The sequence below is a fragment of the Mobiluncus holmesii ATCC 35242 genome, from assembly GCF_000185445.1.
Lineage (GTDB): Bacteria > Actinomycetota > Actinomycetes > Actinomycetales > Actinomycetaceae > Mobiluncus > Mobiluncus curtisii.
In genome coordinates, this window is the sequence record NZ_GL622346.1 from 933,939 (window position 1) to 989,769 (window position 55,831).

Consider the following 55,831-nt stretch of genomic DNA (forward strand, 5'->3'; position numbering starts at 1 on the left):
AGCCCCACTCCCAAAACTATTCCGCCGAGGAATAAAAGTGGCGGCTCCGGTCTGGTTGCCGGTGCAAAAATGCTCATATGCCCACCGGTTAGCGCGACGATACCGGGACCGATAGCAACCATGAGACGCACTAAATTGATCCATTTCATGGTTTTAGCACTAAAAAAAGCTCCCTTGCTAACTGCCCTTACCAGCATAATCAACGCCACAATCAGTACCTGCACGCAAATGAGCGCCGCAACGGCTGCCAGCGCGTAGGGTACAACTAGGTGTCGAACCTCGGGGAACTCCTCTCCTGTTTCCCATGCCGCATATGCGCAAAACAACTGGAGCAACAACACCCCTGGAAGAGCTGCAATCAAGGCGATTTGTGACAGAATTACGTAAATTTGAGAAAACTTCATATATCGATTATCGATACTTATATATCGTTTGTCAATAGGTATTACTGCACGAACTGGTACGTAGCCACGCCCGGTTGTACCTCTGGAACAATTCACTCACCGACCAAAGACCCATAAAACCTGTAAAAACGCTACAGTTTAGAGTGAACATCCTGCCAGAAAAACATCTGGGCACTTCAGATTGAAGCCCAACTAGCATCTACCAGGGGGACGTATGAAAGCCGAGGAATTGTGGGATCAGGCTCGGGCAGTGGCTCTGGAGCTGCCCGGTGCTGAGCCGTGGGTGTATTCCCCGCAGTGGGAGGCTGTAAAAGTTTGCGGGAAGTGGTTCGTGGTGATGGTGGAGGTCCACGACACTCCGGTCGTGAACTTGGCCGTATTGCCAGAGGACGGCCTGGCGCTAACCCAGCGCTACGCGGAAATCACCCCCGGCTGGCACATGAACAAAGACCGCTGGATCAGCGTGCATCCCGGCGGGGAAGTCGACCTGGACCTGTTGAAAGAACTGGTCGAGGAATCTTACCTTAACGTGGTATCACGGCTGCCGAAACTGGTACGGCAAAAACTAGCGCGCCACTCCAATATCCATCAACCCCGCAGATGACGCAACGCCGATTCTGGATTTGCCAGCAGGTCCTCCGGTTTCCCCTGTTCCACGATGTGCCCTAAATCGAGCACTGCCACCCAATCAGCTTGGGCGATTTGATCCAGGTTGTGCGTAATCTCTAAAACGGTTGGACGCGGCACCATAGCGCGCAGATTATCATTGATGCCCGAAGCTAGAGACGGCGGCAAATGCGCAGTGTGCTCGTCCAAGATAAGGACCTGAGATTGACGCAGCAGGGCACGAGCCAGAGAAAGCCGCTGCCGCTGCCCCCCACTGAGGTCGGTTCCCTGCGAAGCCACTCGATGCTGCAGTCCTCCCGACATCGCTTTCACTTCCTCATCCAACCCTGCCATCGCCAAAGCCCACCAGAGCTGCTGGTCACTGGCTTGCGGACGGGACAAACGCAAGTTTTCGGCAATAGTCATATCGAAAATTGTTGATTCAGCGTTGACTAAAGATACAGCGTCGCGCAGGGACGCCAGTCGATAATCTCGCAAACTGCGCCCTTCTAAGCGGACCGTTCCCGTATCGGGATCATAAAACCGCAACAGCAGCCGAGCCAGGGTCGACTTGCCACTGCCCGTTGCCCCCACCAGGGCGGTCCACGAACTGGGTGCTAGTTTTAGGCTCACCTGTGCAATAGTCCCCGGCGTCGGGTTAGTCTGCGAAATCGTGTGGGTGGATTCAGGATAGCGGAAGCTAACATTGCTAAATTCCACTGCTACAGGGGTGGTTTGCGGCACGTCTTCCGTCCCCTCGCAAAGTTCCAGCCCGGCATGAGTCAGCTGGTAGACGCGCCGTGCTGCGGCGAGGGAGGTATTCAGTTCGGTACCGAAATCCACCACCGCGTTAAACCCATCCCAGCAACGCAAAACGGCAAAAATGATTGCTATCCAGGCTGCCATTCCCAGCGCCTCCGCCTGATAGAGTGGCGCGCCCACCGCCAGCAGAATTAGCACGGCAGCCATTCGCCACGCTGAGAGGAAAGCCCCTCGAAAAGCGGACTTGCTAGCTTCTTGCAGACTAGCTTGGACCAGCGCTTCACCCAACTTGTCGCTGCCGGTCAGACGGGCGTTGCACAAGCCGTATCCGACGACTTCCGCCAAGCCTCCCAACGAGTCGGTAACATCGACAGCAACGCGTCCTCGAGCAGCAAGTTTTTTGCGTGCTGCCAAATGCCCAGAATATATACCGAGCCAGGGTATCAATAGTCCCACTATGAGAATTCCTGCCACAGTTACACCTATTTGCCAAGGTGCTACCGCAAAAGTCGCCACGGTAACAATGCTGGGAATCAGGAAAGCGGTCAGCGCTGGAGCAAACGTGTGCGCAAAGAAAACCTCTATACGATCTATATCTTTCGTGAGACGCGACAAGAGATCCCCGCTGTGATTATCGGTCACGATAGCGGGAGCTTGGGGGAAAATGGCTCGATACGCCTGAGCCCGCAAGAGTTCCAAGGCTTTAAACGCAACCAGGTGCCCCCAGTATTGTTCCAGATAGCGTGCCAAACCTTTCAAAAGCGCGGTTCCAGTCATTATCGTCACTAACCCACCCACGTTAGCAAAGGAACTGTGGATGCAACCGCAATCCAGATAACTCTTCACCAGGTTAACCAGCAGCACTGCAGGTACGGCAAAGAGCACGATACCCAGAATTTGATCGACTAACCTAGCCATGGCGGACCCCGCGAGGGGACCCAGCACGGAGCGAGTTGAGGACAGTAACCAGCGGATGATTGACCGCACCTCCACCACCGTTTTCGCAGAACCGCCTGCGGAGGAGGGTGTGTTATCGCTCTGGTATGAGAGAGCAGGTGCCGTGTTTGTTGAGCCAGAAGCGTGTTCCACAGGTTTCACCGAACCACCAGCTTTCCGTGCTCGACCTGCAAAACGCGGTCTGCCAACGCAGTCAGCGCTCCGCGGTGCGACACCATGATAAGCGTATAGTTTCGTCCCAAGGCATTGAGGGCATCCAAAATTTTCCTCTCAGAATTCAAGTCAACTTGAGAAGTCGCTTCATCCAGCAACAAAATTTTTCGACCACTCCCGATGGCTCGCGCCAAGCTGAGACGCTGTTTTTGTCCGCTCGATAGCCCCACTCCGTTCTCACCCAGAGGAGTATCCAGTCCTCGGGGCATCTGTTTAATTTCGTCGTCAAGATGAGCTAACCGCAGAGCATCCCATAACTCGGTATCAGAAGCCTCCGGGGCTGACATCTGGAGGTTTTCCCTCACGGTTCCGGTAAATAGCCAGGTGCTTTGGCTGACCAAAGCCGAGCACTGCGCTAAGTCGGTGTCTGTCCCGGAGATCATCACCCTCCCCTCACTCGGGGTCAAGAACCCTTTCATTACATTCAAGAGGGTGGTTTTTCCCTGTCCGGAATCGCCCACAATCGCCACGCGCTCACCCTGAGACACGCTGAGGTTGACTCCTTGCAAGACTTCGCGGCTCCCGTATCGCACCTTGACATTTTCCAGATAAACCGCGGGAATCTCAGTCTTCTCCGCCACAAGCTCATCATCTGGGATTCCCGCATCGGTGGGACGCGCCGTGCTGACGTTCCCACAGTGAGCAGCCGATTGGTTAGCGTGTGAGTTGAGGAATCCTGAAATGGCGCGACCGGCTGCCCGCCCGCTCATCGCTACATAGAAAAACGCCCCGAAGTGGTCAATCGGTTCCAGCAGCAGCATTGCCAATCCCAGCGCGGTAACGGATTTACCCAGAGACAGCCCCCCCAGGGACACCAAGTACATTGACAAGGCAGCTACAGACGTGATGACAAACAGTGAAAACACCGTATCCAGGACAAAAATAATGACTTGATTGGACCGCAGTAGACCCATAGTCGCACGTCGATTATCTTCGCCCACTGTCTCCAGCTCATCGCCCATGCGACCTGCCGCCCCCAGCAGCTGCAGAGTCGTCAGTCCCTGCAATACTTCCAGGTAGTTTGCCGCTAATGCCGCTCGCGCCCGCGCGGATTTCGCCGAAGAACGCCGAAAGAGCTTTCGAAAAAGCCAGACCGTCCCTACTGCTAACGGCAGGCACAGTGCCAGTGCGAGCGCCAGAAAGGGATGGACCAAAAACCCCATTGCCACCACTATCAACACTGGCGCGCTAAAGGAACCTTGTACCTCAGGCAGGAATCCTTGACGATACCGGGTAAACTTTTCCGCTGACTCGGTTGCCAACGCCACGATTTTCCCGGTGCTGTCCTGGTTCATCCGCGCGGGTCCAGAGCGAAATGCTTCGCGCAACAGAACACGTCGCACGTGATTTTCTTCACGTATTTGAGAGCGGGCCGCGCACCGTGAGAGCGAAAAATTCGCCCCAAAGACCAGGGCAATCCCCGCAATTGCCAGCGCCCACGAAAGGGCTGGTGCAGACGACCACTCGGGGTGGAGGTAATTGTCGAGAATGTCTCCTGCTGCGACGACCACCGTAATCATGCCGAGGGTCATGAGCCAAAACAGTCCCAAGATTCCACGATTAGCGCGGCGTCCATCGGCAGTTTGCAACGCGGCAAACTGGACTTTACCCGGTTTTTTCGGAACTACATGGGGGGCGTTCAATAGCTGGTAACCACTTCGACTCGTTGGAGTTCTTTGACGTCGGTATAACCCGTCGTTGCCATGGTCCGACGCAGGGCACCCATCATATTGAGGGTTCCTTCGGCATTATCAGCAGGACCGAACATAACCTGTTCCAGAGTGCCGACGGTGCCGACTTTGACCCGAGAACCGCGTGGCAATGTGGAGTGATGTGCCTCACTACCCCAATGCCAGCCGTGACCGGGCGCCTCAGAAGCCCTAGCCAGAGCGCTTCCCAGCATTACGGCATCCGCTCCGCAAGCGATGGCTTTTACCACGTCTCCCGCAAAACCAATGCCACCATCGGCGATAACATGCACATATCTGCCACCGGATTCATCCAAGAAATCCCGGCGCGCCGCTGCCACATCCGCTACGGCCGTCGCCATCGGCACATGTATCCCCATGGTACGACGGGTCGTAGACGCGGCTCCTCCCCCAAATCCCACCAGCACCCCGGCAGCTCCGGTGCGCATCAGGTGCAGCGCTCCAGTATAGGTAGCGACGCCTCCCACTATGATTGGAATGTCTACCTGATGCACAAATTGCTTCAGGTTTAGCGGCTCTATCTGGGAGGACACGTGATCAGCGGATACGGTAGAACCGCGCACCACAAACAAATCCAATGCTGAATCTGCCACTTGCTCCCATAGTTTTTGGGTGCCTGCCGGACTCATAGCCCCTGCCACAATGACATCAGCAGCTTTGATTTCCTCTAACCTGGCACGCATCAGCTCCGGTTTAACCGGCTCAGTGTAGATTTCCTGCAACTTGGCGGTGGCTTTGGCTCCGACTTCGTCAAGCTCTGCCAGCTCTTCGTACAAGGGTAGGGGGTCATCATATCGAGTCCACAGTCCCTCCAGGTCCATGACTCCGACTCCGCCCATTTTCCCCAAGGCGATAGCATTTTGAGGGCTCATCACCGAATCCATCGGCGCGCCCATGACCGGAACCTGCATGTAATAAGCGTCAAATTGCCAGGCTAGAGACACGTCACGAGGATCTCTGGTACGGCGCGAGGGCACCACCGCGATTTCATCAAAAGAATAGGCTCGACGCCCTCGCTTGCCACGTCCAATCTGAACTTCTTCATTCATAGATTCAGCCTACCAAAATGCACCCCAGCTGGAGCGGCTGGCAGGTCCGGGAGTCAGGTCCCGGTACCCTATCGCGGTAAGCATGCCCGCCCCAACTGGCTTAGAGTCTGGTGTTTAAAGTCCTGATACGCATCCTCACCGGCGATAATAGCCTGACGGATGCTATCTACCAAGTGAACGGTGTAATACTCGTTGTGAATGGTCAGCAGGGTCGAAGCCAGCATTTCCTTGGCTTTCAGCAGGTGATGCAGATAGGCGCGCGTGTAGTTTGTGCAGGTGTAGCAGCCACACCCCTCTTGGAGCGGGCTGAAGTCCTCGCGAAAAGCGGCTCGCGCCATATTAGTCCTGCCTGTGGGCAGATACGCCGCTCCGGTACGCGCCACGCGAGACGGAGATACGCAGTCGAAAGTGTCGGCTCCGTTTTCGATGCCGGCAAAGAAATCTTCCGGTTCTGAAATCCCCAACAGGTGGCGCGGACGGTCTTCGGGCAGCTCCTGGCACACCCAGGAACCAATCAAGCCGAGATTTTCCTTTTCCAGGGCACCTCCGATACCAAACCCGTCAAAGTGGCGACCCGAAATTTCCATCTTCCCGAGGTCATGCGCGGCTTTCCGGCGTAAATCCTCCCATTGGGCTCCTTGAATTACTCCGAAAAGCATCTGATAAGGCTTGTCGGCACGTTCTACGGTGAGCCGCTCGTGTTCTGCCAGGCAGCGTTCCGCCCATCGCCGCGTGCGTTCCAGGGAAATCACCTGGTAGTCGTAGGAATGCAACAGGGATGTCAACTCATCGAAAGCGAAAATAATATCGGCACCCAGGTGGTGCTGAATCTGCATAGAGATTTCGGGTGTGAACCGATGTTTGGTTCCATCCAGGTGCGAACGAAAATTCACGCCGTCATCATCGACCCGCGCCAGACCGGGATGTGCCTGGCGTTTATCGGGAGGAGCTAGCTCGGCGGATTCTTCCGCCTGCTCCAAAAGTTTGCGTTTATCCCCGGAGCGCTCATGGTTGCCGTGTTCGCGCGAAGCAGTACGTTCTCGAGATGAGGCGGCGAATTCTTGACTGAGGACCTTCTTGTATCCCGCCCCCAGGCTGAGGACTTGGAATCCCCCTGAATCAGTGAATGTGGGACCATCCCAATGCATAAAAGCTGCCAGCCCCCCGGCTTTATCGACCAATTCCGGTCCCGGCTGCAAATACAGATGGTAGGCGTTTGCCAGTACTGCCGACGCACCAAGCTCGCGAATCATCTCTGGAATCAGCGCCTTCACAGTCGCTTTTGTACCAACAGGTACAAAAGCTGGGGTGGGAATATCGCCGTGGGGAGTGTGGATAACCCCGGCTCGCCCCAATTGCCCCAGACGAGCCACAACCTCAAAGTTTTCACTCATTCAAACATCATCCCAGGTTAGAAACATTTAGTCGAAACAGTTTCTGTACTGATTGGTCAATTATTTGTCACCAGAGGGCGCTCTGCGAGAGTTTCTGTATCAATCGGTACATAATTTTTCTCGCCTCGCTTCACCAATCCGATGACCTGAATACTAATTGGCGACATGACAATCTCCAAAGCACATTTGTACACGTAGCCAGTCAGCACATAGTTGAGGAATTCCGGACCTGAAATCAAACCGGCAAAAGCTATGGTGCAAAATGCCACGGTATCTACCAATTCACCGACCAAGGTAGAAGCAATCATACGAACCCAGAGAAAACGCTCCCCCGTGTGACCTTTGATCCGTACCAAGACCAGAGCATTTAGCAACTGCCCCAGTACATACCCCACCAGGGAAGCTGCCACGATACGCGGGACGAACCCAAAAACCTGAGAAAAAGCGGGAGTAATGAAGTCCCCACTGGCGGGCGGTGCTTTAGCGACCAGGAAAAACAGTCCAGAAGCCAAGATAGAAATCCCGAATCCAGTCAGCACCGCTCGACGCGCCCCGCGGAATCCATAAACCTCCGAAAGAATATCTCCCAAGATGTAAGTGAAGGGGAACATGACCGCTCCCCCATCAAAAATCAACCCCAGGGGTCCCCCGATGAGTTTGGTGGCGGAGATATTAGAAATTAGCAGCAGCGCGACAAACAAGGTCATGAAAATATCAAAAAAACGTCCCTTGCCCATAGCCACGAAGTTGACCACTGGGCGCGAGGTCGATGGCACAGAGCTTTCGACCGATTTCACCGTTCATTCTCCCTTACTATTAATCTGACGTAGCAACCGGCAACGTTAAAACTGTGGCCAGCGCAGTGACACCGGGCGGAAATCCGGTTTCCGCGCCGACATAAACTCGTTAAAACTCCGCGCCCATTGACTATGCCCCTCTGCCTGGAACTGCATCATCTCCCCCGGACCCATTTCCAGTAACTCCGGAAATCGCTCAGACATGGCACCGAGCAAATCCAGAGTCGCAGAGACATCGGCTTGTGCATTATGGAAGTCCTCACGCAGCGGCAAATCGTAAGCGGTGCAGACGGATGCCAAATTACGCTTCCCCTTCCGATAACGATCCAGAATTCGGTCTAAAACTAGCGGATCAACGATTGGTCCAACTGATCCTTCCAGGCGCTGACGCAAAGTTGGCAAATTGTGACGCGCCAACTCCGCCTCCAGAATCGCGAAATCAAAGGTAACGTTGAAACCCACTACGGGCACTCCCCGGCGCATTGTTTCCTCGATGATACCGGCGACTTCCTCGAGACCAACCCGCGGGTCGACCCCGTTAGCTTGCAAGTATTCATCAGTCAGACCGTTAACCCGACCAGCAGCAGGAGGCATCGGAACGCCGGGATTGATAATCCAATAACGCGGCGAATCCGTACCGTTTATCCTGCGTATCAGCGACACCGTGGCGATACGGTCACGCGACGTAAAGACACCCGTCGTCTCCGTGTCAAAGCCCAAGACCTCCTGATTAAGCCAGGGAGTATTCAGCTGGTTCACTTCATTCATAACCAAAGTCTCTCACACACCCTGCAGGCGAAAATCTTTGGACTCAGTGACGCTGATAGTTCGGGGCTTCCACAGTGACTTCAACATCGTGAGGATGAGATTCCTTTAAGCCTGCCTGAGTGATGCGCACGAAACGCCCCTGGTGACGCAGCTCGTCAATGGTATGCGCCCCGGTATAGAACATAGATTGGTGCAGCCCTCCGACCAGCTGATAAATCACCGAACCGAGAGTGCCTTGATAGGGAACCTGCCCTTCGATGCCTTCGGGAACAATCTTGTCATCGCTGGTCACATCAGCCTGGAAATACCGGTCCTTTGAATAGGACTTGCGTCCCCGCGAGCTCATGGCGCCCAGCGAACCCATCCCGCGATAGTGTTTCCACTGCTTTCCGTTCATAAACACCAGTTCACCTGGGGATTCCTCACAGCCTGCCAACAGGGAACCCAGCATTACCGTATGAGCACCAGCAACTAGGGCTTTAGCAATATCGCCGGAGTACTGCAAACCACCGTCGGCGATAAGCGGTACATCCGCACGGGCACACGCTTCTGCAGCCATCATGATGGCAGTAATCTGAGGCACGCCCACCCCCGCTACCACACGAGTGGTACAGATTGACCCCGGACCAACACCGACCTTCACGCCGTCGACGCCCGCATCAATCAGGGCTTGTGCCCCCTCCCTGGTGGCGACGTTACCGCCCACTACTTGCACCCCGGAGAAACCAGAGTCGGTCTTGATTCGCGAAATCATCTCTAAAGCCAGCTTTGCCCCGCCATTAGCGGTATCCACAATCAGGGCATCCACGCCTGCCTCCGCCAAGGCTTCAGCACGTTCCCACGCGTCGCCCCAATAGCCGATAGCGGCGCCCACCACCAAACGACCTTGAGAATCCTTAGTCGCATGGGGGAATTGCTCCGTCTTTACGAAGTCTTTGACCGTAATCAGACCGGTCAACTTGCCGTTTTCATCAATCAGAGGCAGTTTCTCAATACGATTTTCTGCCAACAGTTTCATCGCTTCTTCGCGAGAGATGCCGGTGCGTCCGGTAATCAACGGCATCGGGGTCATGCAGTCCCGGACTGTCTTGGTGCCCCACTGGGCAGTAGGCACGAAACGCAAGTCACGATTGGTGATGATACCCAGCAGCTCATAGTCATCAGTCACGACCGGCAAGCCCGACACCCGATATTTAGCGCACAGTTCGTCCAGCTGTTCAATAGTGGCATTAGGTCCGATGGTGACAGGGTCAGTCACCATGCCCGACTCGGAGCGTTTCACTTGACGCACCTGCTGGGCTTGGCTCTCGATAGAGAGATTACGGTGCAAAATCCCGATGCCCCCCTGGCGCGCCATAGCGATTGCCATCCGTGATTCAGTGACGGTGTCCATAGCGGCAGAAATCAGCGGGATATGAAGTTTGATTTCTTTGGAAAAGCGCGTAGAGGTATCCACTTCGGCGGGAATCACATCAGTGACCTCTGGCAACAACAGCACATCATCGTAGGTCAAACCGGTCAAAAACCGCGGTTCGACGCCATTTTCAAGGTCTCGCAAGGGATTCGTGATTTCGCTCATATGCCTTCCTTAAATGCCTGGGAATAATTCTTTCGACGTTGATGCTTATTCTAACGCTCTCGCGCTAGCGGTGCTGACGGGGTGAGAAGCACAGTTTATGTGGACTTGTCAGGAAGTCACAAGCACGGGATCACAAGTTTGGTTCACTACTACTGAAGGACGGTGCGGTGAGCCTAAATCGTCCTGTGGTAGGACGCAGGATTGCCAGCACACCACCTAGTCTTGAAGGGTAAGAGAAACCACGCGAGGGAAAGGAAGAAAATGAGTAATGTAACGTATCTCCCCGCTCCGACTATTGAATCTTGGGAATGGCAAGACGAAGCTGCCTGCAAGGATTTAGGGACGGCGGCTTTCTTCCATCCTGACGGTGAACGTGGTGGCACTCGGCGGCGTCGCGCTGCGCAGGCTAAAGCAATTTGCGCGACTTGCCCGGTATTGGAACAGTGCCGCAATTACGCTTTGAACGCACATGAACCTTATGGAATTTGGGGCGGCATGACCGAAGAAGAACGCGCCGCTTATTGGAAGGAACGGGAGGCTAAATCCGCATAGACCTGTAGAACCCGGCGGGGGTGAACCCGCCACTAGAAATTGCATTTGTTTTGGGGGCTGAGCCACTGGCTCAGTCCCCAAAATGTATATATAAACTTAAACCGAATCGCCTGCCCGACCCGCCAAAACACTATTTTCGGACGCGCCGGATTGTGGCGAAAAATCCAGTTCACTCGCTAACCCACGTCACCGCGCAGACGCACGGACAGGCAGGTCACGCAACCTTCGAGCTTCTCGTACTCGCCGATGTCTACCGCGACCACTTCGTAACCCATGCTCTCAAAGAGTTCCTTGGACTTGGGAGCGGCGGCGGACATCAGAATCTTGTTATCCTCGAGCAAAACGACGTGCGAACCGGGTTCTTCGGGAACTTCCATGAACTTGTCCCACACGGTCGGGTCGTCCACCAGCGGTTTGTAGCCGACTACAGTGCCGTCGTACAAGGCGGTGACACCGCTCTTGAGGTGGAGCACCTTAGTCATTTCCACGGGGATGACTTCCGCGTTGAATTCCTTCAAGTACTCGGCAAGCTGGCGCACCCCTTCTTCGTTGGTGCGGCCACCGGGCGTTTGTCCGACCCAGACTTTACCGTCAAACTTCAGGATGTCTCCCCCGTCCACGGTGCCGGGTTCCTTAATGTAAACCACGCGGTATCCGGCATCCCGAACCGCTTTTTCGACTCCCGCAACTTCAGCGCGGCGCTCCGGAGCTCCGGAGCGAGTGATGATGGCGAGATCTCCATAGACAAAAACAGGATCCTCAATGAATACCGAATCGGGGCAATCAGGAGCGGGCTCGACCTCGACGGTTTCCCACCCATTATCATTGAGTGCCTTGACGTAGCCTTCCCACTGGCGCAAACCCAGATCATAAGAGACAGCAGATTTTTCAATGTGTGTCACAATCCCATCAGCCATTTTGGGGCTGGGGCGACGAACTAATGCTAATTTCCTAGTCATAGTTTCCAGCGTAGTGGTGGACCGAAAACCCGTCAAGGGATCGGCGTACTTTATGTATTTTGAGCGCGAAAATAGGTTGTTGGTATGAATGATGGAGTGGTTTCTATGGGTGCGCGTGTTGAGGTCACGAAGCGGTTACGCCAGGCGTATCGCGGGGCTTCTAAAAAGGAAAAGGGCAGGGTGCTGGATAGTTTTTGTGAGTCTACGGGATTGTCCAGAGCTACCGCGAGGAGGTATTTGACCAGTGATGTCACTGGAAATCCTGGCGTGGTCAGGATTGATTACCGTAAGGTCAGGGCGACAAAGTATTCAACGGTAGCGAAGAGGATACTACAACGGGTTTGGGTGCTATCAGGATGCCAATGCGGTAAATATTTGGCAGTATCGATGCGTGTTTAGCTTGATTCTCTTGAAACGCATGAGGAACTGGTGATAGGAAGAGCCGGGTATAGCCAGAAAATACGTGACGAGTTACTGGGAATGTCTGCTTCTACGATAGACCGGTATCTCAAAGAAGCCCGCCAATCTCTAGAGCTGAGGGGTATTTCGAGTACGAAACCAGGAGCATTGTTACGTAACTCGATAAAAATCAGGAAAGCCGGGGACGAGATTGCTGACGAGCCAGGATTTTTCGAGATGTACACGGTGGCGCATTGCGGGCCGAGTCTCAAGGGAGAGCTCGTCCGTACCCTGACGTTAACCGACGTGAACACGGGCTGGATACATTTAGAAGCCCTGCAGAATAACGCCCGGGTGCATATGCTCAAAGCTCTAGACTCTGCGATAGAAACCATCCCGTACCAGGTCCAGGGCCTGGACTGTGATAACGGTAGCGAGTTCATTAACCGGGAAGTCATTAACTGGGCATCTAGCCTGGACGTATTCTTCACACGCTCGCGCCCTTACAAGAAGAACGACCAGGCACATGTGGAATCTAAAAACAACCATGTAGTGCGTAAATACGGCTTCCACTACCGTTATGACACACCCAAAGAATTGAAAGTCCTGCGCAAGCTATGGAAAACAGTGTGCTTACGTATGAACCTGTTCACTCCTACCAGGAAACCCATAGGCTGGAACCAAGACAGTGTAGGCAGACGTAAACGCGTCTACGACACACCAGCCACACCCCTAGACCGTTTACTAGCCTCCGGGATACTCTCAAGGACACAAATCAAAGAACTACAACAGTTACGCGATTCCACGAATCCTGCCGAGCTAACCCGCGATATCCTACGCTACCAAGCCATACTCACCGACCTAGCCAGAACCCCTACCGAGGTACTCACTATCAACATGGAACAAAACCACGCTAAACATAAAGCCCTACTCACCCAAGGCATCAAAACCCGCAGCGCCTAACCCCCACTTCGCGCTCAAATTGACATGAGGCACCACGGGGATTTGCGTGCTGAGATGACTGGGCTCGCTGGGATATCGGTGGAGCCCTCATATTTTCTATGGTTTCGGGGCCACGGCGCTGGAATGTGCCAGGAGAAGTGAGGTTATAACTTAACAGAAAAGACCGGACATACGTCCGGCCTTTTCAAAAATGTGTCTCGATTACTCGACCACAGCGAGCAAGTCGCGAGCAGAGAGAATAACGTATTCCTCACCCTGGTACTTGACTTCGGTGCCGCCGTACTTGGCGTAGATAACCTTGTCGCCTTCCTTGACATCCATCGGCACACGCACGCCCTTGTCGTCAACACGACCGGGACCTACCGCCACGACGGTGCCTTCCTGCGGCTTTTCTTTTGCCATATCCGGGATTACCAGACCCGAAGCGGTAACCGTTTCCGCTTCCAGCTGCTTAATAACAACCCGATCTTCCAAAGGTTTAATGCAAACCGACACTGCGATTGCCCTTTCTCTAAGTTTCTGATGATATTTCACCAACCGAGCGCCGTCGCGGGTGGCACCCTGCCAGTCAATTTATATTTTATGACGTATTTAGCACTCTCGCAACCCGAGTGCTAAGTCAGTTTCAAATCACACGATTTTATTGTCGCCCCGCACGGTTCTCCCCTTTCCCTCCCTGCCCTTTAAGATTGGACTATGGCAGAAAATTCGCTGGCGCCCCTGTTGCACAAAGAAGGATTCCAATTGCTGGAATCCTTGGGAACTCTGGGACCCTACTCCCCGACACTCGCGGACAAATTAAGCGCTGGTCTGCGCAAACGTGGGGTGGCACCAGCGCTGGTGGCAGCCATTTTGACCCAGCTGGAGCTGCGCGAAGCAGCGCGAGCAAAATTCGGGGATTTCGCGCGAGGAATGCTGTTCACGCGAAACGGCCTGGAGCAGGCCACGCGTTTGCCGGTAGCGGCTGTACACGCTGGACGTTTTCGCGACGCCGGATGTCACCAGGTCGCTGATTTGGGCTGCGGGTTAGGTACCGAGTCCCTCGCTTTGGCTGGTTTAGGGATGCTGGTAACGGCTTTTGAACTCGATGAAGCCACCGCAGCAGCGGCTTTGCTGAATCTCCGTGCCTATCCCGAAGCCCGTGTCACACAGGCAGATATTTTAGAACTGGATTGGGACCAGCTGCGTGCCGAGGGCGTTGATGGCGCCTTCGCAGACCCCGCCCGGCGCGACTCCTCTGGCAGGCGACTGCAGCCGGAGTCTTGGAAACCCCCGCTTTCGCGTATTCTCGCTTGGCAGGATGAGATTCCCCATGGAAACCTCGGCGTAAAAATCGCCCCTGGAATCAACCATCAAGTCCTGCCCGCACAGGGCGAAACCCAATGGATTTCTGTGGGGGGCGAGCTTGTGGAGGCGGGAATCTGGTTGGGTGACCTGATCCGTCAGAAGGGTCGGTCCGCCCTGTTGATGGATAATAACGGGAAAATCGTGGTTACGTTGCACGACGAAACCGCCGCCCCGTGCAACACTCCTGCCCGACTAAGTGAGACCATCGCGACAGAAGATGAACTGGGTAAATGGATCTTTGAGCCTGATGACGCAATTATCCGGGCAGGACTGCTAGCTCAGATTGCAGAACAAACATACACAAAGACGGTATCGGAAAAAATTGCCTATTTGACCAAAGATTCTGATCCAAATGGGGCTGACACGAAACTAGGGAGCTGGTTTGAGACACTCGCGGTCCTCCCTCTGGATGAAAAGAAGATTCGCACCGTACTAAAGACGCGACCAATCAGGTCTTTGGAAATTAAAAAACGCGGTGCCAACGTCTCACCCGCCCAACTACGTCGAAAGGTACTCACCAAGACCGTGAAAGACGGAGAGGACCTAACCTTGATAGCGACCCGTTTGGGCAGGCGACACCGCGCAATCTTGTGCCGACGCCGCACCGAGATTTAAACGCGGGGAAAAACCAACTAAACTGAACCCGTGTTAAACGGTGAGAAACTGACTTTAGGACTTGAATCTACCTGCGATGAAACTGGAGCTGCCATCGTCGCGGGGAAAACCCAGCTATTAGCGAACGTGGTCGCTACCTCGATGGATGAATATGCCCGTTACGGGGGAATTATCCCCGAGATTGCTTCACGGGCACACTTGGAATCATTCCTACCTGTGGTCAGTAAAGCCTTGGATGAGGCAGGAGTAAAGCTCGCAGACATTGACCAGATTGGAGTATCCGCTGGTCCAGGGCTGATTGGTTCGTTGGCGGTAGGAATTGCCGGGGCAAAAGCCCTGGCAGTCGCCACCGGAAAGCCACTATACGGAGTCAATCATGTCATTGGTCACCTGGCAGTTGACCAGCTGGTGAACGGTGATTTGGACCTGCCAGCGGTAGGACTGGTGGTCAGCGGCGGGCACACAAACCTGCTGCTCATTACCGATTTCGCAGCTCCAGATGGGATCAGAGAGTTGGGCGGCACTCTCGATGACGCCTCGGGGGAAGCCTTTGACAAGGTTGGACGAGTGCTGGGGCTGCCCTATCCCGGAGGACCACACGTGGATCGGATGTCCCGCGAAGGCAATCTGGGAGCGATTGATTTTCCGCGCGGTCTAGCAGGAGCAAAGTACGCCAAAACACACCCTTATGATTTTTCTTTCTCCGGACTGAAAACCGCCGTGGCTCGCTATGTTAGCCAGCTCGAAGCCACCCCGGAAGTACGCAACCGTCCGGACTTTACCGAGGATTTTGTACCCGCTCGTGAGGGCAAACCATGGCTGCCGGTAGCGGATATTTGCCGTGGATTTTCGGAATCTGTCAATGACTCCCTGGTCAGCAAGACTATGCGAGCGCTAACCGATTTCGAGGCAAAAACCCTGGTGGTGGGCGGCGGATATTCCGCGAATTCCCGACTGCGTGAATGGCTGACAGAGGAATGCACGAGTGCTGGCGTTACCCTGCGGATTCCCCCACTGAAGTTCTGTACCGACAACGGCGCGCAAATCGCTGCCATCACGGCAGAAATTGCCGGGTCTATCGACCCCAGCCGCCCCGACTTTTCGCCAGTTTCCGCCTTGGAATTGACACGCGTAATTGTTTAGCTTCCGATGTTGCTTTAGTGACGAATCAAACCACGCACCCTCAACAAAAAGCTTCTCAGCAGACCCTTGTGAAAGAATCTGCTGAAGCACACCCCGCGTCGGCACAGTCCTCATCTCAACTAGGCGAAAAAGGTATGCTAAGAACCATGACGGAAACAAAGTCAAGCGAAACCGTAAAGCTGGTGTTAACCCTCTCTTGCCCCGACCAACCGGGGATTGTCCACGCTGTCTCTGGCATGGTGGTCAGCGCGGGAGGCAATATCATCCAGTCAGCCCAGTTTGCAGATCTCGATAGCGGATTGTTTTTCATGCGGGTAGAGATGGACGTCCCCTGTGCTCACGATATTCGCTCTCGAGTAGAAACCCTCGCTGCCGAATTTGATATGGCTTGGGAATTGGATGAAATTGGGCGAGCACTGCGCACCGTCATCATGGTTTCCAAAGAGGGGCATTGCCTGTCCGACCTGCTCTATCGCGTGCGGGATCACTCGATTCCGATTGATGTGAAAGCGGTCGTGGGTAACCATCCTGATTTAGCTCCCATCGCAACTTTCTACCAAGTACCGTTTATTTTGGTGCCGGTCACGAAAGACAATAAACCCGAAGCGGAGCGGCAGCTGCTAGACTTGGTCGCCGCGGAAAAGGTCGAACTTGTCGTGTTGGCGCGTTATATGCAGATTCTTTCCGACAAACTGTGCCGGGAAATGAGCGGGCGGATCATCAACATTCACCACTCTTTCCTGCCGTCGTTCAAGGGCGCAAAGCCGTATGACCAGGCTCATGACCGGGGCGTGAAACTCATTGGAGCCACCGCGCACTACGTCACAGCGGATTTGGATGAGGGTCCCATCATCGAACAGGACGTTTCCCGCGTGGATCACACATTTACCGCTATTGACATGCGTAAACAGGGTCAAGACGTGGAACGCCGCGTGCTAGCGCAGGCCGTAAAATGGCACGCCGAGCATCGCGTGTTGATGAACGGCGACCGCACCGTGATTTTCCGGTAACGACGCCGAATCAGAGTTTGCTATGTCGGACCAGTTGCCCCCGGACAGCCCACACGCCAACCGCCACGCCCCGGACGGCACTCCTTCTGATAGCGCGCAACCCGGCAACCCCGAAACCGCACCTTTGGAACAAACTTATCGGCAAGAAATTCGCGACATCCGCCGTATCGCTTTCATTCTGAACCCTGCCTCCGCTAAAGGTCACGCCCGCAAAACTGCTCGGGTCGCCCGAAAAGTGCTGCACAAGCGCGGTCTGGAGATTGTGGATTTTCCCTGCGATACTGCGGCACAAGCCCGGGAATCGGCTCGCCAGGCCGTAGCTGATTCCACGGTGGACGCCATCGTCGTTTCCGGTGGAGACGGGATACTTTCACTGGTGCTCCAAGAACAGGTTGGTTCCGACAAGCCTCTGGGAATTATTCCTGCAGGTTCTGGCAATGATCATGCTCGCCACTATGGGATTCCGCTGAATCCACGTAAATCCGCGGACATCATCGCGGATGGTTTCGTCAGCCAAACCGACCTGGGACTAGCGACTTTTACCGATATGCACGGCAAGGTACGGCAGCGTTGGTGGTCCACCATAACTTGTGTCGGATTCGACCAAATGGTGGCAGATAAAACCCAGGAAATGCGCTGGCCACACGGGTCACTGCGCTATATTTTGTCCCTGTTCATTATTCTGGCGAAGTTCCATCCCCGACCAGTGCGGCTCAGTCTCGACGGGGTAACTTGGGGCGAGGACCACCTGACTTTGTGCGCCGTTGCCAACGGAAAATGCTATGGAGGCGGTGTGGTAGTAGCTCCACAAGCATCCAGCTATGACGGAGTTTTCTCGATCGCGACGTTGAGCTCAATGCCCCGCCGGAAAGTACTCCGCCCCTTGTTCGCTGCCAAAAGGGGGAAATTCGCTGGTGCTCCCGGGGTAACTTTTCACGAGGCACGCCGAGTCAGTTTAGAGATGGAAGGATTGGCTCCCATTGCCGATGGGGAACGCCTGGGATACGGGACGGTTAACTTGGAATGCGTGCCCAGAGCCGGGTGGTTTATTGTGCCGCATCCTAGAGAGAAATAGGTCAAAGCTGCGAACCCGCCGTGGCTCAATAGTTTGCTCAAATCGACATCGCCCGTCGGGGGATTTGCAAGGACTCGCTCCGCTCGCCTTGCCCCCACCGCTCAGAATCATTTCGTCGGGGGATTTGCAAGGACTCGCTCCGCTCGCCTTGCATACCCCTCCTCGCTCGCGCCTCATGAAAGTAAACTTTCATGGGAGCTCGCTCGTCGGGGTGACAGGATTTGAACCTGCGACATCCTGCTCCCAAAGCAGGCGCGCTACCAAGCTGCGCTACACCCCGGAAAAGGTACAGTTTATGGTACAGGAAAGTTCGAGTTGTAGGAAACCCATCCGAACCGGTAAACTCATTTCGTACGCGGGCGTAGCTCAATGGTAGAGCCCCAGCCTTCCAAGCTGATTACGCGGGTTCGATTCCCGTCGCCCGCTCCACTATGACGTCGAAAATGATAAGTAGGCGTTTGCGTTAGCGCGTACGCCCCGAGGGGGTCAAGAAAATCCCTTGCGTTAGCGAGTGTATAGCGCGTTTGCCCCGACCTGCGGAAATACTACTGACCCTGCCTTTTTCCTGTTGAGCGCAATGGCGTTTGAAATGTTTCTCTGAATGTGGAGTGTTCTACTTAATTCATCCTAGTGTTCATGTACACTATAAACACTAGGAGGTGTTCGTGGATATCATCGTTAGTAATGCAAGTTCTGATCCGATTTACGCTCAGATTAAGAATCAGCTCAAGGCGGCAATAATCAATGATCAGGTAGCGCCCGGCGACAAGCTGCCGTCGATCCGGCGTTTGGCATCACAGCTTCGCGTATCGGTGATTACTACCAAGCGCGCCTATGACGAGCTAGAGCTAGAGGGTTTCATTGATTCCGTACAGGGGCGAGGTAGCTTTGTTGCTTCTAAAAACACTGAATTGCTCAAGGAAGAGCAGCGTAAAAAAGTCGAAGACTATTTGAAATCCGCCCTCGCCTCGGCTCGGGTTGCTGGCTTGTCTGTTTCTGATCTGAAAGAGCTGATTGATTTATTAGGAGGATCCGATGAATGTGATTGAAATCAACGGACTAGCGAAAAAGTATCCGGGATTCACGCTCGGTCCGCTTAACCTTGAAGTTCCCCAAGGAGCAATTGTGGGTTTCGTGGGCGAGAACGGTGCCGGTAAATCCACTACGCTGCGTTTGATTTTAGGTCTTGCTCACCCCGATGCCGGGACAATAAACCTGTTGGGGCAGCCTGCAGGTGCAGATCACCCACAAGCGCATGAACGAGTGGGGGTGGTATTTGACGATATTAGCCTGCCAGATAGTTTTACTGTTAAGAATGCTGGCGAGTTCGGCAAGCGCCTGTACAAGAGTTGGGATGCGCAAACATACGCTAGTTACCAGCAGCGTTTTCATCTCGCTTCATCTAAGCGAGTTGGTGAACTCTCTAGAGGTATGCGGATGAAGCTGGGGCTAGCGATGGCACTTTCCCATGCAGCGGATTTGCTGATTTTTGATGAGGCTACCAGTGGTTTAGATCCGGTGATTCGTGATGAGGTGCTTGATATTATGCTCGAATTTATCGAAGATCCGACTCACTCGATTCTGTTTTCGTCTCACATCGTTTCCGATATTGAAAAAGCCGCTGACTACGTGGCTTTCATCCGTGAGGGCAAGTTGAAGTTCATGGAACAAAAAGATGAGCTCTTAGATTCTTGGCGAATCGTAGCGTTGAGCAATGAGCAGGCAAACCAGCTTGATTCCACGCAAGTGTTAGGGCGTCGCCGTCATGATTTTGGTCAAGAAGTAATCGTCCGCACCGGAGCAGTTCCTGCTGGTGTGCAAGCTGCTAGACCGACGATTGAGGACATTATGGTCTACACGATTAAAGGAGAATATCAGTGAGAGCTGCATTTTATAAAGACCTTATTGCCAATCGTACATATATAGCTGTTTTAGGTTTGATGCTCGTTGCGATCAGCGCTGTGGGGATTTATGCAAACCAGTTGATTATCTTTCCGTTTATTTTTGGCATGATTGGGATGCTTTATTTTACGGCCACCTTTGCTCGTGATGCTGAATCCAAGGTGCACCGAACGATTCTTGCCGGACCTATCAGTAGAAACGAGCTCGTTAATCTAAATTTTCTGATTACACTCGCTCTTGGGGTAGTGGCTTTCGCGGTTACAGGTGTTCTTGCCTATTTAATGGTTGAGATGCCTTGGAAAAATACCGTTTTGGTGGCCAGTTTCGCCTTTGCGGTCACTGTGCTGTTGACCATTATTCAGCTACCGCTGTTTTACAAATTTGGTCCGGAAAAAGCCAAGCTTTTTCTGGTCGCGGTATTCATCGTAGTATTCGCCGGATCATCCTTTGTTGGTTCCAACAAACAAGCAATTTTCGAATGGGTAGCAAAAGCCTTAACCCTACCCCCGCTCACCAGCGCAGGAATACTACTGACCGTGACGATCATACTTACCGCAGTATCCCTATGGATAAGTCGAAAGATCGTGGCAGGTAAAGAATTCTAAGTTATTCGAGTGCAATTTTGCATTCAATGTTAGCGCCCTGCGTTCTTTTCAAAGCCCCACTGTGATTTCTTTCCCGGTTCTAAAGATGAACCGGATCCCGTCCTCGGTGACGATGGCGTGGTCGATGAGAGCGCTCCACTGTGAGGGGTGAAACTCGCTCACCGGTTCCCCTGCCAGATCGTCTAGGGTTGTGGTGATGGCGGCGTGCTTGGCGGTGTTCGCTGCGATATCTGCTTCCAGGCTTGTTTTACGTGCGAGTGTCTTACGGTAGGTAGTATCGAGTTCGGTGTACTTGTTTTGGTAGGCGTCTTGGTCGAGCGCGCGTTGCTGGTTTTCCGCTATCAGCGCCTCGATCTGCTCGGTCAGCTCCACGATTTTCGTCTGGCACGCGGCGGCTTGTTCTTCCAAACGGCTCGTATCGAACATGTCCCCAAGCACCTGCGGCAGGCGACTTTGCCGTGGCTGGCGGGCGATCAGTTGGTTGAGCGCTTGGACGAAAGAATCCTTGATCTGCTCGTCTTTCACCGTCGCGCTGCTGCAGGGATGTTCGTCTGTGTATTTGTGGTTGCATTGCCAGACTGTGTACTTGTATTTCGTGTTCGACGCCCACGTCTTACGCCCATACCACGCCCCACACTGAGCACATTTCAGCCGGGTGGAGAATAAGCCGACTTTCGCTGACGATATGTTGCCATGCCTGGTGGCCAGTTCGTATTGCACCTGATCCCAGATACGCGGAGCAATAATCGGCTCATGATTACCCGACACATAGTATTGGGGCACTTCACCCTCGTTGACCTTCATCTTCTTAGTAAGGAAATCGGTGGTGAACGTCTTTTGAAGAAGGGCGTCACCTTTGTATTTCTCGTTCGACAAGATCGAGCGCACCGTCGATGTCGACCACACTTCTTTCCCACGCGGGGTGAGAATCTTGCGGGCAGCGAGCTCGGTTTTAATCTCACTGATCGCCATCCCATCAAGGAAAAGCTGGTAGATCAACCGCACGGTCGGAGCCTGCGTCTCGTCGATGACAAGGCTGCCGTCCTCGCCTTTCTTATATCCGAGTAGTGATGCGTAGGGCACCATAATCTTCCCATCGGCAAAACGTTTCCTATGTCCCCAGGTGACGTTCTCAGAGATGGAGCGGGATTCTTCTTGCGCCAGGCTCGACATGATCGTGATGAGTAATTCGCCTTTGGCGTCGAAGGTGTAAATATTTTCCTTCTGAAAATAGACCTCGACGCCTGCATCCTTGAGCTTGCGCACGGTAGTGAGCGAGTCGACGGTGTTGCGCGCGAATCGGGAGACGGACTTGGTGAGGATGAGGTCGATATTGCCTGTCAGGGCGTCATCGATCATGGTTTGGAAACCTTCGCGACGTTTCATGGAGGTGCCAGAAATACCTTCATCGCAGTACATGCCCGCGAACTGCCAATCATTACGTGAGCGAATATAGGTGGTGTAGTAGTCGATTTGCGCCTCATACGAGGAGGTTTGTTCTTCCATCTCGGTAGAGACGCGAGCGTAGGCGGCGACCCGTCTGCGTGCCGGTACGCCAGATGAGGCTGCGGCAGATCGAAGCTTCTTTGTTGCGGGTATCGCTGTGACGGTGCGGTTCATGCCAACCTCCCCTCACTGGTTAACCCCACCGGCGTCATGGTTCCATCCGCGAGGTGGAAGGTGAGCTGGTGCTCGAAGGCCTCAATCATCACGACCTGCTCGCCAACCGACACAGGGTCGAAACCCTGGGTGCCGAGCATGTCTGCGCAGACTTGTTCGAGGAGTGTTTCGCGCAGGTTGTGCCCGCCGCAAGGGTTTCCGTTCCCGGTGCAGGCACTCCAGCAGCGCCAGAACTTGTACGAGGTTCCAGACTTGTAGGTGCGGGTTTTGCGTTGATAGTTCTTCCCACACACCGCGCAGCAGATCCGCCCGGTGAATACGCCCGTGTTCTTTGACGGGGTCGCCGCCGGCCCCACCTCACGCCTGTACGCGATTTCTGCCTGCACCGCATCAAACATCGCCTCATCAATGATCGCTGGAAGGGCTTGCTCGACCCAATATCGCGGCAGCTCCCCGTCGTTGAAGGAGCGTGTGGGTGCTTGGATCGTGGGGCGGTACATTTTCTGCAGCATTTGGCAGCCCTTGTAGCGCTCGTTTTCGAGCATGCGACGAAACACGGACCCGTAGAACCGTCCCCCTCCCCGAGAGCGTTTACCTTGCTCATTGAGCATCGTCGCGGTTTTCTCCGGGCTGATCCCATCGAGATAATTGGCAAACAGTAAGCGCACAATCTTGGCTTCTTCGTCGATGATCGTGAACTCACCGTCTGTCCAATGGTATCCGTAGACAACGAAGGAGTTCGTGCCCCCGCTCTTGTACCGGTTGCGGATCGCCCATTTCACGTTCTGGGATAGCGAGCGTGATTCTTCTTGAGCAAAAGACGCCAACAAAGTCAGCAACAGTTCCCCGTCAGCGCTAAGGGTGTCGATGCGTTCGCGTTCGAATCGCACTGCAACGCCCAGGTCTTTGAGCTCACGGACCGTAGCGAGCAGATCGACAGTGTTGCGGGCCAGGCGTGAGATCGATTTACACAACACAATATCGACACCCCCACTCCTGGCTCCTTTCAACAGGTCGGCCAGACCTTGCCGGGATTTCGTTGACGTACCAGTAATACCCTCATCGGTAAACACGCCCGCATAGGCCCATCCGGGTGTGGACTGGATCAGGCGCGAATAATACGAAACCTGCGCCGACAATGACGCTAACTGCTCCGCACCGTTGGTCGAGACCCTCGCGTATGCCGCCACGTTGACCAGTTTCGGGACAGGCGGCCGAACCGGTGTCACCACACTTATGTGTGCCACGTTTTCTCCTTTCGCGTTAGGTCTATACACGCTCTAAAACAGGTGTTTATCCAGTCGTTTCGCCCACTATTGATGGTTGATAGATCGGCGTCCACGCCTCCCATAACAACCGGTGAGCACGCTGATACTCTGCGGGTGTGAGCACACCCCGCCCCGCCAGCACGCTCAACGTGTGAGAGTCCGTAATGAAGCCGAGTTCTCGGGCGAACATCTCAGGCTGTGTCATCTGATCAACCGGAGTGGCGAGCGTGTTCATGGTCGTCCGCCCCGCGTGCCGAAGCGAGCACGCACATAGCAGGCGTGACAGCAAAACTTTTGACCTGGCTTGTCCACGATCACGAAGCGGCGTCCGCAGTGCGTACAGGTCTGCTCGCGCACAGGCTCGGTTTTCTGTCGATGCCGCCACGCTTTATGCCTGCAGGCGGGCGAGCAAAACCGAGCCCGAGCCCCTCCCTGTATAGGGCTGGCACACCACTGGCACACGCGCTCGACCATCACCGGAGCGGCGTCAAGGTTTCGGCTGGTGCAGTACGAGCGGACCTGGTCACGAGTCAGGGCGCAAAACTCGGCAATCGCTTTATACCCCCAGCCCGCCGTGCGCAGGTTGCGGATACGTTGTTCATCAAGCTCATTCACAGTGGGGTCACTCCCTTCATCCCACTGCCGACAAACCCCCGATTGTTAAATCCGTCCATGAAACGACGAAAAGCCCCGCCACCACCGGCTCCCCGAGGATTGGGAAGTCGCAGTGGTGACGGGGCTCAGTCGCTCCGACGTGGCGTGGGTGTTTAGTAGCCGAGCTTGGCGTTGACTCGTGCCTGGACGGCGCTGTAGAGGTTCCCAAGGCGGCGCTTACGCTCCTCGCCATTGCCGTACTCGCCACGGATCACGGCGTCAGCCAATGCGTCGATGTTGGGTCCTGCTGGCTTCGGGGCGGATGCGTTGCCGGAAAGCTTCTCATTGACTCGCTGCTGGACAGCCGCATAGTTGGTTCCGAGACGTCGCTTGCGCTCGTCGCCATTGCCGTAGTCCCCACGGATCACCGCGTCGGCCAGCGCGTCAATGTTGACCGACGGCGCGGGCGTGGGTGCGGACGGCTTGGGGGCAGAGCCTGCGAGTTTTTCGTTCACCCGCTTCTGCACAGCCGCATAGTTCGATCCGAGGCGGCGCTTGCGTTCCGCACCGTTTCCGTAGTCGCCACGGATCACAGCGTCGGCGAGCGCGTCGATGTTCGGCGGCGTGGACGGTGCGGGCTTAGAGGCAGGTGCTGGCGTAGCGGATACTTTGCTGGAGGTCATTTGGTCGTACCAGTAGATGGCTCTGGCCATGTAGGTTGCGTGTTGGGATCCGGCTATGGAGGCGGGGCATTCGGTTGCGGAAAAGTCGCAGTGTCCGAACACATTTTTGCCCCAGGTGGGTCGGCCGAGCTCGTAGTAGTGACACAGGGCGGCGACCAGGTGTGCCCCGTTTTCTAGGCAGGCATCGGAAATACGGTAGGGGCGGATGGATGCGTCTGCGTGTTCGATTCCAATCGAGGTGGTGTTGGCTACCCAATTTCCCGCGTGCCAGGCAGTGTCCCGGTCCCAGACGAGTTGGCCGATGCGGCCACTGGTTTCTACTTGGTAGTGCGCGGAGGCAGGTCGGGTTTGCCATACGTCGTAGCAGCCCCTGATGGTGAGGTTGCCTGCGTTGTGGTGGATGATGACTTTATCGATCCGCCTGCCGTTGCGGCCGGGTGTGTAGTGTGTGTTCATGATGAGGTCGATGTCGGCCTCGAGCGCGAGCCAATTCTTCATGACTGGTTCTCCTTTGTGTTTTCAGTGGTTGGTGGTTCGGTCAGTGAGGGTCTTGTTTCGGCGCGGTTGGCGATCGCATCGAGCGCCCCACGCATTTGGGGTGGGACGGGTAGGCCGAGGCGGGTGGCGTTCTCTACGAGGGAGATTCCTTCGTTGGACAGGTAGAAGAAAATGACCGCCGCGCGTAGGACTCCGGGTGCGCCGAGGATGTGGACGTCGATGAGGTGGGCCAGGCCGACGAGGGTGAAGATGAGGATTTTGCGGCTGATACCCCTAAAACCGACGGATGAGCTGAGGCGGCGCTCGTTGATGGCGGTCAGCACCCCGGTGATGTAGTCGGCGATAGCGAAGACAATCAACGCGTAAACCAAACCGTCTAAGCCTCCGAGGTAGGCGGCGAGCCACGCACCTGCTCCGGCGATGCCGGTTTGGATGGTGTGCCAGATGGCGTTTAGAGACATGGGTGTTTCCTTTCGTGGGCATAAAAATTGCCCACACCCACCAGGGGGTGAAGGCATCTAAAAATCGGTGTAGCACTGGGCTACATGGTCGGATCGGTGAGCACTTCCAGAATTGGCAGGCTCAAGTCGAAGGACGCCGCCTTGGGCGCTGGGAGTTCTTGGGCTTCGATGGTCTCTGCTGGTGGTGCGGGCGTGGCATCGGATTCGACCGGGACGATGGGTAGCTGTACTTCTTCGCTAGGCGTTGACTCATCATCTGAAACGTCGGTCATTTCCGTGTCCTTTTCTTCCTTGGCCTTCATTGGCCACCCTTGGTGATGGCGTCGTAGAGGACGTCGTAGGCTTCGGCCGCTTCGCCAGACAGTTCACCCTCATAGCCATCAAGAAGTGCTTTCACGTCCTTGTCGTGGCCGTCGTAGGTTGGGCCAGAGACTTCCGCAACAGATGCCAGTAGTGCTTGGCGTGCGTCGAGGAATTCACTGGCCTTGTCGGGGTCGGCGAGGACGAACGTGCCGTCGTCTGCGAACACTGGGCGACCCTGATCGTCAAGTGTTGCGAATTGGGTGACGAGGTCGTATTCATCTTCCCCGAATCGCGCGATCGCCTCCTTCACCAACGTCAGGAGTTTCGAGCGAGCACGGGACTGAGCGGCCTTGAGCGGCATATTGGTTAGTAGGTCTGCGATGGGTTGCAAATGGTGATTGGCGATCATGATCTTCATCAGTGTTTCCTTTTACTTATGCGAGGTTGGTGGACATGGCCGACAGGCCAGTGTTGGAGAAGTACCGCCACGTGATGTTCGACCCAGACCCGGAGATGGATGTGATCCACCCCTGATTGAGTAAGCTCAGGATTGCGTTCATCCGCGACATCAAATCCTTGGTGCGGTCGAACAGGCGGGTCATGTTGTAATACGAGCCGTTAGTGACCACCATCAGGTCGTAGGTGTGGAAGACGATCTTCGACAGCCCGCTTTGTCCCACCCAGCCCGAATAGGTTCCCTTGCCCGTCAGCGTGCAGTCTTGCAAGGTCACGTAGCGAGAGCCGGTCGTGTAGAACTTGTAACCACCAGTACGCAGGTCACTCCCAAGATGGATACCGGCTTTGCCGTAAAACAATCCCTTCGGATCCAACGTCAAACACGTGTAGTAGGTGCCGCCGTCTGCCTTCTGGTAGGTCCAGGCGACGTAGTCGCCTTTGTAAGCGAGCTGGTTGACGATGCCTTGCACATTCGGCTTGTCCTTATGGGCACGCCGCGCGAACTCACCGATATACCTAGTGCCGTACCAAAACTGCATACCAGCGCTCGTAATCGTTCCTTCCAACGTCGAGCCGTTATACCAAGCGATCTGATACGGGGTGATGCGGATCGATTGCGTCCAGCCAGCTAAGCCTACTTGGATGGCGTTGGTGGCGAGCTTGTCGGCCGAAATCGAGCGCGCCCCAATCCGAGCCGCCGACAACGTCCCGGTGGTGATCTTCCCAGCATCCAGCGCAGCGATTTTCGCGCTCGTGACCGCAGCGTCTTTAATCATCGCAGTCGTGATGTATCCGTTGGCGATGGTCAGCTTGTCAGACGTGATCGAGCCGGCAGCAATCCGTCCAGCAGCCAAATAGCCTGAGGTGATCTTCGAGGCCGAGAGCGACCCGATTTTCGCGTCGGTGATCGCGGCGTCTGCGATGTGTGCGGTGCCGATGGCGGCGTCTGCGATGTGTGCTTGGCTGATCGCTTTCGACCCGATCATCGCCGCACCCACCGGTGTTTGTTCCCATTCGTTGTTGGTGAGGAGATATTGGCGGGCGATCACGCCGTCTACGCGCACTTGCCATAGCGCACCCTCCGGTCGGCCAGCCGCGTCCGCCACAGTCGGATCGAGGCTCGCAACCGTGAGCCGCCCATCCGAGGTAACCGCAACGTCGTGGGCATCCTGCGCCAACTGGGTAGCGCCAGCGGCAGCAGACTTGGTCTGGTCGATCTCCACCTGCGCCGAAGCCATCTGAGTGGCCACATTATCGGCGGCGGTTTGTGCGTCTTGTGCGGCGGCGAGGGCTTGGTCGACCTCTGCGCGGGCGGCGTCGAGTTCGGCCTGCACCTGGGCATGGTTCAGGTCAGTAGCGAGTGCCACCCAGCCGGGCTGCCCGGTGTCGGTGAGCCGGTAGATCCAGATTTCGGTGGTTTCGCCGTTTTGTCGGAACCACGTGTCACCCAGCCTGGCATTGGCGGGCTGGATCCTGCCGTAGTGGTTGGTGTTCTTCCCATCCGCACTAGCCAACGCGAACCCGGCCGCATCCGACGCAGCCACCGCCGTATTGATGGCGGTCTTGACTTGCCGGGTGACAGACGTGAACTTCCGAGCTACGGTTCCAAGTTCGACCGAGATGTACTGGAGCGTGAGCGGGTTGTACTCGTAGGCCACCACCCGCGCCGTGAGCGCAATCCCAAGATCGGTGTGGCGGACGGTCACGGTGTCACCAATTTCGACGGTTTCTAGCCGTGCGAGGTCTGCGTATTCACGGGTTTGTGAAAGGTCAGTGAAGCGGATCTTGTACGAAGCGGACGGCTCATCCACATGCTTGGCGCTGAATTCTGCCGCCGCTAGACGTCGCAACTGCGCGTGGGCTTGGTCGAGCGGAAGCTCACCTTCACGTGGGTTGTCTTTATCAGTAATGGCTTTGACTTGTCCGTAGCGGATGACGCGGATACGCGGCACCACATAATCGCCCAATTTCGGGCTATCCACATAGAGTTCAGGCAAGAGTAGGCCGTCGTAGCCGACCGGGAGAATCCGTGTCACCACCGTCGAAAAATCGATAGCCGATTCGAAGCCAGTGAGGTTCTTGCGGTCACGGATGACCACCCCGTGGTTGGCTCCACGCATGAGCGCGTGATGGATATGGAAATTATCGCGTACCAGTTCACCGCCCCAACGCGCAGCGAACGTGTTGTCCTCGCCCGCATCCATCAGAGCTTGGGCGATGGGCATGCGCACCAACCGCGCCGAAGACCTAGTCACCGTATCCGATGAGGTAGCAGTAAACCCGTGCTTAGTGTTTGCCGCGCCAAGGATTTGAGTGAGTGCGCCTTTCGCGGTTTTGTTGACCACGTAGGTGTCGGCGATGAGGTTCGCCGCCAGATCATAGAAGACATGAAACGCCGTTACTTCCAGCAAACCTTCGATCGTGGTGACGACCTCGCTAATCCGGAAACCCTGACGTTGCTCCAGCCCTGGCACGGGCGCTGCCACAATGTTCTCAAGTACGAGGTGCTGGGCTGCAGGTCCATCTGCTGGGTAGGTGAAGGTCAGGGAGAATTCGCCACCTAGTTCTTCAGTCACGATCGGGTTGATGATCTCCCGATCCAAGACTCCTAGCCCGGTGGTGGTGAATGTCGTGGCGGTGCGGTCGTGAACCGTAATCATGAGAGGCCTTCCAAAGACAACAGTGGCCACCCCACGAAGGGATGGCCATCGGAACTTGCGTGAGTTGGGTGTTAGGGGTTGCGCCAGTTCGGCGTGATCACGATCTTCGAGATACCAGCGCCGAGCGTGATCCGATTGACCCCAGGCTTCAATACTGGGAATGCTTCACTGAGCGCATCGGTCTGGACTTTCCCGTGGGCGTGTGCGACGAGGCGTTCGCTGTCGAGTGTGACGGAGCCTGCTGGCGAATTCACCTGATGTACCGTTTTGTTCACCGTCAACGAGAGCATGCCCGTGCCTGTAACAGTGATGATCGGATCCGCATCAAGAAGTCCTGGGTTGGTGATCGTCCCCGACTCCGACATTATTACCGGCTTCAAACCATCGGTCAGGTAAGTGAAGGGTTGGCAGGTCAGGCGTGCGGTGAAGAACCCCCACCCCGACAGCTCCCGGCGCAATTCCGAGACTTCGCAGTGCTTGACCTTCCGATACACACCAGGCTCACCCGAAAACGCGATCGTGGACGCGTCCGTGAGGTGGTGAGCAGCCTGCCGATACTGGTTGAGCCCGTCACGGATAGGCACCGCGAGTTCAAGCTCGAGTTCGGTGTCCTCCCAGCCTATAAACCTGGTCAGGGTTCCGGCGCGGCCTTCGATCTCGATATCGTTCACCGCACGGACGGCGGCGGGTATCGCCACCGGGGCGGTCAAGCGCAGACCAAGCGACGTAGAGGTCACCCTGTCGTTCAAGGTGAACCCATACATTAGTAGCCTCCTGCCATCACGGTCTGCCGCCGATCAAGGCGTGCGAGTTGTTTGTCAAGGGCGGGTGCGAGTTTGCCCACCAGCGTCCCATCCGACAACGTCACCGAAATATCCAAAGACCCGAGGATCCGCTTCGCTGTCGCGTCGACGATGCTCGCGACATCCACACGCTCACTATCAGCACCGCCACTCGTATCGCGATTGATAGCTATGGGTTGTGGGGTGAGGTCAACGTTCGGTACTTGCAGGTCTGCAACCGCCTCGATCGGCACATGAAGCCCGTCTTCAAGGTCGGCAAAGGCGTCCATCGTGTCCCTAGCTAAACCAGTGGCAGCGGTGACAGCTTTGTTGCCGTCCGTGCGGATGGATCCTGCGAGGCCTTCGACAAGCATCCGTCCTGCCCACGCCATCTTGCGTGACGGTGAGTGGATGCCGAAGAAACCGGTGATGGAGTCCCAAATCCCGCTTGCCCAGTTCGAGACCGAATCCCATAGCCACCCCGCTAAGGATTGGATACCGTTCCACAGGCCGTAGACGAGGTTCTTGCCCGCCTCCGCCATCTGCCACACGCCCTGGCCAACGGCCGAGACGATGCCGATAACGATTTGCGGGATTGCGGCGACGATCGTGGAAATAATCTGCGGCAGATTCCGCACCAACGCGGTGAGTAACTGGATTCCTGCTTGGACGAGTTGCGGGATCGCCCCACCAATCGCCGACACAATCGAGGCGATAATCTGCGGCAACGCGGCCACAATCGTTGTAATGATTTGCGGCAAGGCACCAATCAACGCCGTCAGTAGCTGGATCCCTGCGTCGATGAGTTGCGGGATCGCGCCGACCACGCCGCCCACGATCGCGGTAATAATCTGCGGGAGTGCTGCGACGATTGCTGTGATGATCTGCGGTAGCGCGCCGATCAACGCGGTGAGCAGCTGGATTCCTGCTTCGATGATTTGCGGGATCGCTCCGACAAGGAAGGTCACGATGCTGGTGATGATTTGTGGCAGGGCTTCGATGATGACGGGGATGGCTGCTATGAGACCTTCGGCGAGTCCGGTGATGAGCTGCAACGCTGCATCAAGAAGCAATGGCAGGTTATCGACGAGCCCTTGGACGAGGGCGACGAGCATTTCCACCGCCGCAGGAACCAGTTCCGGTAGTGCTTCGCCAATCCCAGAGACGAGGGTTGCGATGATCTGAATCGCCGCCTCCAACAGGGACGGCAGTGCTTCGATGATTGCCTCGACCAGAGCGATGATCAGCGTCACGGCTGTTTCTGCTACTTGTGGCAACACCTTGATAATGCCTTCAAGGAGCGCGGTCAAAATGCTCATGCCGGTCTCGACCACCATCGGTAGCTGCTCGGCAATAAATGCGAGGGCTTCCTGTAAGACTTGGCCGAGGGTGTCGATGAGTGCGGGTGTTCCGCCTTCTTCGAACGCTGCGGTTAGTTCGTCGATCCAGCCGTTGACCATCGGCAGCACCGAATCAGCCAACGCCTCAGAGACTCCGCCTGCGAGGAGGCCTTTGAGGTTCTCCACCCCATCCTGCATTGTCGCCAACTGGCCGCTAAAGGTCTTGGATTGGGCGTCCATAGCCCCATAGAAGCGGCCGCCTTCAGCAGTAGCACTGGCGAATGCGTCAGCGACCATGTCAGCCGAGATAGCGCCCTTGGCCATATCCTCTTTCAGCTCACCAATGCTTTTGCCGGTCTTGCGGGAGATTTCTTCGAGGGGGTTGAATCCGGCGTTGATCATCTGCAGCAAGTCCTGGCCCGTGAGTTTGCCGGTCGAGGACATTTGGGCGAAGGCAAGTGTCAGCGATTCCATCTTCACCGCATCGCCTTGGGAGATGTCGCCGATTTCGTTGAGGTGCTTTTTCGCATCCTCAAGGCTCATTCCGAAGCTCAGGAGGGTTTGCATGTTGCCCGCGAGGTCCTCCATCCCAAACGGGGTCTTTGCCGCCTCAACCTTCAGGTCATTGACCAGTTTCTGAGCCTTGGCTTGATCACCCAGCATCGTGGTAAACGAGGTGGTGTATTGCTCCATGCGGGCGTTGTATTCCACGCCTTCTTTGAGGGCTCCGGCCATGCCGCGCCCAATACTGGCGATCGCATGCCCGATACCTTTGACGCCGGCGATGATGGCTTCGGCGGCGAGGTTGGCTTTGAGCACGTCGCCGAAAATGCGGGTCTTGGAGCTGGTGGTGTCCATCTCGTCCCCGAGATCATCCACCGCGCCCTCAAGACGTCCTGCGTCCTTTGCCGCGCCCTTGGCATCGTCACCGGCGCCGTCTGCCTCGTTCCCGAAATCCGACAGGGCGTCGTTGTTGGCTTTGAGTTCGCTCTCGTGCCGGTTGAGTTCAGCGCCTGCGTTGTTGAGCTGGATCTGCCAATTCTTTGTACGGCTATCGTTCTCCCCAAACGAGGAAGCGCTGTTTTCGAGTGCGGCGCGCAGGGTCTCAATCTTCGACTTTTGAGCCTCGATTTCTTTGCCCAGCACTTGGTTACGGGCCGTGAGTGCTTCGGCGGACTTGTCGTTCTTATCAAACGAGGAGGCTACGAGCTTCATCTCGCTGCCGAGCACCCTCATCTCACGGTTGATATCCGTGATCGCCCGCTTGAACTCACGCTCACCCTCAAGCCCAATCTTCAAACCAAACGAACTGTCAGCCATAGGTCTGTATTCCTTCGCGTTGCTGGGGGTTAAAATTGGCTAGAGGATGAGGAGGAATCGTGTGGGCCAATGTTGTAACTAATCGCCGGTGGGTATGGCTGTTGTTTGCTTTACTCGTCATCGGTACGGTCGTTTTCGCTGTTTTGTGGATGAGCGGTGTCGTGCATCCCGTCACGGGCGTCGCTAATGCAGCAGGTTTCGCAATATGTGCGATCGGGCTTGCAGCGTGGCACCTTGCCACTCGTGGTTTGCAGCGATGAGCACTCCGGTGCTTTTCCTCCATGGACTCGGTGAGACTCCGCAAGCCTGGAATGGCGTCATCAACGAGTTCGAGAGCATTGACGCGCTCACGCCCACTGTTTTCGATCAGCCATCAGGAACGCCATGGTCGTTACATGAGCGCACGGACGAACTCGCCGCATCACTGAATGATCCAGTCTACGTGGTTGGGCTATCTCTTGGCGCGGTGATGGGTCTTGATCTGGCAATTCGGCACCCGCACATGGTTCGGTCGCTGTTTCTTTCAGCTCCGCAGGCGCGCCCTCCTAAAGCATTGATGCGCATTCAAAGCGTTCTCATGCGAGTCTTGCCTGAGCGTCTCGTGTGCCCACCACAGATTTCCAAGCAACAGTTGCTGGAAATCCTGCGTCAAATATCAGCCATTGATTTCGAGCCAGAGCTTGGAAATATCACGGTTCCAACGACGATTGCGTGCGGCTCGAAAGACCGCGCGAATCTTCCTGCCGCCCGCACCATCAGCCAACAGATCCCACATGCCCGCCTCATCGTTGTGCCAGACGCGGGTCATCAAAGGCATCAATCAATGCCCACAGAATTCGCTCACGAACTAAAAGCCCACTGGGGCAGTATCTAAATCCCGGCAGGAATCACGTCGTCGATGAACCATTGACGCAACGGCTGGGCGCGCCCGGTTTCGAGTCGCCAGCAGTCCACGAGGTCGAGGAGTTCACCAAACACGGTTAAGCCCACCTCCACCCGCGATAGGTGGAGGTGGGTCATTCCGATATAGGTCAGCCGCGTGAACACGGCATTGTCGTTTTCGACTATGCGTCCGCTGGTGGTGCTTTTGGGGCTGGCTCGGTGAGGATTTCTCGGCGTGTGCCGCGTTGGAGGGCTTCGGCGATCGCGCCGCGATAGTCCGTCAGATCAGCGGGAACGGTAAGTAGTTCGACCTCGTCCTCGGTCAACTCTGGGCGTTTGTCGTCTGGGTGGCGGTGGTTGTGGATTTGGACTGATTGGTTGGCCAGCAGTGTGATCAGCCAGATCACCTCACCGAGGGTTTTGCCCAGGTTGTCGGAGGTTTCGAGGGCGTTGCCCAGGTGTTCGAGTCCGCCGTAACGCTCGGCGATCAGACGCGTGGCTTTCGTTGTCAGGACGAGCTCGTAGTCCTCCCCGCCGATGGTGACGGTGGCGGAGCGCCCTGGTTCCACAACAGATTCAGTGTTCTTCTTGGTAGTCATCGCTTGGCACTCCTTAACTCGTTAGCTTGTGGCAGGTTCGTAGACCTGGGCGTACCAGTTCGTGATCGTCTCGGGCTTAACCCCAGTGCCGCCTTCGGTGACTTCGGCCTTCCACGGATGACGACCCTTAGCGTCTGGCTTGTTACGACGCAGAATCGTGCCCTCAATCGAAGGCGTCGAGAACGTGATGGAGTCGGCTTTGGTGGCGAGGGTTTCTGTTGGCAGGGCGAACTTGACGCGGTAGAGCCAGAAATACTGGTACTTGCCGTTGGAGCGTGCGGCGCGGAAGCCAATCGCAACTGGAGCACCGCCGTCCTCGGAGGCGGAGATGAGCACCCCGTTTGCATCCACGGTCGCACCCGTCAGTGCGGCGGCGGCTTCACCGCCAAGATCATCAATGCCGAGGGTGAGGGTTCCGGATTTGAATTCCTTGACGATCTCGGATGGGCCGTCATCGGCATACAGGATTGCTTCGGCCACTTCGACGGAGAGTTCGGCGCTGATGGCTTTGGCTAGGGGTTTGGGCTTGGTGTAGGTTTCCTCGCCCGTGTCGGGGTTTTCGGTGATGGTGGCGTAGTAGAGCTTGTCTAAACCAATAGTCGCCATGAGTAATGCTCCTTCATGTGTAGGTGTGGTGGGTTGCGACGTCTATCGCGTAATGGTGGAATCCAGTGTCAGCTTCGAAGCCGACATAGCTGCGCCCGGTGATTGTTAGACCGGCGTCGAGCAGGGCGCGGGTGATGCGGTTGCGAAGGTTGAGGTAGTTGCCGGTGATGAAGAGTGCGAGGCGAACTTCTTCGATCTCAACGCTGGGTTGGTTATCTGCGAACACGTCCAACACGTCCGTCAGTGGGGTTGCCACCAGATACGTTTCTGGCGCGGTCGTGGCTGTGTAGAGGCCGACTTCGAACGGCAAACCGAGCTTGTCGGCGATCATCGTGAGTTGTTCCAATAATGCGGTCATGGTTTGACCTGCTTAATCCGCGCCGTCAACGCCGCCTTCATGGCCTCGATCGCACCCCTGCGGGTTTGCGACCGTGTGGGTGCAAGGAACGGGCGTGCAGGCTGATTGCTGCGGCCGTGTTCGAGGACGCTGGCGATCAACGCATTCGCTCTGCCGTCGCGGCGGTTCTCAGCAAAGCCGACCTTAATGTTGTGATCACCTTTGTTGTTTACTTTCACCGAGGTCGTACCAAGCGCTGCCAGTAGTTGTCCTGTTGACCGCGAGGGATTCTTGGTGGCGCGTCCGATCGCACTCGTGAGGTTGGCTCGCATACGCGGCTCGACCACGGCGGCTCCCGCCTCAAGCACCTCATCAGCAGAGGTTTCGAGCACGCGGCTGGCAGCATCGAGAGAATCAATGAACGCGTTGGGAAGGCGAATCTGGACTCTAGCCATGGACCTCTCCTTCGGGCGTGGTCTGATGGGCGAGGATTTCCACGTAACGTCCGATCACTTCGACTGCGTCGATCACATACCTGCCCTCGGGTCCGCTGATCTCCATATCCGTAGTTACGGATAGTCCGGGGATGGCGCGAATGCGGAAGAGAACGTCGGCTTTCGTATAGGCGGCGCGATTCACCCACGCTCCGCTGGCGTGCCGAACCTCGATCTGCGCCCGTATGGTCGCTTTGATCTCGTAGCGTGTGGTGGTGAACCCCGCCTTATCCCGAACAACCGTCGGCTGGATGAGGTCGATCGTGGTGCGCATGGATCCCAAAGAAGCCATGAGTTGTTCTCCTTAGACTTTCCAATCCCGGTCCAGACGCAGCAGGTTGTTGACGGCGTTCCATACCGCTTTAGCGGCATCCGGTTTATCTGCCCAGAAACCTGCCGTGGAACCATCACGAGACTCATAGAAATGGGAGGCGAGCATGACAATGCCTTGCCTGGTTGCTCCAGACATGTCGTGTGTTTCGTAGTGGTTTTCGGGCAGGTGTTGGAAGGAGCAGGCGTAGGAGGTGGCCGCATTGATCAGCGCGCCGATCAATTGATCGTCATCGTTGAAGGTGATGAGCAGGTTCGCTTTCACCTGCGCAACCAAATCAACCGTGGTCATTGCGGCCACCTCCTCTCCATGTGCGGGGTTTGTTATGCTCCGGCCTTCTGGGTCAATAGCTTCACGGCTTCGGGCAGGACGAGCTTGCCGTCCAGACGCTGGGATGCCAGGAACCCGACCTGTCCGGTGGTGGCGAACAGTTCGTTGAGCCGCTTGAAGGAGCGGCCCTGTCGGTCGGCGATCCAGTAATACGACAAGTCACCGAAAGCCACCGTCGAGGCACCAGCCTTGATTTCAGGCACGAAGGTGGATGTGTGGACGGGGCGGCCGAGGACAAGGTCTGGGGTTCCTGCGGTCAGGGCTGGCTGCCACAGATACTGGTCGTTGCCGTCCTTGAGCTTGCGCACGGTTTTCACGGTGGAATCGTTCATCAGCCACACCGCGTTCTTCCGATACGGGGCCCGTAGGGCGTAGTGCAGGTCGATAAGCTCATCAGCCGTAATGTCCGTCGCCTTACCCGTGGTCACCGCCTTCTCACCACCACCAGTGGCTGCGAAAATGCCGGTGGGCTTGTTCTTACCGTCTCCGGTGAGGAAGGCTTCTTCTTCGGCAGCGCCGATACGGCGAGCAAACTCAGCTGCTAGGTACTGCTCGACATTAAACGCCGAATCATTCAAGAGTTCCTCTGAAATTTTGAGGAAGGTGCCGAGCTTAAATGCCGAGAGGGTGACTTGGGTGAAGGATTCGTCCGACTCGGTGTATGGCTTGCCTTCATCGAGCCACCCGGCAGTGCCATGCGTGGAGACGACTGGGATTTTACGATCCCCACTGGTGGTTTGAATGACCTTCGCCAAGGAGCGCATGATGTTCTGGTCTTCAAGTGATGAGATCAGCGTGCGTTCGAATTCGTCTGGGACGAGGTAGCCGCCCTCGGTATCGACGCCTTCGGACAGTGCGTTGCGTACTTCCATAGGAGAGATGTTCAGTCGCATCGCATCCCAGAAGGCTCGTTTGTAGGAGGCTGAAGCGCGTGGGGTCGTGGGCTTGACCTCGTCATTGTCAGGGTTCATGCCTGGCATTGAGGTCAGCGGTGTGTTGGTTGCCTTGGCGAGGTCGGCGTCGCGGCGCAGGGCTCGTTCGGAGCGTGCGATCTCGTTGGTGAGTCGATCGATTTCGGCTTCCATCTTCGCGTAAGCCTGATCATCTTCAGCCGACAAGCAGCCCGATGTAGCATCGCGGCGCTCATCGAGGAAGACCTTCGCGCGCTCCCATACGTCGGCGCGCTTGGTACGAAGATCAGAAACGGTCATAGGGGTTGTCATAAGTGTTGGTCCTTTCAGTGGGGTTGGTTAGCTAGTTCGGCGTACAAATCACAAACCCGCCGACCAACAGGCACGGCGGGTTGAATGGTTGGGCGTGGTGGTCGCACCGGGTTCGGTGGTGATGTGGCGGTCAGATGTGCGACAAGCTTTTGTTCGGAGGCGCGGCGGGAAAACACCGTGCCTTGTCCCACGTTCTTGGGTGGGAACGGCAGGCGCTTCGGCTCCTCGTCCACGTCAGACTCTTCGGGTTCCTCTGGGGAGTCGACCTCGTCCTCATCGTCATCCGGGTCGTCGGGCTTCTCAAGCGAGACCGCAAACATTGGGTCGCGTTGGTTGGTGAGGAGTTCGTCGGCGAAACCCATGTCGATCGCAGCCCTCGCGTCCATCCAGGTCTCAGCGTCCATGAGCTTGGACAGCTTCGCCCGACTCATGCCCGTCTTCTCCTGATATGCATTCAGGATCGATTCTTTGACCGAATCAAGCATGTTCATTGCACGTGCGAGTTCGTCCTTGTCACCGACCGCCATCGTGGCAGGGTTATGAATCATCAACATCGACACGGGGCTCATGGCGACCTTCGTGGCGGCCATCGCGATTACGGACGCGGCCGATGCTGCGATGCCGTCGATATTGACGGTGACTGTGCCTGGGTAGTCGATGAGCATGTTGTAGATCTGCGCCGCAGCCACAACATCACCACCAGGCGAATTGAGCCAGATCTTCACCGGCCCGCTACCCGCGTTGAGTTCGGCTGCGAAGATACTGGGTGTGATGTCGTCATCGAACCAGGATTCTTCAGCGATCGTGCCGCTAATATGCAAAACCCGGACTGCATCTGCGTCCGAGTCAGTGTTGTGTGGCTCGGGGGTGAGCCAGTTCCAAAAACGTCTCATATCCTCCTCCTCAAAGAAGATTCACTCGTCGGTTCCTCAACCAACGACGGCTCAGGTTCTGATTCCTGGTGGGTGGCGGCGTAAGCCCCTGCAAGACTGAGCGGGAGCATGTTGCCGTTCACCAAATAGAGGTCACCGCCTGCTTCTGGGCTGATGCGGTCGAGGTTTTCTAGCTCGCGGATATCGTTGGCGCTCATCCACCCGTTCTGCCTGGCAACCGCATACCCATCCATCCGCGACTTATAGTCACCTCTCAGTAAGCCTTCGAGGTTGAACTTCACGTAGATCTGCGGCTTCTCACGCGAGCTGAGGAGGGTTTTGGTGATGGCTTGTTCGAAGCGGATCACCCACGGATCCAGCGTGTACTTCACAAACTCCAACGACTGCTGCTCAATATTGGAGAAACTAGATTTCTCAAGATCGCCGATCATGTGCGGCGGAATACGGAAGATTCGAGCAATTTCGTTGATCTGAAACTTCCGCGTCTCCAAAAACTGCGCCTGCTCAGGCGACACACTGATCGGCGTGTATTTCATGCCCTCCTCAAGCACAGCAATCTTGTTCCCGTTCCTCGCTCCGCCGAACGTAGCCTGCCAGGATTCCCTGACGCGCGCGGGGTCTTTGATCGTGCCCGGATGCTCCAACACACCACCCGGAGCCGCGCCGTTAGCAAAAAACGATGCGCCGTAGTCCTCGGTAGCCTGCGCCAAGCCGATGGCGTTCTTCGCCATAGCAATCGGGCTATAACCAACCAGCCCATCAAAGCCCAGGCCGGGAATATGGAGGACATCGGGCGCGGCCAACGTGACGGTCTCGTATCTTCCTGCTGGTTCGTCCCACGTACGCTGATACTCGTAATACAAACGCCCGGCTTCGTCGCGGCCGACCGTCATCCGGTTCGGCATCAACGGATACAACCCGATAACCTCGTCGCGGCCGTTACGGATCACCTGAGCAAACGCATTACCCCACAACAACAGATGCGTCATGAGCGTTTCGCGGAACACGAAGCTCGTCATCTCTGGATTCGGCTCATCATGAAGCAGCCGGTAGAGCGGATGGTCGAGTGCCTTCACCTTCGCACCATTACTGCTTTGGCGGTAGACGTGCAACGGCAGGCCCGCGATAGCTTCAGCCAGAATCCGCACACACGAATAGACAGCGGTCATCTGCATCGCCGAGCGCTCAGTCACCGGACGCCCAGACGACGTCGATCCAAAGAAAAAACTGTAGCCAGAGCTGATCGCATGATCGTCGGCGGGGCGGGTGGTGTCGCCACGCAGCCAATTCAGGAAACCCATGCGGTGTCCTTTCACATGTAGAATTGGAATATGAAAGCGCCCTCAAAACAGTCGTGGGCACTGATGAGTGTCCTGCTAGCGGCATTTTGGTTGTTGCCGCTCATCTCCATGTGGATCAGCAGGCTGAGCGATCCCAACACCAAGTGGTTCATCGCGTTGCTCTTCCTCGCGTTTCCACTACTCACCATCGTTTTGAGCGTTATCGATGGGGCACGCCACGGGTTCGGCTGGTGGTGGCTACTGGCCCCGTTCGCAGGGTTCTTGACCACCCTGTTCGTGTACTACAACGATTCAGCCCTCATCTACGGCGTCGCCTACTCGATCTTGGGACTGATCGGCACAGGCATCGGCGCGTGCTCACAGCACGAGTAGGCCGCGTTCGTCATAAACACTGCCGCTGACGTGCCCGGTGCCGTTTCGAATAGCGCGGTCAAGAGCCATGATCGTGGCGACCACGCCGTCAATCTTCTCAGTGCTCTTTTGCTTATCGGGCTTGATGTTGCCCGCTGGGTCGGTGCGAATGTGAATGTTGTCGACCATCCATGACAGGACTGGATGCCCGCCATGAGCCAGGCGACCTTCGAGTGCGAGCTTCATCAGCTCCTTCGACGGTGGGCTCATATCCTTAAAGCCCTGCCCGAACGGGACAACGGTGAAACCGAGCGCTTCTAGGTTTTGGCTCATTTGCACAGCGCCCCACCGGTCGAACGCGATCTCCCGAATATCAAACCGCTCACCAAGGGTTTCGATGAAGGTTTCGATCGCGCCGTAGTGGACGACGTTGCCCTCAGTCGTCTCTAGGTAGCCTTGTTGCTGCCACAGGTCGTAGGGCACGTGGTCACGGTTAACGCGGAGTGTGAGGTTGTCTTGCGGTATCCAGAACCATGGCGCAATCACATACGCTTCATCACCTGTTTCGGGTGGGAAGACGAGCACGAACGCCGTGATATCCGTCGTCGACGCAAGATCCAGCCCGCCGTAACACACGCGGCCCTCAAGGTCGGACAGGTCAACAGGTGCGTTGTTAGCGTTCCAGACGTGCATGGGCATCCACCGCACGCTTTGTTTGACCCATTGGTTGAGGCGAAGTTGTCGGAAGGTGTTTTCTTCGGCTGGGTTTTGTTTCGCGCTTGTGCAGGCTTGGCGAACCTTCTCGATCGGAACCGTGATCCCCAGCGACGGATTAGCCTTATGCCACACGTCCTCGTCGGTCCAGTCGTCTTCACGCTCCGCCCCGTAAATCACCGGGTAGAACGTCGGGTCATGTTTCTTGCCTGCGAGGATGTCTTCAGCTTTCTCATGCTGCTCATAACAAATCGAATGCGTATCGGTACCCGCTGTCGTAATGAGGAAGTACAACGGCTGGGTTCGCGCGTCACCCGAACCCTTGGTCATGACGTCAAACAAGGCACGGCCCGGTTGGGTATGCAGTTCGTCAAAGACGACACCGGAGATGTTGAACCCGTGCTTCGAATACGCCTCCGCTGAGAGGACTTGGTAGAAGGAGTTGGTGGGCTTGTAGATGATCCGCTTCTGCGAGGCAAGAATCTTGACACGCTTCGATAACGCCGGGCTCATGCGCACCATGTCAGCCGCGACCTCAAACACAATCGAAGCCTGCTGACGGTCTGCCGCACACCCATAAACTTCGGCGCGTTCCTCACCATCCCCACACGTCAGCAACAACGCCACCGCAGCGGCGAGCTCCGACTTGCCCATCTTCTTAGGGATCTCAACATAGGCCGTGGTGAATTGACGGTAGCCATCAGCTTTCACGGTACCGAATAGATCGCGGATGATCTGCTCTTGCCAATCAATCAGCTGGAAGGGCTTACCCGACCAGCGACCCTTCGTGTGCTTCAAGGCTTGGATGAACGCGACCGCATAGTCGGCTTTCCGCTTGTCATATCGTGAACCATCAGCCATGAACCGCGCCGGTGTGTAGTCGGTGAGTGTCCGCACGCCAGTTGCCTCCCTTCGGTGGGTATAAGAAGAGCCCCAGGAGCTGGGGCGTGCTCAGAACAGATCACCCAAACCGTTGGGGGTTCAGGCGTCTTGTGCGGGGTTTAGATCAGGGCGTCGAGCGCGGCATATTCGCCTCGGCGGGCCTCGAGCTGGTGGGCGATGATGGAGGCACGGAAGGTGTTCTTCTCCCGTCCGAGCTTCGTCTCCAGGGTGGTGATCTGGACCTTGCGGCGGCGCATTACCTCGATGGTGTCACCGTCGTGGATGGCTTGCTTGTCGCGTTCGAAGCTGTTCATGACCTTGCTCCTTCTCTTGTTTGGTCATGTACATACAGCCATAGACCCGCGACTATATCCAGTCATTATTGGCTTATTTTCAAAGGATTTTAGCGATGATCGCCACTCACACACGAGGGACTATCATGTGACCAAACAAGAAGGAAAATTCGTCCCCGGTGTGTGAGTGGCAAGCTATGAGTGGTGTGCCCCGGCCGGTGTGGGTCGGGGCTAGCGCGGTGGTTAGAGGGCGTTGATCATGCCGATCGCCCAGGCGGTTGCGTGGCCTTCGTCGGTGAAGGCTTCATCAGCTTCGGTGGCCAGGGCGACTGGGGCGTTCTTTCCTTCGCCAAGGATTTCGAAGATCGCGGCGAAATGCTCGTAAGCGCCCAGGGCATCGTTCCAGATGCGGTTGGTGGCGATCAGGTGAGTGCCGTAGCGCATCGCGTGTCCCAGGATCTTGTAGTGCTTGGCAACCGCTGTGGTGGTCTTCAAGGCTGTAAGTTCGGTGTTCATGACCTTCTCCTTTATCTCTTGTTTGGTCATGTATATACAGCCATACGTCGCCGCACATATCCAGTCGGCTTCCGCGTATTAACGAGGAAAATAGAGATTCTGGTCTCTCGTTTCTGCTCGGGTTATTCGGCCGGGTGTGGCGCGGTTTTCCACGCCGCGTTCCCGTCAAGGTTTGCCAGCAGAACGCGGCGAGCGTTCTTGTATCCCTTGCCAATCATCCCCAGCCGTAGCAGCCAACAGCGCATCGCATACTTATCATTACCCGACGCAGGTGGCTTCGGCGAGATACGGGTGGCGGTCTTGGCATGCTCGATCATCAGCTGGATAAGCACGCTAGCCACCTCAATCACCTCCGCCTCAGGAAGCTGATCGAACCAAGCAAACTCAACCGTTCCCTCCACCTCGTCCATCTTCATGGGCGTGGCTGGAATATCGAGTGCCTTGGCGATGAGTGCTCCCTTGGCGGCGAGCAGGGCTTCAAGCTTCGCGCCTGTGGCCTCGTCCCAGCCAGTCGTGGGGAATGCGAGCGTCAGCCCGTACTCCTCGCCCGTGGGTGCAAAACCAGCCGTAATCGCCGTCTCGGTGAGGGCGTCGGTGTCGACCTCCTCTGGGAGGTGGAGCACCCAATCCTGATCAAGGCGTGCATTTCCGATCTGGTAGTCGAACGTGGGCGTGCCCGTATACTCCGCTCTGACGCCAAGGTGAGAGGCGATGGTGTCGGCGAGTTTCTTACGCCCGCTCTGGTTCGAGGCGAACGAAATTTGGTTCATGCCGCCACACCCTCACCGTCAAACCAAGACTCGACCAGACGCAAATAGCCGTGCGGGTCGTGTTCGATCGCACCGACAACCAGCGGGAAGTCCCACTTTCGTGCAATGTCGTGGGCTTCCTCGACATCCCAGATATTGATGCCCGCGTCGAGCATTTCGCTGATCTCGATATGTAGTTCGCTCATGACCATCCTCCAATTCGTGTTTCCCCCAGTTAGGGATCTTGTTTGGTCATGTACATACAGCCATAGGTGCGCCCGCTTATCCAGTCGTATTGGCTGCTTTTTGTAGCCTGTTGAGGACGTATTTCACTACTGGTAATGCCACCCCATTTCCCCACAGTTTGTACTGTGCTGAATCAGTTGGCGCGGTTTTCAGCCAAGTAGTGATTTGGCTGCGAGTTTTCGGTTTCACGCCCCGTCCTAGGTTCCAGTTCTTCCACACGCCCTCCCAGTACCTGATTTCGTCTTCGTCTGGGTCGAGGTTTGTGAGGTTGTCACACCAATAGTCCGGGAAGCCTTGTAGACGAGAACATTCGAGGGGTGTGAGTTTGCGTGGTCGAAGCATCGTATTAGCGACAATAGGTGGCTGGTGTGAATCACTTGCCAAAAGTGCACCTGAAACATTTGTGGTTGCCCTCGTGAAATGATCAGATTTCGAAGAAGCATAGATCGGTTCGAGAATGACCATTCCGCCTTGATTGCATGCGGGATTACCGCCAGCTAAATCAAGAGTTTTTGCCACAGTGGTTTCGTAACCGCATTCACCACCATATTTACGATTGTCGTGGACGGAATTTATACCGTATACAGGTTGGTCGAGTAGGAGTGGAACATTTCCACCTCCTGTTCCCATTCGTGAAGTTAAGGTTTGACTTGTTACCTGGTCGCCAATTTCGATGCGTGAATCATTGGGATGGTAATCAAGCATCACCTGCATGCTAGGTTCAAATAAGACTTGGTCAGCACCAGTTCCTAATGTGCCTGAAAGGTCATGCTGAATCAACGGCCCTTTACCACCGCCTGGCTTACCGGCACGCATACGAAGAGTTAACGCCCCGCACTGGTTGCCTGTAGTGCTTGGGCTAATTGTTCGGGCAGGGTTTTGTTTTTCTTCTTTGCTCGCGTCAGGATTCCTTGTGCTGCTTTGGGACTCAAATAGAATCTCGGGTGCGGATTGTCCTGCAAAATCTGCGACAAGGAAGATACGACGACGACGTTGGGGCACTCCGAAAAATTGAGCATCGAGCACTCGCCATGCAAGTGATGCCCCATCTGCCAAGACGTATCCGCTGGTTGCCCAGCTGGTTTCAGGAACAGGAATGCGTGGCGTTTGCTGGCAGGATACCTCGATAAACGCTTGCAAGACCGCGGCGAAGTCGGCTCCGTGGTTTGAGGAGAATACGCCCGGCACGTTTTCCCACACAGCATATCTTGGGTAGGCACCATGAGTTGCTTGCCTCATTTCTTCAATAATTCGCACAGCTTGGTAAAACAGTGAGGAGCGAGACCCATCAATCCCGCTCCGCTTACCTGCGATAGATAAATCCTGACAAGGTGAACCAAACGTGATCACATCCACCGGCTGTAACCGGCCACCATCTAACAAATTAATATCGCCAACATGGCGAACTTCAGGCAGATTTTTCTTAGTTACCCGGATAGCGAAGGGGTCTACCTCAGATGCCCACATCGGTTTGATACCAACCATTTTGGCAGCTAAAGGGAAACCGCCCGAACCATCAAACAAGGACCCCAACGTCAAAGCACTCACGATTCACCCCGATCAACATCGCGCACCAAATCCAAATACGCGTATTCTTTGCCCTCACGCAAACAGGTGATCCCTGCCGCGTCCCCGGTGTGTTCGGCATAGCGGCGCAAAATCACGGAGGCGTATTTCTCGTCGAGCTCCATGCAATAGCAGATGCGGTCGGTTGCCTCGCACGCCATCAAGGTTGAGCCTGAGCCTGCGAAGGTGTCGAGCACGATCGCGTTCGCCTGGGTGGAGTTTCCGATCGGATACGCCAACAAATCCAGCGGCTTGCTGGTCGGATGATCGGCGTTGCGGCGGGGCTTAGCGAAATTCCAGATCGTGGTTTGTTTGCGATCCGCATACCAGCGATGCTTACCTGTCTTCACCCACCCGTAGAGCACTGGCTCGTGCTGCCACTGGTAGGGCGAGCGACCAAGAACCAGAGAGTCTTTGACCCAGATGCAACACCCCGAAAGATAGAATCCGGCCTCTGCGAAGGCGCGACGGAAATTCAACCCTTCAGTGTCAGCGTGGAACACATACGCGGATGCGCCTTTCTCACACACGCCCGCCATGTTCGTAAACGCCGATAGCAGGAAGTCGTAGAACTTCTCGCCATCCATCTTGTCGTTCTTGATGGACAAGCCCGAGCCTGATTCGAAGGCAACGTTATATGGCGGATCGGTCAACACAAGATTCGCGCGCTTACCATCCATCAGTGTGGCGATGTCGTCGGCACTGGTGGCATCCCCGCACACGAGGCGGTGGCGACCGACCGTCCACACATCCCCACGCTGGACAAATGCGGCTGCTTCGAGTGCGGCGGTGAGGTCGAAATCATCATCCTCCACCTCACCCTCGTCGAGGGAGCCGATAAGCTGCGCGATCTCAGCATCGTCAAAGCCAGTCAGTTCAGCGTCGAAATCCGAAGCGTCAAGGTCAGCGATGAGGAGGGCAAGTTTATCGTTATCCCATTCGCCGCTGATCTTATTCAACGCGATGTTGAGGGCTTTCTCGCGCGTCTCATCCAACTCCACGACGATCACATCCACGGTGTTGTGGCCGAGTTCTTCGAGCACCTTCAAGCGCTGATGCCCACCCACGATGTTGCCGGTGGTCTTGTTCCAGATGACGGGTTCGACGTAGCCAAACTCGGTGAGCGAGCGCTTGAGCTTCTCGTATTCGGGATCGCCGGGCTGGAGGTCTTTACGCGGATTGTAGTCAGCGGGCTTCAGCTCAGCTATTGGCATTGTTTTCATGAGCATGCTTCTTCACCGCCTTCCCTAAAGCATTAACGTGAGCGAACGAGTTCTCCCAACGCAGACCGACATGGCCGAAGTGCCCATAGGTTGAATACTGTGTAAAACCAGGCTTGCGAAGATTCAAAGCATCGATGATTGCTCCAGGGCGCAGCGAGAACACCTCGCGTGCAGCAGCAGTGAGGATCTCGTCAGAGTATTCGCCTGTCCCGAGGGTGTCGATGGTGAAGGCGACCGGGTCAGCCTTCCCAATCGCATAACTGATCGCCACCTGACACTCATGAGCCAGACGAGCGTCGACGATAGTCTTGGCGATCAGGCGCGCCATATATGCACCCGAGCGGTCCACCTTCGAGGCGTCCTTACCAGAGAACGCTCCACCACCGTGAGGGGCGAGACCGCCGTAAGTGTCAACCATCAACTTGCGGCCCGTCAGTCCAGTGTCCGCCTTCGGCCCACCAACCGTAAACAAGCCCGAGGGATTCACCAGAATCTCGGTATCAGCGCTAATCGGCCGGTACGGCTTACACGCGGGTGCGACGATCAGTGTTTTGACCTCAGCTGCAAGCTCATCCAGATCCTTGATCTTCTCGTGTTGGATCGACACCACCACGGTCTCAACCGCCACGGGCTTACCAGCAGCGTCGTAACGAACTGTCACCTGCGCCTTACCATCGGACTTGATCCCGGTGATCGTGCCGTCCTTGCGCGCCTTATCGAGGCGGGCGCAAATCTCGTGTGAGAGCACCAGCGGCAACGGCAAACGCTCCGGGGTTTCCGCCGTGGCGTATCCATAAACGGTTCCTTGGTCACCTGCTCCTTGGAGGGCGAACTCAGTGTCGTCACCGAAACGAGCTTCGAGCGATCGGGTGACTCCTGCGTTGATGTCTGGAGACTGCCTGCGAGTCCAGACGAAAACGAGGAACTTCCACGGCACATACCCCGCCTTCACCAACGCATAACGCACCGACTCACGAATACGCGGACGAACCTTCGAAGTTATCTCGCCAGTCACAATGATCCTGTGACCAGATGCCATCACTTCTACTGCAACGCGGGCAGCAGGATCCTCGTAGAGGATGTCGTCGAGAATGGTGTCGGCGATCAGGTCGCAGAGCTTATTGGGATGGCCGACACACACTGCTTCAGCGCTGCGAACCATAGTCATAGGAATGCCCTTTCAGTAGAAAAATCAAAAGAAACAAAAACTCCCCACCATGTCAGACAGGAGCAGGGAGCGAAGAAAACGAGGAAAACCCGAATCGTGTGCGATACTGGAATGCGTGCAAGACGAAACGAGTAAACCTAATCCGCAGGAGCAAGAGCCTTCTGATGGTGATGGTAAAGCCGTGGCCTATGGAATGATGGCCGGGATGATGGCTGGCACTGCCCTTGGGTTCATTATGAACAATATTGCCTTGGGGTTAGCTATCGGCGTAGGAGTTGGGAGCGCGCTAGGGGCAGGCTTCAGCGCAACAAAACGCCCCAAATAAGCTCAAAAACACTAGGACGCATCTACGAGCGTGCTTTCAACAACTGCTCCATAACCTCATCACCAGGAGCCGCACCCGAATAGTCACTAGTGCAGTTCGCCCGCACAATTTCAAAAATCTCATACCAATACACGTTTGCTTGCTTACCAAAAGACTGGCTCATCGCAACAAACGGGGAAGCGATAGCAGCCCCCGTGGTCGGGTGCTTACCTAGCAAACCGAACTTGGAGATTGCCTGCTCACACTGCACATAGCGGGCGAACGCCTGCGCATAGGCTTCGATCAGACGTGGGGCGACGAACTGGGAACAGCCACGAGCATCGAGCCACTGCCACGTTTCTCGGTAGACCAGGTCAGCGCCGAGCGGTTTGCCATCGCGCTGAATGTCGGAGAGATAATCCGATGGTTCAGGCATAGTCTCCCCAGCGAGCACCGCGCCGTCCCCAATATCGCTGCCTTCGAAATCGAACGGCTCACCCAGCGGATCCTCAAGCCGAGTGGCGGGGCGGCCAGCTGCGAGCTTCTCATTCAACGGATCAGGTTTCGCGCCAGCTCGCACGCGGCGCCCGCCCCGGTTCGTGCCGTCTTTCGCCATGGATGTGCCTCCTTGTCTAGGCCGTTGTCGCCTTGGACTGGAGGCCGAAAGTGCGCTCGCAGGTGCTGAAGAATTCGTGGGGCGGGTCAATACCCTGTTTGATTCGGGAACTTTGCGCACGGTTGGCCCCGCCCGCTGACCTCTGACCTGCGGTTAGAGATTGAGAACCCCCACCCCCTCACCAGGCTTTCGACGTTGCCCCGTGTCCGCCGAACACCATCAAGGTGGGTAACTTTGAGGTTCCAGAACTTCGGCGCGACAGTGTACAACGTGGGTGCTCGTCAGTAGGTGTAGACCCGAGGTTGTTGCCGCCATCGGTCATCATCGAGCGCGGTCTGCCTGGAGTGGCAAGGCTTGCACAGGCTTCGGAGGTTGTCGAAGTTGTGGGTGCCGCCGTGTTCGAGCGGGAGAATGTGGTGAACCTCTTGTACTGGCGTGTAGAGACCGGCCTCTAGGCAGTCTTCGCAGAGCGGGTGGGCGGCGACGTAGGCGGCGCGGATCTTGCGCCACCGTGAGCCGTAGCGGCGATTGATCTTCGGATCACGCTGATACTTCCGATACCGGGCGTCCTCTGCCTTGGCATGTTGTTCGCAGTAGCGGTCGTGGGTGAGCTCGGGACAACCAGGGTGAGAGCACGGGGAGGCTGGTTTGACCGGCATCGCTGGCTCCTTCCCCCCCGGATGTGGTGAAGCCCCAAGATTCCCGTGTGTGGGTTCTTGGGGCTTCACCTAGTTTTCAATCACTTATATGTTCTCACACTGATATGCGGTTTTCTATCGCATGTTTCGGATACCCGCTAACGCTAGAGCTGTCCATACAAGGCGGTGGCGAACCTGTCGAGGGCCCGGTTCTTGCGCCGATAGACCGTGTCACGCTCGACGTAGAAATGATCGGCTATCATCGACACCTTCTCATCTTGCGTCCCCTCGCTGAGGAAGAAGCCTTCGAGGATGAAGCGGTCGTCTTCAGCGATGACTTCCCACGCAGGCAGAAACCAGTCCATGTACTGGCGAGCCTGCAGGTAGCGAGCCTTGTACGCATCGATCCGCTCAATGCTCGCAACGATCCTGTTCTCCGAAGCGTGCAGATCACCCGAGGGTGGTGTGCCGTCCATACGCGGAGAAGCAGGACTAGCAGCATCAGCATAAGCCGCCTTGATCTGCTCGTCAGTACTCTCGATGATCTGTTCCATCACCGCATAATCCTGCAGAGCTGCGATCGCGGCTTTCCTTGTGTCGAGGTATTTCGTCATCACATGCATGAGCTTGTCCTTTCAGTGGTTGTGTGGATTTCGTGTGCGACCGCGTCGATCAACGCAGCCTGCGTAGCATCTTTCGCATCAAGAGCTTTGAGCACGGCTTCATCGAGCGTCCCTTCCGCAACCAGATGCGTGATCGTCACAGGTTCGGATTGACCTTGCCGATACAAGCGAGCGTTCGTCTGTTGATAAAGCTCCAGGCTCCACGTCAACGAGAACCACACCAGCAGATGCCCGCCTGCCTGGAGGTTCAATCCGTGACCCGCCGATGCTGGGTGGATCAAGCCGAGGGTGATCTCACCTTTGTTCCATGTCTCGATATCCGCGCTTGTTTTAAGTTCGCGAGCCTGCGGGAAGCGGGCGGTGATGCGCTGACGGTCATGGGTAAACCAGTAGGCCACGAGCAGTGGGTTGCCGTTGGCTGCCTCGATGAGATCTTCGAGGACGTCGAGCTTGCGCTCATGAACCGCCGTCCATTGACCGTTGCTGGTGTAGATCGCGCCGCTCGCGAGTTGGAGTAGCTTGCCGGACAAAGCTGCGGCGTTCGCGGCATCAATCGTCGCCCCATCAAGGTCGAGAACGAGGTCAGCTTTGAGTTGCTCGTAGACCTTGCGCTCTTTCGGCTCCAGCACCACAGGCATTGTCGTCACCGTCAATTCCGGTAATTGCAGGTGGTCGGTGGTTCTCATCGACAACGTCATGTCACCAATCACACCGTAGATCTCATCTTCGGCACCCGCGCGGGGCTTATAGGTGAACACCTGCATCCCGTTGCGTTTATCGGGTACGAACCAACGCTCCCGATAACGAGTAATAAACCGGCCCAAACGCTCGCCGCCGTCGAGAAGCCGGAACTGCGCCCACACGTCCATGAGCCCGTTCGAGGCTGGCGTGCCGGTCAGCCCGACCCAGCGTTTAACGAAGGGGCGCATTTTCACCAGCGCCGTGAACCGTTTCGCACGGTGGTTTTTGAAGCTGGAGAGTTCGTCGATGACGACCATGTCGAACGGCCAGCTACCGCCCATCTGGTTCACGAGCCAGGGAATGTTTTCACGGTTGATGATGGTCACTATCGCAGACTTGGCTAACGCCGCCAGCCGGTCGGCTTTGGTGCCGACAGCAACCGCGACGGTGAGCCCGTCAAGGTGATCCCACTTGCGAATTTCGGCGGGCCAGGTGTCTCGCGCTACTCGAAGCGGTGCGACAACCAGCACGCGGGAGATGGTGAAGTAGTCGAGCATGAGCTGCCAGATCGCCGTCAACGTGATCACGCTCTTGCCCAAACCCATGCCAAGGAGAATCGCGGCCTCGTCATGGTCGATGATGAACTCGGTGGCGGTGGATTGGTAGTTATGCGGCGTGTAGTGCATCAAGCACCTCCCGTATGCCGTCCACCGAATCAACAACGAAGGTCTGAAAACCCTGGTCGCGCAGTTGGCTCATCCGACGCTGCTGGATTGGCCTGGGTTGTTTGCCTGCTGCTTTGAGTTCAACGAAAACAACCCGGCTGTTCATCAGACATATCCGGTCAGGTACGCCGCTGGTTCCAGGGCAGACAAGCTTCCAGCACAAGCCACCGCAGGCTTCGACGGCTTTCTTCAGTTGGCGTTCTATGGTTCGTTCGTTCATGGTCACTCCTTGAGTTCACTTTTAGGGGTGACGGCATGTGACGAGTCGTTCCTAACCTTTTATATAGAGAAAAACACCATGTAATTTCACATGCGTAAGGTAGGGAATGGCTCGTCACAGCTCGTCACCATGGGGTTAGTTGCCGAACTCGGATGCGATCGCGAGCCCGTAGACGTACATGCCGTGCTTGGTCTTTTTCCGCACGAATCCGGCTTGTTCGACCGCAGCGTTGAAGTCGACCATCGGGCGCGCCCATCCTGAGGTGTTTTGCGCCCACGCCCGATACGTCTGATAGAGGTCACCAGCCCTCTCCGATAAGCCATCCTCGACGTCGCATGAGTCCTCAAGGAACTGCGAGAACCAGTCGTTATCCTCCTTATATGCTTGCGAGGCTTGAACCACCTGAGGCGGGGCTTTGAGCTTGTAGCCCTCGGCGTGGATGAGGCGCGCGCCCTCCATAATCCACGTAAGGATTGCTCCGCCCGCGTTTTCGAACAGGTGGTCGGCGTAGTTCTTCACGTCCGTATCACCTTCGATGGTGGCGTTAAACGGGATGACGATGAGCCTGCGCCAGATGCCTGCGTCCATGGCTCCCACACGCGGCAGGTGATTCGTGTAGAGCACGAGGGTGTGGGAGGGGGTGAAGGCGAAGGGGTCCTTGAACTTTTTCTCTGCCGAGATCTGATCGGTCGAGGCAAGCTGTTTGACGTTCGAGGTTGATAGGCGCATACCTTCTTCGGTTTCAGCCGCGATCAAGAGACGTTTGCCTCTGGCTTCGGCGAGTTCGGGTTTGACGTTGCGGCGCACCCCGACCGTGAGCGCGTCGGCTGAGATCGTGCCCGAATACGTCCCCAACACGCGGGCGATTGTGTTCCAGAAGGTGGATTTGCCGTTTCGCCCGTCCCCGTAGGCGATGACGAGCGCTTCGACGAAAACCTGGCCGATAGCCGCCAAGCCAACAATGCGCTGCACGTAACTAATCAGCTCAGGATCTCCTTGGAAGAACACGTCGAGCGCGTCGGCCCAGATCTGTGCACCCTCATCGCTGGGGCTGACAGCGGTCTGCTTGGTCAGCAGATCGGCTGGGTTGTGCTCGTGGCTTGTGCCGTCGCGCAGATCCCAGGTGCCTGCCGGGGTGTTGAGCTGGTAGGGGTCGACGTCAAGGTCACGGATACGTACCTGCAAGATCGGCCCGGCTTCTTTCAACGTGGCCGTGATGTTGCGTGACAAACGCCTGGAGAGAACGAACTTGTGGTAGTTCTTTGCCTCATCCCACGCCCGGAACGCGGTCGCTTGCACAGGCGTGAGCTTGGCGATGCCGCGTGCTTTCGACGAGGCGGAGGCCATCACGAGATCTGCACCGGTTGCCGTCATGGTCTCCCACGTGGACGCGATCAAGCGGTCGGCTTCCTCGAGCTGGCGGGAGGTCAATTCCTGAACGACGCCTTGTGCAGATAAGTCGTTCTCATCCCACACGCCATGGTCGTAGACAAGCCACTTGGTAGCCAGTGAGTAGCGGATCTTGTTCGCGTATTCGCCAGCTAATGTGTCTGCCTGACCGACATCGGAAAAATCATCCGGACGCAAACCCGCCAACGCCTCATAAGCCTCTGGCGGCAGATAGCCTGGATCAGCAGCGACCTTCGAAGCGAACCTGCACGCGCTATTCCAAATCGTCTGTAATTCGCCCTCGTTGAGCGGTGGTTCGCAAAGGTTGGCTTTGCGATTGAAGAGGTCTCGTGCTTGGTCGGTATCGCCGTAGCGGATGAGGACCCTGCCTGCGAAGCGCGACAACGTAGCGTTGCGCGAGCCTTCACCAATCACAAGAGTGGAAGCATCAAATGCGGCGAACACGTCCTGCTCATCAGCGTTATCGAGCCACGCATCGAGCAACTGGTCGCCCTCACGCACCGTAACTTGTGGGTTAGAGGTGCCGTAGATGAAGCGTCCTGCGTCAAGAGCGTTGCGATCGAAGAAAGCAAACCGCGACGCGAGGCGGTGTTTCAATCCTGCGTATTCGTCTGCGCCTTGTACTTCTCGGATTGGGAAGTAAACGTGGAAACGCGGCCGCGCAGACAACACACCCTTCGCCTTCATGTGATTACGAGACGTGGCGGCCATGAACTCCACGCCCGCCATCACCTCGCCAAGCTTCTCAGGCGTGACCCACTCGGACTCGGTGTCGGTGTGATCGTTGTCGATATCCATCACCACGCAGTCCGAGGCTATGAAGGCTGCAGTTGAGCGGCGATCATTCGCATAGGTTGCGGCTACGTGATCGAAGCCCGCGACTGCAGACAGGGATGCCACGTCGGCGATGGTTTGCTGGTTCGGGTAGTGGTTGTTGTTCTGCACGCCGCTCACATTCGCGGCATAGAGGGTGAAGGGCGTGGTCATGGCGTGACCTCCTTGAAATCAGAATCGAAAAACTTAATCGGCAACTCGAGGTCGCGCGCCCACCCGATCTCTAAGCGCATACCAAGGCTGACGCGTCCCACGTATGCCCAGAGGGCTTCGCATTTAGCGAGCAGCACCCTGTTGAAGAACATCGCCAGCTCCCGCTGATCAGGGTCTGCGTCATCCATGAACTGCGGGAACAACAGGTGTGGGGCGAATGGGATTTTGCCCGCGCTCACTGCGAAGGAGCAGAATTGGCGGGCGAGCTCAACGTTCGCTTGCACGTCGCCTGAGTAGGGCGAGCAGATATAAATCAAGGGCCGGTAGCCGAATTGTTCGCGCTGCAGCTTTTTGAGCGCGTGGTAGCTGGTTAGGTCCAGGTAGCCTTCGGTGTTCTTCTTCGAAAACCCAATATCGAGTGTCGTGGCGGTCATGCTTGCACCTGACCTTGACGCTCGATGACAGGCAGAATGCCGAGCTGGTTCTTGAGCAGGTCGTAGATGAACAGACGCCCCTTTTGCGTCCAGTACATGTGGGTGCGGGTCTGCCCCTCGCCGTATTCGTGGGTCTTGGACTGGGTGTATCCCTGCTCGGCGTACTTCGCGTACAGGAACCACCGGTCCGACTGATGGAACTGCACGTGAGCATCACGCAGGATCCGGTTGAGTTTCTTCGCGGAAAGTCCGTAGTCCTTCGCAATCGCGGTCGTCGTCAACAACGAATCGGACTGCAACACGAGGTCGTAGTACGAGACTTTCGGTGCCGCCTCAAGTAAGGCTTGCTCTGCTGCCAGGCGCTTGGCCCGCTCAGCACGCAGCGTGGCGATGGCATGCTCGAGGAACTCATCATCAGCGAGCAGTTCGTCGTATGCGTACATGCCGTGGCGGCGAATCGTCGGCAACACCTCATCGAACACCCAGGCTTCGAACTTCTGCGCTGCCGGGAGCTTTGAGGAGATGATGAGGCGGTACAGGTTGCCCTCGGTAATGAAGCGGACCTGCTGGATTCCACCAGCGGTCTCAAGGGGGTGGTAATTTGCCACCCCCTTGCAGTGTAGCTTCACCGCGTTCGTCGGATCCTGGTAGCCGAGCGCGGTGGCGACGTCCTTGCCGCAGAAAAGGATCTGGCCATCAGTGGTGATGGTGCGAATGGTGCCGAACACGTCGTTGGTGAATGTTTGAATCTGGTTTCCCATGGCGGGGTTCCTTCCCGAGACCCCGTCGAGAAAAAATCGTGCCGGTCGACACAAGGAGTTAAGGGCCTCACCCCACTGCCGACGAGCCCGAAAGTGTTAAATCACGGGTACTCAATCGCTTCTCGTTCTGGCACGATTGGTGTTGAAGCCCCGGTGGAGCGCTATCTGTTAGAGCAATCTGGCAGGTATTCTCGCCGGGGCATAGACAAATTTCTCGAGTGCTCTGTGTGGAAGAACCATCATTCTCTTGCTACAGCGGTGCCGACACGGTGGTCTTTTAGACAACATGACCGGTTCCGCTGCCCGCCTCGGTGGGAGCGCAGGGTCGGTTCTCGTTTCTTAGCGGTCTTGGATAAGCTTTCTTCTCTGATGGTGATACTTCGCCGAGTTCTTGATTCTGTCGCTGTTTTCGCGGTATAGTGATTACCACTAGTACCGGCTCGCTTGTATCGGTTTCCGAGACAGGTCAGAGCCGGTCTTCATGTTTTTGGAAGCAGGTGGGCTGGTGGTCGATAAACCGTGGGCCAGTATCGATGAGCAGATTAATATTCTCACTCGTCGTGGCCTATTGGATGCCGGTGATTACCGCCGCGAGTTATCTACTGTCGGCTATTACCGGCTTTCGGGATACTCCTACCCGTTGCGTCAGATCGCTCCATCTGATTCGCCGCAACGGCGTTTGGACCATTTCGTTCTCGGTGCACGTATGGGGCATGTGGTAGAGCTGTACGAGTTTGATGAGCGGCTACGCTTGGCTGTGTGGCAGGCGCTATGCAAGCTGGAGGTGTGCCTGCGAGTTGACGTGGGGCACGTGCTGGGTGAGATCGATCCGTTCATTCACCTCGACCTCGAACGGATTTGGCCATCGGGGGCGATGAATCACAGAGCAGCATTCTTTACGCAGAAGCTCACCCAAACACAGTCGCGCTCTACAG

At 56.2% G+C, this 55,831-nt stretch carries 59 protein-coding genes and 2 tRNA genes (2 of these 61 only partly in view); 15 read left to right on the forward strand and 46 right to left on the reverse strand.

All coding sequences use genetic code 11. The features are described from left to right. Positions 1-404, reverse strand: the 5' portion of a protein-coding gene (locus HMPREF0576_RS03965) for a DUF2975 domain-containing protein (RefSeq protein WP_004010774.1). The gene continues 79 nt to the left of window position 1, outside the view; the window shows 404 of its 483 coding nt (coding positions 1-404); the start codon lies at positions 402-404; its stop codon lies beyond the left edge, outside the window. A gap of 214 nt (positions 405-618) precedes the next feature. Here HMPREF0576_RS03965 and HMPREF0576_RS03970 point away from each other — a divergent pair, with 214 nt between their 5' ends. Then, complete coding sequence (locus HMPREF0576_RS03970; RefSeq protein ID WP_004010775.1) at positions 619-1,008, forward strand: MmcQ/YjbR family DNA-binding protein; 390 nt, start codon at positions 619-621, stop codon at positions 1,006-1,008. Here the strand turns inward: HMPREF0576_RS03970 and HMPREF0576_RS03975 are convergent. The 7 genes from HMPREF0576_RS03975 to guaB all read right to left on the reverse strand — a co-directional run bounded on the left by HMPREF0576_RS03975 (position 993) and on the right by guaB (position 10,238). After that, complete coding sequence (locus tag HMPREF0576_RS03975) at positions 993-2,870, reverse strand: ABC transporter ATP-binding protein (protein WP_004010776.1); 1,878 nt, start codon at positions 2,868-2,870, stop codon at positions 993-995. The two genes, HMPREF0576_RS03970 and HMPREF0576_RS03975, sit on opposite strands and share 16 nt — an antisense overlap. Beyond that, the gene (locus tag HMPREF0576_RS03980; RefSeq protein ID WP_004010777.1) at positions 2,867-4,585 is read right to left on the reverse strand and encodes an ABC transporter ATP-binding protein/permease; all 1,719 of its coding nucleotides are present in this window, start codon (positions 4,583-4,585) and stop codon (positions 2,867-2,869) included. The genes HMPREF0576_RS03975 and HMPREF0576_RS03980 overlap by 4 nt, the downstream gene beginning before the upstream one ends. Beyond that, positions 4,582-5,700, reverse strand: a complete 1,119-nt coding sequence (locus HMPREF0576_RS03985) for a GuaB3 family IMP dehydrogenase-related protein (RefSeq protein ID WP_004010778.1) — start codon at positions 5,698-5,700, stop codon at positions 4,582-4,584. The genes HMPREF0576_RS03980 and HMPREF0576_RS03985 overlap by 4 nt, the downstream gene beginning before the upstream one ends. A 68-nt stretch (positions 5,701-5,768) precedes the next feature. Further along, positions 5,769-7,094, reverse strand: coding sequence for a tRNA guanosine(34) transglycosylase Tgt (tgt, locus tag HMPREF0576_RS03990; RefSeq protein WP_004010779.1), 1,326 nt, complete (start codon positions 7,092-7,094; stop codon positions 5,769-5,771). Positions 7,095-7,150: 56 nt separating this feature from the next. Continuing rightward, positions 7,151-7,891, reverse strand: a complete 741-nt coding sequence (locus tag HMPREF0576_RS03995) for a queuosine precursor transporter (protein ID WP_004010780.1) — start codon at positions 7,889-7,891, stop codon at positions 7,151-7,153. Positions 7,892-7,936: 45 nt separating this feature from the next. Further along, positions 7,937-8,659, reverse strand: coding sequence for an exonuclease domain-containing protein (locus HMPREF0576_RS04000; RefSeq protein ID WP_004010781.1), 723 nt, complete (start codon positions 8,657-8,659; stop codon positions 7,937-7,939). 43 nt (positions 8,660-8,702) lie between these two features. Then, positions 8,703-10,238, reverse strand: a complete 1,536-nt coding sequence (gene guaB, locus HMPREF0576_RS04005) for an IMP dehydrogenase (RefSeq protein ID WP_004010782.1) — start codon at positions 10,236-10,238, stop codon at positions 8,703-8,705. 261 nt (positions 10,239-10,499) lie between these two features. On the opposite strand from guaB, the gene HMPREF0576_RS04010 reads away from it, so the two are divergent. Next, entirely contained in the window at positions 10,500-10,790 is a 291-nt protein-coding gene (locus HMPREF0576_RS04010) for a WhiB family transcriptional regulator (RefSeq protein ID WP_004006969.1), read from the forward strand. Between the two features lie 176 nt (positions 10,791-10,966). Here HMPREF0576_RS04010 and ddaH read toward each other — a convergent pair whose 3' ends face one another. Further along, positions 10,967-11,749, reverse strand: a complete 783-nt coding sequence (gene ddaH / locus HMPREF0576_RS04015; protein WP_036324229.1) for a dimethylargininase — start codon at positions 11,747-11,749, stop codon at positions 10,967-10,969. Between the two features lie 480 nt (positions 11,750-12,229). On the opposite strand from ddaH, the gene HMPREF0576_RS04020 reads away from it, so the two are divergent. Further along, the gene (locus HMPREF0576_RS04020; protein ID WP_211204619.1) at positions 12,230-13,111 is read left to right on the forward strand and encodes an integrase catalytic domain-containing protein; all 882 of its coding nucleotides are present in this window, start codon (positions 12,230-12,232) and stop codon (positions 13,109-13,111) included. 201 nt (positions 13,112-13,312) lie between these two features. On the opposite strand, the gene groES is transcribed toward HMPREF0576_RS04020, so the two are convergent. Continuing rightward, the gene (gene groES / locus HMPREF0576_RS04025; RefSeq protein WP_036324231.1) at positions 13,313-13,606 is read right to left on the reverse strand and encodes a co-chaperone GroES; all 294 of its coding nucleotides are present in this window, start codon (positions 13,604-13,606) and stop codon (positions 13,313-13,315) included. A 201-nt stretch (positions 13,607-13,807) separates the two neighbouring features. On the opposite strand from groES, the gene HMPREF0576_RS04030 reads away from it, so the two are divergent. The 4 genes from HMPREF0576_RS04030 (at position 13,808) to HMPREF0576_RS04045 (ending at position 18,301) form a co-directional block, all read left to right on the forward strand. Continuing rightward, positions 13,808-15,073, forward strand: a complete 1,266-nt coding sequence (locus HMPREF0576_RS04030) for a THUMP-like domain-containing protein (RefSeq protein WP_004010786.1) — start codon at positions 13,808-13,810, stop codon at positions 15,071-15,073. Positions 15,074-15,103: 30 nt separating this feature from the next. Beyond that, positions 15,104-16,216: a tRNA (adenosine(37)-N6)-threonylcarbamoyltransferase complex transferase subunit TsaD gene (gene tsaD, locus HMPREF0576_RS04035; RefSeq protein ID WP_004010787.1), complete on the forward strand. Its 1,113-nt coding sequence runs from the start codon at positions 15,104-15,106 to the stop codon at positions 16,214-16,216. Positions 16,217-16,362: 146 nt separating this feature from the next. Beyond that, entirely contained in the window at positions 16,363-17,226 is an 864-nt protein-coding gene (purU, locus tag HMPREF0576_RS04040) for a formyltetrahydrofolate deformylase (RefSeq protein ID WP_004006976.1), read from the forward strand. Between the two features lie 22 nt (positions 17,227-17,248). Beyond that, positions 17,249-18,301, forward strand: a complete 1,053-nt coding sequence (locus tag HMPREF0576_RS04045; RefSeq protein WP_004010788.1) for a diacylglycerol kinase family protein — start codon at positions 17,249-17,251, stop codon at positions 18,299-18,301. Between the two features lie 206 nt (positions 18,302-18,507). On the opposite strand, the gene HMPREF0576_RS04050 is transcribed toward HMPREF0576_RS04045, so the two are convergent. Further along, positions 18,508-18,581: transfer RNA gene (locus tag HMPREF0576_RS04050), tRNA-Pro, on the reverse strand. Positions 18,582-18,656: 75 nt separating this feature from the next. On the opposite strand from HMPREF0576_RS04050, the gene HMPREF0576_RS04055 reads away from it, so the two are divergent. The 4 genes from HMPREF0576_RS04055 (at position 18,657) to HMPREF0576_RS04070 (ending at position 20,808) form a co-directional block, all read left to right on the forward strand. Then, positions 18,657-18,730: transfer RNA gene (locus tag HMPREF0576_RS04055), tRNA-Gly, on the forward strand. A 236-nt stretch (positions 18,731-18,966) separates the two neighbouring features. Beyond that, complete coding sequence (locus tag HMPREF0576_RS04060; RefSeq protein ID WP_026420983.1) at positions 18,967-19,350, forward strand: GntR family transcriptional regulator; 384 nt, start codon at positions 18,967-18,969, stop codon at positions 19,348-19,350. Further along, entirely contained in the window at positions 19,337-20,182 is an 846-nt protein-coding gene (locus tag HMPREF0576_RS04065; RefSeq protein ID WP_004010790.1) for an ABC transporter ATP-binding protein, read from the forward strand. Before HMPREF0576_RS04060 ends, HMPREF0576_RS04065 begins: the two co-directional genes overlap by 14 nt. Further along, the gene (locus HMPREF0576_RS04070; protein WP_036324239.1) at positions 20,179-20,808 is read left to right on the forward strand and encodes an ABC-2 transporter permease; all 630 of its coding nucleotides are present in this window, start codon (positions 20,179-20,181) and stop codon (positions 20,806-20,808) included. The genes HMPREF0576_RS04065 and HMPREF0576_RS04070 overlap by 4 nt, the downstream gene beginning before the upstream one ends. 48 nt (positions 20,809-20,856) lie before the next feature. On the opposite strand, the gene HMPREF0576_RS04075 is transcribed toward HMPREF0576_RS04070, so the two are convergent. The 10 genes from HMPREF0576_RS04075 to HMPREF0576_RS04115 all read right to left on the reverse strand — a co-directional run bounded on the left by HMPREF0576_RS04075 (position 20,857) and on the right by HMPREF0576_RS04115 (position 32,793). Continuing rightward, a complete protein-coding gene (locus HMPREF0576_RS04075; protein ID WP_004010792.1) occupies positions 20,857-22,428 on the reverse strand; it encodes a recombinase family protein in 1,572 nt (523 codons plus the stop codon). Beyond that, complete coding sequence (locus HMPREF0576_RS04080) at positions 22,425-23,675, reverse strand: recombinase family protein (RefSeq protein WP_004010793.1); 1,251 nt, start codon at positions 23,673-23,675, stop codon at positions 22,425-22,427. The genes HMPREF0576_RS04075 and HMPREF0576_RS04080 overlap by 4 nt, the downstream gene beginning before the upstream one ends. A gap of 252 nt (positions 23,676-23,927) precedes the next feature. After that, the gene (locus tag HMPREF0576_RS09290; protein WP_147285762.1) at positions 23,928-24,311 is read right to left on the reverse strand and encodes a hypothetical protein; all 384 of its coding nucleotides are present in this window, start codon (positions 24,309-24,311) and stop codon (positions 23,928-23,930) included. Positions 24,312-24,463: 152 nt separating this feature from the next. Beyond that, positions 24,464-25,471, reverse strand: coding sequence for an N-acetylmuramoyl-L-alanine amidase (locus HMPREF0576_RS04085; protein WP_004010795.1), 1,008 nt, complete (start codon positions 25,469-25,471; stop codon positions 24,464-24,466). Beyond that, a complete protein-coding gene (locus HMPREF0576_RS04090; protein ID WP_004010796.1) occupies positions 25,468-25,932 on the reverse strand; it encodes a phage holin family protein in 465 nt (154 codons plus the stop codon). Before HMPREF0576_RS04090 ends, HMPREF0576_RS04085 begins: the two co-directional genes overlap by 4 nt. 80 nt (positions 25,933-26,012) lie before the next feature. After that, positions 26,013-26,234, reverse strand: a complete 222-nt coding sequence (locus HMPREF0576_RS04095; RefSeq protein ID WP_004010797.1) for a hypothetical protein — start codon at positions 26,232-26,234, stop codon at positions 26,013-26,015. After that, positions 26,231-26,653, reverse strand: a complete 423-nt coding sequence (locus tag HMPREF0576_RS04100) for a DUF1617 family protein (protein ID WP_004010798.1) — start codon at positions 26,651-26,653, stop codon at positions 26,231-26,233. Before HMPREF0576_RS04100 ends, HMPREF0576_RS04095 begins: the two co-directional genes overlap by 4 nt. A gap of 16 nt (positions 26,654-26,669) precedes the next feature. Further along, positions 26,670-29,351, reverse strand: coding sequence for a phage tail spike protein (locus HMPREF0576_RS04105; RefSeq protein ID WP_004010799.1), 2,682 nt, complete (start codon positions 29,349-29,351; stop codon positions 26,670-26,672). A 71-nt stretch (positions 29,352-29,422) separates the two neighbouring features. Then, the gene (locus tag HMPREF0576_RS04110) at positions 29,423-30,115 is read right to left on the reverse strand and encodes a hypothetical protein (protein WP_004010801.1); all 693 of its coding nucleotides are present in this window, start codon (positions 30,113-30,115) and stop codon (positions 29,423-29,425) included. Next, complete coding sequence (locus HMPREF0576_RS04115) at positions 30,115-32,793, reverse strand: phage tail protein (RefSeq protein WP_004010802.1); 2,679 nt, start codon at positions 32,791-32,793, stop codon at positions 30,115-30,117. The genes HMPREF0576_RS04110 and HMPREF0576_RS04115 overlap by 1 nt, the downstream gene beginning before the upstream one ends. 256 nt (positions 32,794-33,049) lie before the next feature. On the opposite strand from HMPREF0576_RS04115, the gene HMPREF0576_RS04120 reads away from it, so the two are divergent. After that, positions 33,050-33,667 (forward strand): alpha/beta fold hydrolase, encoded by a 618-nt coding sequence (locus tag HMPREF0576_RS04120; protein WP_004010803.1) that lies wholly within the window; start codon positions 33,050-33,052, stop codon positions 33,665-33,667. Between the two features lie 190 nt (positions 33,668-33,857). On the opposite strand, the gene HMPREF0576_RS04125 is transcribed toward HMPREF0576_RS04120, so the two are convergent. The 9 genes from HMPREF0576_RS04125 to HMPREF0576_RS04165 are packed head-to-tail and all read right to left on the reverse strand — an operon-like array spanning position 33,858 to position 39,789. After that, complete coding sequence (locus tag HMPREF0576_RS04125) at positions 33,858-34,274, reverse strand: hypothetical protein (protein ID WP_004010805.1); 417 nt, start codon at positions 34,272-34,274, stop codon at positions 33,858-33,860. A 21-nt stretch (positions 34,275-34,295) separates the two neighbouring features. Next, entirely contained in the window at positions 34,296-34,880 is a 585-nt protein-coding gene (locus tag HMPREF0576_RS04130; protein WP_004010806.1) for a major tail protein, read from the reverse strand. Between the two features lie 13 nt (positions 34,881-34,893). Further along, complete coding sequence (locus tag HMPREF0576_RS04135; protein ID WP_004010807.1) at positions 34,894-35,238, reverse strand: hypothetical protein; 345 nt, start codon at positions 35,236-35,238, stop codon at positions 34,894-34,896. Continuing rightward, entirely contained in the window at positions 35,235-35,672 is a 438-nt protein-coding gene (locus tag HMPREF0576_RS04140; RefSeq protein WP_004010808.1) for an HK97-gp10 family putative phage morphogenesis protein, read from the reverse strand. The genes HMPREF0576_RS04135 and HMPREF0576_RS04140 overlap by 4 nt, the downstream gene beginning before the upstream one ends. Next, on the reverse strand, positions 35,665-36,003 hold the full coding sequence (locus tag HMPREF0576_RS04145) for a phage head completion protein (protein WP_036324241.1): 339 nt from the start codon (positions 36,001-36,003) through the stop codon (positions 35,665-35,667). Before HMPREF0576_RS04145 ends, HMPREF0576_RS04140 begins: the two co-directional genes overlap by 8 nt. A gap of 12 nt (positions 36,004-36,015) precedes the next feature. Further along, a complete protein-coding gene (locus HMPREF0576_RS04150; RefSeq protein WP_004010810.1) occupies positions 36,016-36,333 on the reverse strand; it encodes a head-tail connector protein in 318 nt (105 codons plus the stop codon). Positions 36,334-36,365: 32 nt separating this feature from the next. Beyond that, entirely contained in the window at positions 36,366-37,583 is a 1,218-nt protein-coding gene (locus HMPREF0576_RS04155) for a phage major capsid protein (RefSeq protein ID WP_004010812.1), read from the reverse strand. A gap of 26 nt (positions 37,584-37,609) precedes the next feature. Further along, positions 37,610-38,488, reverse strand: a complete 879-nt coding sequence (locus tag HMPREF0576_RS04160) for a head maturation protease, ClpP-related (protein ID WP_004010813.1) — start codon at positions 38,486-38,488, stop codon at positions 37,610-37,612. Next, a complete protein-coding gene (locus HMPREF0576_RS04165) occupies positions 38,485-39,789 on the reverse strand; it encodes a phage portal protein (protein ID WP_004010814.1) in 1,305 nt (434 codons plus the stop codon). Before HMPREF0576_RS04165 ends, HMPREF0576_RS04160 begins: the two co-directional genes overlap by 4 nt. Positions 39,790-39,819: 30 nt before the next feature. Here HMPREF0576_RS04165 and HMPREF0576_RS04170 point away from each other — a divergent pair, with 30 nt between their 5' ends. After that, positions 39,820-40,161, forward strand: a complete 342-nt coding sequence (locus HMPREF0576_RS04170) for a hypothetical protein (RefSeq protein WP_004010815.1) — start codon at positions 39,820-39,822, stop codon at positions 40,159-40,161. Here HMPREF0576_RS04170 and HMPREF0576_RS04175 read toward each other — a convergent pair. From HMPREF0576_RS04175 to metK, 8 genes are all read right to left on the reverse strand, one after another. Further along, positions 40,147-41,751, reverse strand: a complete 1,605-nt coding sequence (locus tag HMPREF0576_RS04175; RefSeq protein ID WP_004010816.1) for a terminase large subunit — start codon at positions 41,749-41,751, stop codon at positions 40,147-40,149. The genes HMPREF0576_RS04170 and HMPREF0576_RS04175 overlap by 15 nt on opposite strands. Before the next feature lie 104 nt (positions 41,752-41,855). Beyond that, positions 41,856-42,050, reverse strand: coding sequence for a hypothetical protein (locus HMPREF0576_RS04180; protein WP_004010817.1), 195 nt, complete (start codon positions 42,048-42,050; stop codon positions 41,856-41,858). Positions 42,051-42,272: 222 nt separating this feature from the next. Then, a complete protein-coding gene (locus HMPREF0576_RS04185) occupies positions 42,273-42,545 on the reverse strand; it encodes an Nmad4 family putative nucleotide modification protein (RefSeq protein ID WP_115306590.1) in 273 nt (90 codons plus the stop codon). Between the two features lie 122 nt (positions 42,546-42,667). Then, on the reverse strand, positions 42,668-43,315 hold the full coding sequence (locus HMPREF0576_RS04190; RefSeq protein WP_004010819.1) for a hypothetical protein: 648 nt from the start codon (positions 43,313-43,315) through the stop codon (positions 42,668-42,670). Continuing rightward, positions 43,312-43,500 carry a hypothetical protein gene (locus HMPREF0576_RS04195; protein WP_036324513.1) on the reverse strand — a complete coding sequence of 63 codons (189 nt, stop codon included), beginning with the start codon at positions 43,498-43,500 and terminating at the stop codon, positions 43,312-43,314. The genes HMPREF0576_RS04190 and HMPREF0576_RS04195 overlap by 4 nt, the downstream gene beginning before the upstream one ends. Positions 43,501-43,576: 76 nt before the next feature. Continuing rightward, the gene (locus tag HMPREF0576_RS04200; RefSeq protein ID WP_004010821.1) at positions 43,577-45,088 is read right to left on the reverse strand and encodes a DNA cytosine methyltransferase; all 1,512 of its coding nucleotides are present in this window, start codon (positions 45,086-45,088) and stop codon (positions 43,577-43,579) included. Next, on the reverse strand, positions 45,085-46,335 hold the full coding sequence (locus tag HMPREF0576_RS04205; protein WP_036324248.1) for a site-specific DNA-methyltransferase: 1,251 nt from the start codon (positions 46,333-46,335) through the stop codon (positions 45,085-45,087). The genes HMPREF0576_RS04200 and HMPREF0576_RS04205 overlap by 4 nt, the downstream gene beginning before the upstream one ends. Continuing rightward, positions 46,307-47,497 (reverse strand): methionine adenosyltransferase, encoded by a 1,191-nt coding sequence (gene metK, locus HMPREF0576_RS04210; protein WP_004010822.1) that lies wholly within the window; start codon positions 47,495-47,497, stop codon positions 46,307-46,309. The genes HMPREF0576_RS04205 and metK overlap by 29 nt, the downstream gene beginning before the upstream one ends. A 115-nt stretch (positions 47,498-47,612) precedes the next feature. Between metK and HMPREF0576_RS04215 the strand changes: the two genes are divergently transcribed. After that, positions 47,613-47,822 carry a hypothetical protein gene (locus tag HMPREF0576_RS04215; protein WP_115306589.1) on the forward strand — a complete coding sequence of 70 codons (210 nt, stop codon included), beginning with the start codon at positions 47,613-47,615 and terminating at the stop codon, positions 47,820-47,822. 22 nt (positions 47,823-47,844) lie between these two features. Here the strand turns inward: HMPREF0576_RS04215 and HMPREF0576_RS04220 are convergent, their stop codons facing one another. The 8 genes from HMPREF0576_RS04220 to HMPREF0576_RS04255 all read right to left on the reverse strand — a co-directional run bounded on the left by HMPREF0576_RS04220 (position 47,845) and on the right by HMPREF0576_RS04255 (position 54,896). Beyond that, positions 47,845-48,417 carry a P27 family phage terminase small subunit gene (locus HMPREF0576_RS04220; protein WP_004010824.1) on the reverse strand — a complete coding sequence of 191 codons (573 nt, stop codon included), beginning with the start codon at positions 48,415-48,417 and terminating at the stop codon, positions 47,845-47,847. A gap of 281 nt (positions 48,418-48,698) precedes the next feature. Next, the gene (locus tag HMPREF0576_RS04225) at positions 48,699-49,076 is read right to left on the reverse strand and encodes an HNH endonuclease (RefSeq protein ID WP_004010825.1); all 378 of its coding nucleotides are present in this window, start codon (positions 49,074-49,076) and stop codon (positions 48,699-48,701) included. 143 nt (positions 49,077-49,219) lie between these two features. Next, positions 49,220-49,678: a hypothetical protein gene (locus HMPREF0576_RS04230; protein ID WP_004007626.1), complete on the reverse strand. Its 459-nt coding sequence runs from the start codon at positions 49,676-49,678 to the stop codon at positions 49,220-49,222. After that, positions 49,669-51,045, reverse strand: coding sequence for a DEAD/DEAH box helicase (locus HMPREF0576_RS04235; protein WP_004010826.1), 1,377 nt, complete (start codon positions 51,043-51,045; stop codon positions 49,669-49,671). Before HMPREF0576_RS04235 ends, HMPREF0576_RS04230 begins: the two co-directional genes overlap by 10 nt. Next, positions 51,026-51,304, reverse strand: a complete 279-nt coding sequence (locus HMPREF0576_RS04240) for a VRR-NUC domain-containing protein (protein ID WP_004010827.1) — start codon at positions 51,302-51,304, stop codon at positions 51,026-51,028. Before HMPREF0576_RS04240 ends, HMPREF0576_RS04235 begins: the two co-directional genes overlap by 20 nt. Positions 51,305-51,439: 135 nt before the next feature. Beyond that, positions 51,440-53,701 carry a phage/plasmid primase, P4 family gene (locus tag HMPREF0576_RS04245; RefSeq protein WP_004010828.1) on the reverse strand — a complete coding sequence of 754 codons (2,262 nt, stop codon included), beginning with the start codon at positions 53,699-53,701 and terminating at the stop codon, positions 51,440-51,442. Further along, complete coding sequence (locus HMPREF0576_RS04250) at positions 53,698-54,135, reverse strand: DUF7768 domain-containing protein (protein ID WP_004010829.1); 438 nt, start codon at positions 54,133-54,135, stop codon at positions 53,698-53,700. Before HMPREF0576_RS04250 ends, HMPREF0576_RS04245 begins: the two co-directional genes overlap by 4 nt. Next, positions 54,132-54,896 (reverse strand): phage antirepressor, encoded by a 765-nt coding sequence (locus HMPREF0576_RS04255; protein ID WP_004010830.1) that lies wholly within the window; start codon positions 54,894-54,896, stop codon positions 54,132-54,134. The genes HMPREF0576_RS04250 and HMPREF0576_RS04255 overlap by 4 nt, the downstream gene beginning before the upstream one ends. Positions 54,897-55,377: 481 nt before the next feature. Here HMPREF0576_RS04255 and HMPREF0576_RS04260 point away from each other — a divergent pair, with 481 nt between their 5' ends. Continuing rightward, positions 55,378-55,831 carry the beginning of an Abi family protein gene (locus tag HMPREF0576_RS04260; RefSeq protein WP_036324253.1) on the forward strand. The gene runs 491 nt beyond the window's last position, so 454 of the gene's 945 nt are visible here — the first part of the coding sequence; the start codon lies at positions 55,378-55,380; its stop codon lies beyond the right edge, outside the window.

Bases quoted from the DNA above. Each gene is read 5' to 3' on its own strand.
- HMPREF0576_RS04065 (WP_004010790.1), top strand. From the start codon at position 19,337: ATGAATGTGATTGAAATCAACGGACTAGCGAAAAAGTATCCGGGATTC.
- HMPREF0576_RS04140 (WP_004010808.1), bottom strand. From the start codon at position 35,672: ATGGCTAGAGTCCAGATTCGCCTTCCCAACGCGTTCATTGATTCTCTC.
- HMPREF0576_RS04250 (WP_004010829.1), bottom strand. From the start codon at position 54,135: ATGACCGCCACGACACTCGATATTGGGTTTTCGAAGAAGAACACCGAA.
- HMPREF0576_RS04110 (WP_004010801.1), bottom strand. From the start codon at position 30,115: ATGTATGGGTTCACCTTGAACGACAGGGTGACCTCTACGTCGCTTGGT.
- HMPREF0576_RS04190 (WP_004010819.1), bottom strand. From the start codon at position 43,315: ATGAACCAAATTTCGTTCGCCTCGAACCAGAGCGGGCGTAAGAAACTC.
- HMPREF0576_RS04000 (WP_004010781.1), bottom strand. From the start codon at position 8,659: ATGAATGAAGTGAACCAGCTGAATACTCCCTGGCTTAATCAGGAGGTC.
- HMPREF0576_RS04240 (WP_004010827.1), bottom strand. From the start codon at position 51,304: ATGAACGAACGAACCATAGAACGCCAACTGAAGAAAGCCGTCGAAGCC.
- HMPREF0576_RS04170 (WP_004010815.1), top strand. From the start codon at position 39,820: ATGAAAGCGCCCTCAAAACAGTCGTGGGCACTGATGAGTGTCCTGCTA.
- HMPREF0576_RS04045 (WP_004010788.1), top strand. From the start codon at position 17,249: ATGTCGGACCAGTTGCCCCCGGACAGCCCACACGCCAACCGCCACGCC.
- HMPREF0576_RS04230 (WP_004007626.1), bottom strand. From the start codon at position 49,678: ATGCATGTGATGACGAAATACCTCGACACAAGGAAAGCCGCGATCGCA.
- HMPREF0576_RS04020 (WP_211204619.1), top strand. From the start codon at position 12,230: ATGTCTGCTTCTACGATAGACCGGTATCTCAAAGAAGCCCGCCAATCT.
- HMPREF0576_RS03985 (WP_004010778.1), bottom strand. From the start codon at position 5,700: ATGAATGAAGAAGTTCAGATTGGACGTGGCAAGCGAGGGCGTCGAGCC.
- HMPREF0576_RS04235 (WP_004010826.1), bottom strand. From the start codon at position 51,045: ATGCACTACACGCCGCATAACTACCAATCCACCGCCACCGAGTTCATC.
- metK (WP_004010822.1), bottom strand. From the start codon at position 47,497: ATGACTATGGTTCGCAGCGCTGAAGCAGTGTGTGTCGGCCATCCCAAT.
- HMPREF0576_RS04205 (WP_036324248.1), bottom strand. From the start codon at position 46,335: ATGCTCATGAAAACAATGCCAATAGCTGAGCTGAAGCCCGCTGACTAC.
- HMPREF0576_RS04225 (WP_004010825.1), bottom strand. From the start codon at position 49,076: ATGCCGGTCAAACCAGCCTCCCCGTGCTCTCACCCTGGTTGTCCCGAG.
- HMPREF0576_RS04130 (WP_004010806.1), bottom strand. From the start codon at position 34,880: ATGGCGACTATTGGTTTAGACAAGCTCTACTACGCCACCATCACCGAA.
- HMPREF0576_RS04160 (WP_004010813.1), bottom strand. From the start codon at position 38,488: ATGAGACGTTTTTGGAACTGGCTCACCCCCGAGCCACACAACACTGAC.
- HMPREF0576_RS04255 (WP_004010830.1), bottom strand. From the start codon at position 54,896: ATGGGAAACCAGATTCAAACATTCACCAACGACGTGTTCGGCACCATT.
- HMPREF0576_RS04220 (WP_004010824.1), bottom strand. From the start codon at position 48,417: ATGGCGAAAGACGGCACGAACCGGGGCGGGCGCCGCGTGCGAGCTGGC.
- HMPREF0576_RS04090 (WP_004010796.1), bottom strand. From the start codon at position 25,932: ATGTCTCTAAACGCCATCTGGCACACCATCCAAACCGGCATCGCCGGA.
- HMPREF0576_RS04195 (WP_036324513.1), bottom strand. From the start codon at position 43,500: ATGAGCGAACTACATATCGAGATCAGCGAAATGCTCGACGCGGGCATC.
- HMPREF0576_RS04135 (WP_004010807.1), bottom strand. From the start codon at position 35,238: ATGACCGCATTATTGGAACAACTCACGATGATCGCCGACAAGCTCGGT.
- HMPREF0576_RS04120 (WP_004010803.1), top strand. From the start codon at position 33,050: ATGAGCACTCCGGTGCTTTTCCTCCATGGACTCGGTGAGACTCCGCAA.
- HMPREF0576_RS04145 (WP_036324241.1), bottom strand. From the start codon at position 36,003: ATGGCTTCTTTGGGATCCATGCGCACCACGATCGACCTCATCCAGCCG.
- HMPREF0576_RS04030 (WP_004010786.1), top strand. From the start codon at position 13,808: ATGGCAGAAAATTCGCTGGCGCCCCTGTTGCACAAAGAAGGATTCCAA.
- ddaH (WP_036324229.1), bottom strand. From the start codon at position 11,749: ATGACTAGGAAATTAGCATTAGTTCGTCGCCCCAGCCCCAAAATGGCT.
- HMPREF0576_RS04075 (WP_004010792.1), bottom strand. From the start codon at position 22,428: ATGAACCGCACCGTCACAGCGATACCCGCAACAAAGAAGCTTCGATCT.
- HMPREF0576_RS04185 (WP_115306590.1), bottom strand. From the start codon at position 42,545: ATGAACACCGAACTTACAGCCTTGAAGACCACCACAGCGGTTGCCAAG.
- HMPREF0576_RS04155 (WP_004010812.1), bottom strand. From the start codon at position 37,583: ATGACCGTTTCTGATCTTCGTACCAAGCGCGCCGACGTATGGGAGCGC.
- HMPREF0576_RS04105 (WP_004010799.1), bottom strand. From the start codon at position 29,351: ATGATTACGGTTCACGACCGCACCGCCACGACATTCACCACCACCGGG.
- HMPREF0576_RS04150 (WP_004010810.1), bottom strand. From the start codon at position 36,333: ATGACCACGGTTGATTTGGTTGCGCAGGTGAAAGCGAACCTGCTCATC.
- HMPREF0576_RS04095 (WP_004010797.1), bottom strand. From the start codon at position 26,234: ATGAAGGCCAAGGAAGAAAAGGACACGGAAATGACCGACGTTTCAGAT.
- HMPREF0576_RS04085 (WP_004010795.1), bottom strand. From the start codon at position 25,471: ATGAAGAATTGGCTCGCGCTCGAGGCCGACATCGACCTCATCATGAAC.
- HMPREF0576_RS04010 (WP_004006969.1), top strand. From the start codon at position 10,500: ATGAGTAATGTAACGTATCTCCCCGCTCCGACTATTGAATCTTGGGAA.
- purU (WP_004006976.1), top strand. From the start codon at position 16,363: ATGACGGAAACAAAGTCAAGCGAAACCGTAAAGCTGGTGTTAACCCTC.
- HMPREF0576_RS03970 (WP_004010775.1), top strand. From the start codon at position 619: ATGAAAGCCGAGGAATTGTGGGATCAGGCTCGGGCAGTGGCTCTGGAG.
- HMPREF0576_RS04100 (WP_004010798.1), bottom strand. From the start codon at position 26,653: ATGAAGATCATGATCGCCAATCACCATTTGCAACCCATCGCAGACCTA.
- tgt (WP_004010779.1), bottom strand. From the start codon at position 7,094: ATGAGTGAAAACTTTGAGGTTGTGGCTCGTCTGGGGCAATTGGGGCGA.
- HMPREF0576_RS04245 (WP_004010828.1), bottom strand. From the start codon at position 53,701: ATGACCACGCCCTTCACCCTCTATGCCGCGAATGTGAGCGGCGTGCAG.
- HMPREF0576_RS04125 (WP_004010805.1), bottom strand. From the start codon at position 34,274: ATGACTACCAAGAAGAACACTGAATCTGTTGTGGAACCAGGGCGCTCC.
- HMPREF0576_RS04165 (WP_004010814.1), bottom strand. From the start codon at position 39,789: ATGGGTTTCCTGAATTGGCTGCGTGGCGACACCACCCGCCCCGCCGAC.
- guaB (WP_004010782.1), bottom strand. From the start codon at position 10,238: ATGAGCGAAATCACGAATCCCTTGCGAGACCTTGAAAATGGCGTCGAA.
- HMPREF0576_RS04180 (WP_004010817.1), bottom strand. From the start codon at position 42,050: ATGAACAGCTTCGAACGCGACAAGCAAGCCATCCACGACGGTGACACC.
- HMPREF0576_RS04115 (WP_004010802.1), bottom strand. From the start codon at position 32,793: ATGGCTGACAGTTCGTTTGGTTTGAAGATTGGGCTTGAGGGTGAGCGT.